This is a genomic window from Candidatus Dormiibacterota bacterium, assembly GCA_036495095.1.
Lineage (GTDB): Bacteria > Chloroflexota > Dormibacteria > Aeolococcales > Aeolococcaceae > CF-96.
Genome location: DASXNK010000081.1, coordinates 1 through 55,028 on the forward strand (window position 1 = coordinate 1; position 55,028 = coordinate 55,028).

At 72.5% G+C, this 55,028-nt stretch carries 58 protein-coding genes (1 of these 58 running past the window's edge); 25 read left to right on the plus strand and 33 right to left on the minus strand.

Going from position 1 to position 55,028, the window contains the following annotated elements; all coding sequences use genetic code 11:
- The 3 genes from VGL20_08300 to VGL20_08310 all read right to left on the minus strand — a co-directional run.
- Window positions 1–638: metallophosphoesterase (locus VGL20_08300; protein HEY2703675.1), on the minus strand; the 638-nt coding region annotated here is incomplete at its 3' end.
- Window positions 639–696: 58 nt separating this feature from the next.
- Window positions 697–2,229, minus strand: a complete 1,533-nt coding sequence (locus VGL20_08305; protein HEY2703676.1) for a sodium:solute symporter — start codon at window positions 2,227–2,229, stop codon at window positions 697–699.
- Window positions 2,229–2,429: a DUF3311 domain-containing protein gene (locus tag VGL20_08310; protein HEY2703677.1), complete on the minus strand. Its 201-nt coding sequence runs from the start codon at window positions 2,427–2,429 to the stop codon at window positions 2,229–2,231. Before VGL20_08310 ends, VGL20_08305 begins: the two co-directional genes overlap by 1 nt.
- A gap of 132 nt (window positions 2,430–2,561) precedes the next feature.
- Between VGL20_08310 and VGL20_08315 the strand changes: the two genes are divergently transcribed.
- From VGL20_08315 to VGL20_08330, 4 genes are all read left to right on the plus strand, one after another.
- Window positions 2,562–3,230, plus strand: a complete 669-nt coding sequence (locus VGL20_08315; GenBank protein ID HEY2703678.1) for a response regulator transcription factor — start codon at window positions 2,562–2,564, stop codon at window positions 3,228–3,230.
- A gap of 70 nt (window positions 3,231–3,300) precedes the next feature.
- On the plus strand, window positions 3,301–4,440 hold the full coding sequence (locus tag VGL20_08320) for an ATP-binding protein (GenBank protein ID HEY2703679.1): 1,140 nt from the start codon (window positions 3,301–3,303) through the stop codon (window positions 4,438–4,440).
- 87 nt (window positions 4,441–4,527) lie between these two features.
- Window positions 4,528–5,070: a hypothetical protein gene (locus tag VGL20_08325; GenBank protein HEY2703680.1), complete on the plus strand. Its 543-nt coding sequence runs from the start codon at window positions 4,528–4,530 to the stop codon at window positions 5,068–5,070.
- An 8-nt stretch (window positions 5,071–5,078) separates the two neighbouring features.
- On the plus strand, window positions 5,079–6,059 hold the full coding sequence (locus VGL20_08330; GenBank protein HEY2703681.1) for a trypsin-like peptidase domain-containing protein: 981 nt from the start codon (window positions 5,079–5,081) through the stop codon (window positions 6,057–6,059).
- Between the two features lie 2 nt (window positions 6,060–6,061).
- On the opposite strand, the gene VGL20_08335 is transcribed toward VGL20_08330, so the two are convergent.
- Both VGL20_08335 and VGL20_08340 read right to left on the minus strand, forming a co-directional pair.
- Window positions 6,062–7,342: a glycosyltransferase family 4 protein gene (locus VGL20_08335; protein HEY2703682.1), complete on the minus strand. Its 1,281-nt coding sequence runs from the start codon at window positions 7,340–7,342 to the stop codon at window positions 6,062–6,064.
- Between the two features lie 5 nt (window positions 7,343–7,347).
- Window positions 7,348–7,914, minus strand: a complete 567-nt coding sequence (locus VGL20_08340) for a phosphatase PAP2 family protein (GenBank protein HEY2703683.1) — start codon at window positions 7,912–7,914, stop codon at window positions 7,348–7,350.
- A 61-nt stretch (window positions 7,915–7,975) separates the two neighbouring features.
- Here VGL20_08340 and VGL20_08345 point away from each other — a divergent pair, with 61 nt between their 5' ends.
- On the plus strand, window positions 7,976–8,857 hold the full coding sequence (locus VGL20_08345; protein HEY2703684.1) for a CHRD domain-containing protein: 882 nt from the start codon (window positions 7,976–7,978) through the stop codon (window positions 8,855–8,857).
- On the opposite strand, the gene VGL20_08350 is transcribed toward VGL20_08345, so the two are convergent.
- Entirely contained in the window at window positions 8,851–8,988 is a 138-nt protein-coding gene (locus tag VGL20_08350; GenBank protein ID HEY2703685.1) for a hypothetical protein, read from the minus strand. The genes VGL20_08345 and VGL20_08350 overlap by 7 nt on opposite strands.
- Before the next feature lie 167 nt (window positions 8,989–9,155).
- Here VGL20_08350 and VGL20_08355 point away from each other — a divergent pair, with 167 nt between their 5' ends.
- From VGL20_08355 to VGL20_08380, 6 genes are all read left to right on the plus strand, one after another.
- Window positions 9,156–9,629 (plus strand): hypothetical protein, encoded by a 474-nt coding sequence (locus VGL20_08355; GenBank protein HEY2703686.1) that lies wholly within the window; start codon window positions 9,156–9,158, stop codon window positions 9,627–9,629.
- Window positions 9,630–9,804: 175 nt separating this feature from the next.
- Window positions 9,805–10,860 (plus strand): tryptophan--tRNA ligase, encoded by a 1,056-nt coding sequence (gene trpS, locus VGL20_08360; GenBank protein HEY2703687.1) that lies wholly within the window; start codon window positions 9,805–9,807, stop codon window positions 10,858–10,860.
- 334 nt (window positions 10,861–11,194) lie between these two features.
- Complete coding sequence (locus VGL20_08365) at window positions 11,195–11,920, plus strand: class F sortase (protein ID HEY2703688.1); 726 nt, start codon at window positions 11,195–11,197, stop codon at window positions 11,918–11,920.
- Window positions 11,921–11,946: 26 nt separating this feature from the next.
- On the plus strand, window positions 11,947–12,492 hold the full coding sequence (locus VGL20_08370) for a hypothetical protein (protein ID HEY2703689.1): 546 nt from the start codon (window positions 11,947–11,949) through the stop codon (window positions 12,490–12,492).
- Window positions 12,493–12,658: 166 nt separating this feature from the next.
- Window positions 12,659–13,489 carry a MerR family transcriptional regulator gene (locus VGL20_08375; GenBank protein ID HEY2703690.1) on the plus strand — a complete coding sequence of 277 codons (831 nt, stop codon included), beginning with the start codon at window positions 12,659–12,661 and terminating at the stop codon, window positions 13,487–13,489.
- Window positions 13,486–14,139, plus strand: coding sequence for an MOSC domain-containing protein (locus VGL20_08380; GenBank protein HEY2703691.1), 654 nt, complete (start codon window positions 13,486–13,488; stop codon window positions 14,137–14,139). The genes VGL20_08375 and VGL20_08380 overlap by 4 nt, the downstream gene beginning before the upstream one ends.
- Here VGL20_08380 and VGL20_08385 read toward each other — a convergent pair.
- The 3 genes from VGL20_08385 to VGL20_08395 are packed head-to-tail and all read right to left on the minus strand — an operon-like array spanning window position 14,124 to window position 16,528.
- The gene (locus VGL20_08385) at window positions 14,124–15,620 is read right to left on the minus strand and encodes an AMP-binding protein (GenBank protein HEY2703692.1); all 1,497 of its coding nucleotides are present in this window, start codon (window positions 15,618–15,620) and stop codon (window positions 14,124–14,126) included. The two genes, VGL20_08380 and VGL20_08385, sit on opposite strands and share 16 nt — an antisense overlap.
- A 9-nt stretch (window positions 15,621–15,629) precedes the next feature.
- Complete coding sequence (locus VGL20_08390) at window positions 15,630–16,028, minus strand: rhodanese-like domain-containing protein (GenBank protein HEY2703693.1); 399 nt, start codon at window positions 16,026–16,028, stop codon at window positions 15,630–15,632.
- A complete protein-coding gene (locus tag VGL20_08395) occupies window positions 16,028–16,528 on the minus strand; it encodes a cysteine dioxygenase family protein (GenBank protein ID HEY2703694.1) in 501 nt (166 codons plus the stop codon). Before VGL20_08395 ends, VGL20_08390 begins: the two co-directional genes overlap by 1 nt.
- A 247-nt stretch (window positions 16,529–16,775) precedes the next feature.
- Here VGL20_08395 and VGL20_08400 point away from each other — a divergent pair, with 247 nt between their 5' ends.
- Window positions 16,776–17,669, plus strand: coding sequence for an alpha/beta fold hydrolase (locus VGL20_08400; GenBank protein ID HEY2703695.1), 894 nt, complete (start codon window positions 16,776–16,778; stop codon window positions 17,667–17,669).
- A 10-nt stretch (window positions 17,670–17,679) separates the two neighbouring features.
- Here the strand turns inward: VGL20_08400 and purU are convergent, their stop codons facing one another.
- The 3 genes from purU to VGL20_08415 are packed head-to-tail and all read right to left on the minus strand — an operon-like array spanning window position 17,680 to window position 20,041.
- A complete protein-coding gene (purU, locus tag VGL20_08405) occupies window positions 17,680–18,552 on the minus strand; it encodes a formyltetrahydrofolate deformylase (GenBank protein ID HEY2703696.1) in 873 nt (290 codons plus the stop codon).
- Window positions 18,549–19,349, minus strand: coding sequence for an inositol monophosphatase family protein (locus VGL20_08410; GenBank protein HEY2703697.1), 801 nt, complete (start codon window positions 19,347–19,349; stop codon window positions 18,549–18,551). The genes purU and VGL20_08410 overlap by 4 nt, the downstream gene beginning before the upstream one ends.
- A 41-nt stretch (window positions 19,350–19,390) precedes the next feature.
- On the minus strand, window positions 19,391–20,041 hold the full coding sequence (locus tag VGL20_08415; protein HEY2703698.1) for a DUF5612 domain-containing protein: 651 nt from the start codon (window positions 20,039–20,041) through the stop codon (window positions 19,391–19,393).
- 69 nt (window positions 20,042–20,110) lie between these two features.
- Between VGL20_08415 and VGL20_08420 the strand changes: the two genes are divergently transcribed.
- Entirely contained in the window at window positions 20,111–20,722 is a 612-nt protein-coding gene (locus VGL20_08420) for a TMEM175 family protein (GenBank protein HEY2703699.1), read from the plus strand.
- Between the two features lie 11 nt (window positions 20,723–20,733).
- On the opposite strand, the gene VGL20_08425 is transcribed toward VGL20_08420, so the two are convergent.
- Genes VGL20_08425 through VGL20_08450 form a run of 6 tightly spaced genes read right to left on the minus strand, consistent with a single transcriptional unit; the run spans window position 20,734 to window position 28,081 of the window.
- Complete coding sequence (locus tag VGL20_08425) at window positions 20,734–21,573, minus strand: amidohydrolase family protein (protein HEY2703700.1); 840 nt, start codon at window positions 21,571–21,573, stop codon at window positions 20,734–20,736.
- Window positions 21,570–22,706, minus strand: a complete 1,137-nt coding sequence (locus VGL20_08430; GenBank protein HEY2703701.1) for a hypothetical protein — start codon at window positions 22,704–22,706, stop codon at window positions 21,570–21,572. The genes VGL20_08425 and VGL20_08430 overlap by 4 nt, the downstream gene beginning before the upstream one ends.
- Window positions 22,703–23,446: a glycosyltransferase family 2 protein gene (locus VGL20_08435; GenBank protein HEY2703702.1), complete on the minus strand. Its 744-nt coding sequence runs from the start codon at window positions 23,444–23,446 to the stop codon at window positions 22,703–22,705. Before VGL20_08435 ends, VGL20_08430 begins: the two co-directional genes overlap by 4 nt.
- A complete protein-coding gene (locus tag VGL20_08440) occupies window positions 23,443–25,629 on the minus strand; it encodes a hypothetical protein (GenBank protein ID HEY2703703.1) in 2,187 nt (728 codons plus the stop codon). The genes VGL20_08435 and VGL20_08440 overlap by 4 nt, the downstream gene beginning before the upstream one ends.
- Window positions 25,626–27,503, minus strand: coding sequence for a phospholipid carrier-dependent glycosyltransferase (locus VGL20_08445; GenBank protein ID HEY2703704.1), 1,878 nt, complete (start codon window positions 27,501–27,503; stop codon window positions 25,626–25,628). The genes VGL20_08440 and VGL20_08445 overlap by 4 nt, the downstream gene beginning before the upstream one ends.
- Window positions 27,500–28,081 (minus strand): hypothetical protein, encoded by a 582-nt coding sequence (locus tag VGL20_08450; protein HEY2703705.1) that lies wholly within the window; start codon window positions 28,079–28,081, stop codon window positions 27,500–27,502. Before VGL20_08450 ends, VGL20_08445 begins: the two co-directional genes overlap by 4 nt.
- Window positions 28,082–28,471: 390 nt before the next feature.
- On the opposite strand from VGL20_08450, the gene VGL20_08455 reads away from it, so the two are divergent.
- Complete coding sequence (locus VGL20_08455; protein HEY2703706.1) at window positions 28,472–28,834, plus strand: hypothetical protein; 363 nt, start codon at window positions 28,472–28,474, stop codon at window positions 28,832–28,834.
- A gap of 73 nt (window positions 28,835–28,907) precedes the next feature.
- Here the strand turns inward: VGL20_08455 and glpK are convergent, their stop codons facing one another.
- Genes glpK through VGL20_08470 form a run of 3 tightly spaced genes read right to left on the minus strand, consistent with a single transcriptional unit; the run spans window position 28,908 to window position 32,027 of the window.
- On the minus strand, window positions 28,908–30,386 hold the full coding sequence (gene glpK / locus VGL20_08460; protein HEY2703707.1) for a glycerol kinase GlpK: 1,479 nt from the start codon (window positions 30,384–30,386) through the stop codon (window positions 28,908–28,910).
- On the minus strand, window positions 30,386–31,183 hold the full coding sequence (locus VGL20_08465) for an enoyl-CoA hydratase/isomerase family protein (protein ID HEY2703708.1): 798 nt from the start codon (window positions 31,181–31,183) through the stop codon (window positions 30,386–30,388). Before VGL20_08465 ends, glpK begins: the two co-directional genes overlap by 1 nt.
- Before the next feature lie 31 nt (window positions 31,184–31,214).
- Window positions 31,215–32,027: an S-methyl-5'-thioadenosine phosphorylase gene (locus VGL20_08470; GenBank protein ID HEY2703709.1), complete on the minus strand. Its 813-nt coding sequence runs from the start codon at window positions 32,025–32,027 to the stop codon at window positions 31,215–31,217.
- Between the two features lie 296 nt (window positions 32,028–32,323).
- Here VGL20_08470 and VGL20_08475 point away from each other — a divergent pair, with 296 nt between their 5' ends.
- Both VGL20_08475 and VGL20_08480 read left to right on the plus strand, forming a co-directional pair.
- Window positions 32,324–33,553, plus strand: a complete 1,230-nt coding sequence (locus VGL20_08475; protein HEY2703710.1) for a hypothetical protein — start codon at window positions 32,324–32,326, stop codon at window positions 33,551–33,553.
- 160 nt (window positions 33,554–33,713) lie between these two features.
- Window positions 33,714–34,673, plus strand: a complete 960-nt coding sequence (locus VGL20_08480; protein ID HEY2703711.1) for a hypothetical protein — start codon at window positions 33,714–33,716, stop codon at window positions 34,671–34,673.
- A 15-nt stretch (window positions 34,674–34,688) separates the two neighbouring features.
- Here the strand turns inward: VGL20_08480 and mtnA are convergent, their stop codons facing one another.
- Complete coding sequence (gene mtnA, locus VGL20_08485; GenBank protein HEY2703712.1) at window positions 34,689–35,741, minus strand: S-methyl-5-thioribose-1-phosphate isomerase; 1,053 nt, start codon at window positions 35,739–35,741, stop codon at window positions 34,689–34,691.
- 60 nt (window positions 35,742–35,801) lie between these two features.
- Here mtnA and VGL20_08490 point away from each other — a divergent pair, with 60 nt between their 5' ends.
- Window positions 35,802–36,128, plus strand: a complete 327-nt coding sequence (locus tag VGL20_08490) for a hypothetical protein (GenBank protein HEY2703713.1) — start codon at window positions 35,802–35,804, stop codon at window positions 36,126–36,128.
- Between the two features lie 11 nt (window positions 36,129–36,139).
- Here VGL20_08490 and nadA read toward each other — a convergent pair whose 3' ends face one another.
- Entirely contained in the window at window positions 36,140–37,111 is a 972-nt protein-coding gene (gene nadA, locus VGL20_08495; protein ID HEY2703714.1) for a quinolinate synthase NadA, read from the minus strand.
- Between the two features lie 515 nt (window positions 37,112–37,626).
- Here nadA and VGL20_08500 point away from each other — a divergent pair.
- Window positions 37,627–39,264 (plus strand): hypothetical protein, encoded by a 1,638-nt coding sequence (locus VGL20_08500; GenBank protein ID HEY2703715.1) that lies wholly within the window; start codon window positions 37,627–37,629, stop codon window positions 39,262–39,264.
- Window positions 39,265–39,488: 224 nt separating this feature from the next.
- Here the strand turns inward: VGL20_08500 and VGL20_08505 are convergent, their stop codons facing one another.
- The gene (locus VGL20_08505) at window positions 39,489–39,899 is read right to left on the minus strand and encodes a tautomerase family protein (protein ID HEY2703716.1); all 411 of its coding nucleotides are present in this window, start codon (window positions 39,897–39,899) and stop codon (window positions 39,489–39,491) included.
- A 102-nt stretch (window positions 39,900–40,001) separates the two neighbouring features.
- Complete coding sequence (locus tag VGL20_08510; protein HEY2703717.1) at window positions 40,002–40,688, minus strand: helix-turn-helix domain-containing protein; 687 nt, start codon at window positions 40,686–40,688, stop codon at window positions 40,002–40,004.
- Window positions 40,689–40,751: 63 nt separating this feature from the next.
- Between VGL20_08510 and VGL20_08515 the strand changes: the two genes are divergently transcribed.
- Window positions 40,752–41,171 carry a PPOX class F420-dependent oxidoreductase gene (locus tag VGL20_08515; GenBank protein HEY2703718.1) on the plus strand — a complete coding sequence of 140 codons (420 nt, stop codon included), beginning with the start codon at window positions 40,752–40,754 and terminating at the stop codon, window positions 41,169–41,171.
- Between the two features lie 27 nt (window positions 41,172–41,198).
- On the opposite strand, the gene VGL20_08520 is transcribed toward VGL20_08515, so the two are convergent.
- The 5 genes from VGL20_08520 to VGL20_08540 all read right to left on the minus strand — a co-directional run bounded on the left by VGL20_08520 (window position 41,199) and on the right by VGL20_08540 (window position 46,737).
- Window positions 41,199–42,098 carry an alpha/beta hydrolase gene (locus VGL20_08520; protein HEY2703719.1) on the minus strand — a complete coding sequence of 300 codons (900 nt, stop codon included), beginning with the start codon at window positions 42,096–42,098 and terminating at the stop codon, window positions 41,199–41,201.
- Window positions 42,099–42,185: 87 nt separating this feature from the next.
- Window positions 42,186–43,805 (minus strand): DHA2 family efflux MFS transporter permease subunit, encoded by a 1,620-nt coding sequence (locus tag VGL20_08525; protein HEY2703720.1) that lies wholly within the window; start codon window positions 43,803–43,805, stop codon window positions 42,186–42,188.
- 422 nt (window positions 43,806–44,227) lie between these two features.
- A complete protein-coding gene (locus tag VGL20_08530) occupies window positions 44,228–44,521 on the minus strand; it encodes a hypothetical protein (GenBank protein HEY2703721.1) in 294 nt (97 codons plus the stop codon).
- A gap of 324 nt (window positions 44,522–44,845) precedes the next feature.
- Window positions 44,846–45,481, minus strand: coding sequence for a response regulator transcription factor (locus tag VGL20_08535; protein HEY2703722.1), 636 nt, complete (start codon window positions 45,479–45,481; stop codon window positions 44,846–44,848).
- Window positions 45,478–46,737 carry a GAF domain-containing protein gene (locus VGL20_08540; protein HEY2703723.1) on the minus strand — a complete coding sequence of 420 codons (1,260 nt, stop codon included), beginning with the start codon at window positions 46,735–46,737 and terminating at the stop codon, window positions 45,478–45,480. The genes VGL20_08535 and VGL20_08540 overlap by 4 nt, the downstream gene beginning before the upstream one ends.
- A gap of 822 nt (window positions 46,738–47,559) precedes the next feature.
- Here VGL20_08540 and VGL20_08545 point away from each other — a divergent pair.
- Window positions 47,560–48,249: a Crp/Fnr family transcriptional regulator gene (locus VGL20_08545; GenBank protein HEY2703724.1), complete on the plus strand. Its 690-nt coding sequence runs from the start codon at window positions 47,560–47,562 to the stop codon at window positions 48,247–48,249.
- Between the two features lie 263 nt (window positions 48,250–48,512).
- Here the strand turns inward: VGL20_08545 and VGL20_08550 are convergent, their stop codons facing one another.
- Window positions 48,513–49,376 carry an aminoglycoside phosphotransferase family protein gene (locus tag VGL20_08550; protein ID HEY2703725.1) on the minus strand — a complete coding sequence of 288 codons (864 nt, stop codon included), beginning with the start codon at window positions 49,374–49,376 and terminating at the stop codon, window positions 48,513–48,515.
- An 82-nt stretch (window positions 49,377–49,458) separates the two neighbouring features.
- Window positions 49,459–50,250 carry a helix-turn-helix domain-containing protein gene (locus tag VGL20_08555; GenBank protein ID HEY2703726.1) on the minus strand — a complete coding sequence of 264 codons (792 nt, stop codon included), beginning with the start codon at window positions 50,248–50,250 and terminating at the stop codon, window positions 49,459–49,461.
- A gap of 21 nt (window positions 50,251–50,271) precedes the next feature.
- On the opposite strand from VGL20_08555, the gene VGL20_08560 reads away from it, so the two are divergent.
- The 5 genes from VGL20_08560 to VGL20_08580 are packed head-to-tail and all read left to right on the plus strand — an operon-like array spanning window position 50,272 to window position 54,453.
- On the plus strand, window positions 50,272–51,813 hold the full coding sequence (locus tag VGL20_08560) for an FAD-dependent monooxygenase (GenBank protein HEY2703727.1): 1,542 nt from the start codon (window positions 50,272–50,274) through the stop codon (window positions 51,811–51,813).
- Complete coding sequence (locus VGL20_08565) at window positions 51,771–52,208, plus strand: VOC family protein (protein ID HEY2703728.1); 438 nt, start codon at window positions 51,771–51,773, stop codon at window positions 52,206–52,208. The genes VGL20_08560 and VGL20_08565 overlap by 43 nt, the downstream gene beginning before the upstream one ends.
- Window positions 52,205–52,663, plus strand: coding sequence for a VOC family protein (locus tag VGL20_08570; GenBank protein ID HEY2703729.1), 459 nt, complete (start codon window positions 52,205–52,207; stop codon window positions 52,661–52,663). The genes VGL20_08565 and VGL20_08570 overlap by 4 nt, the downstream gene beginning before the upstream one ends.
- A gap of 12 nt (window positions 52,664–52,675) precedes the next feature.
- A complete protein-coding gene (locus VGL20_08575; GenBank protein HEY2703730.1) occupies window positions 52,676–54,001 on the plus strand; it encodes a Fic family protein in 1,326 nt (441 codons plus the stop codon).
- Between the two features lie 59 nt (window positions 54,002–54,060).
- The gene (locus VGL20_08580; GenBank protein ID HEY2703731.1) at window positions 54,061–54,453 is read left to right on the plus strand and encodes a tautomerase family protein; all 393 of its coding nucleotides are present in this window, start codon (window positions 54,061–54,063) and stop codon (window positions 54,451–54,453) included.
- A 34-nt stretch (window positions 54,454–54,487) separates the two neighbouring features.
- On the opposite strand, the gene VGL20_08585 is transcribed toward VGL20_08580, so the two are convergent.
- On the minus strand, window positions 54,488–55,028 hold the 3' portion of the coding sequence (locus tag VGL20_08585) for a TetR/AcrR family transcriptional regulator (protein HEY2703732.1). 74 nt of this gene lie beyond the right edge of the window; 541 of the gene's 615 nt are visible here — the last part of the coding sequence; the start codon falls outside the window, past its right edge — the gene reads right to left on this strand; the stop codon is at window positions 54,488–54,490.

Here is a 55,028-nt window from a genome sequence, read left to right on the forward strand (position 1 = left end):
GGCCGCCGGATCACGGGCTGGGCGACGTTGCGCACCGGGCAGCCTGCGCGCGTCCGGCCCTCCTCGGTGCCGTGGTGCGCGTGCCCGTGCACGGCGAAGTGCGCACCGCCGGCGTCGACGGCGGCACCGAGCAGGTGCACACCGAGATGCTCCCAGATCTCCGGCGGCTCGCCCACCAGGGTGTCCGGCACCGGCGCGTAGTGGGTCAATGCGATGCGCACGTCGGTGTCGAGCTCCTGCAGCGCCGCGGCCAGTCGATCCACCGACTCGGGGCTCTCGACGAGGCCGGACGACGACTCGGTCACCGTCCTCGGGGTCGCACCCGGCTCGAAACCGCCGCCCGTGCCCTTGATCCCGGCGACGCCGGCGCGCACCTCACCGAGGTCGAGCGTCACCGAGCCGCCGTCGAGGACGTGGACACCGATCGCGCGCAGCATGGCGGCGATCTGCGATCCCTCACCGTCGTCGTGGTCGTGATTGCCGAGCACCGCGACGATGGGCACCTTCACATCGGCCAGCTCCTCGCACACCAGCTCTGCCTCGACCGCCCTCCCGGCGTTGGTGAGGTCACCGGCCAGGAGGAGGATGTCCGCATCCGCGGTGACTCGCGCGAGCGCAGCCCGGAGACGCCCAGTCACCGCCTGCGTCATGTGGGTGTCGCCCAGCGCGGCCACCCGAACGGTGCCCGTCGGCACCTCAGACCGCGGTGGCCGGGAGGTAGTCCGCCTCGGTCAGCGCGCCCGTCTGCCGCCGCGAGCCGAGGGCGTAGGCGAGCGCCGAGCCGGCCACCACCACCCCGAGGTTGACGAGGAACGCCACCAGGGCGATGTAGAGCTTGTTCTGCGGCCCGGCGATCGGGAACACGTGGACGGTCGCCTTGAACTTCTCCGCCGAGAGCCAGTAGATCCCGGTGACGATGCCCGCGGCCCAGCCGGCGAGGACCGCCCAGCGGTTGAGCATGGGCACGTAGAGAGCGAGCACCACCGCGGGCAGGGTCTGCAGGATCAGCACCCCTCCGGCGAGCTGGAAGTTGATGACGTTCTGCTTGTCGATGAACAGGATGAACGCGAGGGCGCCGAACTTCACCACCAGCGAGGCCACCTTGGAGGCGGTCGCCTGCTGCGCGTGGGTCGCGCCCCGCGCCAGGAACTCCTTGTAGACGTTGCGGCTGAAGAGGTTGGCGGCGGCGATCGACATCACCGACGCGGGCACCAGCGCGCCGATCGCGATGGCGGCGAAGGCGAAGCCCGCCAGCGGCCCCGGGAGCATCTTGTCGATCAGCGCGGGCACCACCCCGTTGGCGCCCGAGGCCTTGAGCGGCTTGGTACCCGCCGCGATCGCCATGTAGCCGAGCAGTGCGATGAGGCCGAGCATGAAGGAGTACGGGATCAGGTACACGGCGTTGCGCCGGATCACCCTCTGCCCCTTGGCGGCGAGCACCCCGGTGATCGCGTGGGGATAGAGGAACAGCGCCAGCGCAGAGCCGAGGGCGAGCGACGCGTAGGCGGCGTACTGGGCACGGCCGATGCTGAGGTAGCTCACCGGCGGCTTCGCCTTCTGGTGCAGCTGCACCTGCTGCACCCTGTCGAAGATGGCGCCGAACCCGCCCAGCTTGTACGGGATGTAGGTGATGAGGATCAGCACGGTGATGCCGATCAGCGCGTCCTTGACGATCGCGATCAGCGCGGGGGCACGCAGCCCGCTGACGTAGGTGAAGAGCGCCAGGACCACGAAGGCGGTGATCAGCGCGACATCGACGTTGACGCCCATCTGCTCGATCACGACCTGGATGCCGAAGATCTGCAGGGCGATGTACGGCATCGTGGCGACGATGCCGGTGAGCGCGATCGCGAGGGCGAGAAGCCGGCTGTCGAAGCGGTCCTTCACGTAGTCGGAGGCGGTGACGTAGCCGCGGTTGCGCGACACCTGCCAGAGCTTGGGCATCACCAGGAAGACGATCGGGTAGACGATGATCGTGTAGGGGATGGCGAAGAGGCCGATGGCGCCGGTGGCGAACACCGCCGCGGGCACCGCCACGAAGGTGTAGGCGGTGTAGAGGTCGCCGCCGAGCAGGAACCAGGTGATCACGCTGCCGAACTTCCGGCCGCCCAGGCCCCACTCGTCGAGGTGGTCGAGCCTGGCCCGCCGCCAGCGACCGGCGCCGAAGCCCACCACCGTCACCAGCAGGCTGAGGACGACGAAGACGCTGAGCTCGGCGCCGTGGACCACTACCGATCCCCCCTGTCGCCGATCAGCCGGTAGGCGAGGGTCATCACCAGCGCCCCCGCGCCGATCCAGGCGAACTGGTACCAGATGAAGAAGGGGACGCCGGAGAGCCGGGGCTCCACCCGGGCGTAGAAGGGTGGATACAGCAGCCCGACGAAGGGCAGCAACAGGAGCAGGTGGACCCACCGCCCGGTTCCTCGCATCGAACGAAGCATAGGGACAGGCGAGAAGGGTGTTCAAGGCCGTGGCCGATCCCGCCGGAGTCGCCACCCGATTCACAGGGACTTGACGGCGGCGCGGTACCGTGGGAGGGCCCACCTCTGCCGGAGCCCTCCATGCGCCTTCTCGTCGTCGAGGACGAGACCCCCATCGCCGATGCCATCGCCCGTGCCCTGCGGCGCACCGGCTACGCGGTCGACGTCGCCTACGACGGCCACCAGGCCCTGGGCGCCGCCGCCGACTCCGACTACGACGCCGTGCTCCTCGACCTCAACATCCCGGGGGTGGACGGGATGACCGTCTGCCGCGAGATCCGCACCGCCCAGCCGAGCTGCTACATCCTCATGGTCACCGCCCGCACCGCGATCGGCGACCGGATCGCCGGGCTCGACGCGGGCGCCGACGACTACCTGCCCAAGCCCTTCGACCTCGACGAGCTCCAGGCCCGGCTCCGGGCCCTCTTCCGGCGCGACCGCGCCGAGGCCCGCCAGCCGGTGCTCGAGCACGGCGACCTGCTGCTCGATCCCGCCCGCCAGCGGGTCACCCGGACGGGGGTGGAGATCACCCTCAACCGCAAGGAGTACGGGATCCTCGAGTACTTCATGCGCCACCCCGACCGCATCGTCAGCCAGGAGGACCTCCTGGAGCACGTGTGGGACCGCGAGGCCGACCCCTTCACCAACACGGTGCGGGTCCACATCATGAAGCTGCGCCGCAAGATCAACGATGGATTCGATGGACCACCCCACATCCACACGGTCATCGGGCGCGGCTACCGGCTCTGAGGCGGCGGCCGAGCCCGCCCGCCGCCGCCGCCCCGCCCGATCGCTCCGCTACCGCCTCACCTTCTGGTACGTGGCGCTGCTCGCGCTCGCCGCCGGCATCCTGCTGATCTTCGTGAACGCCGCCGCCCACCTCGCCGGCATCCCCGTCGAGACCCGGCTCTTCCCCGACCCGGTGACCGGCTTCGTCTACAGCCAGCGGGTGGTCGACGGCGCCGTGGCCACGGCCCGGGCGCAGACCCTGGAGCGGCTCCAGTTCTTCTCCATCCTCGGCTTCCTGGCGCTGATCGGCGTGGGCGCCGCCGCCGGCGCGGTGGTGGCCGGCCGCGCGCTGCGGCCGATCTCCGAGCTGGTGGCGGTGGCCCGGCGGATCAGCGACCGCAACCTCAAGGAGCGGATCACCCTCGACCACGCCGACGAGGAGCTGCAGCAGCTGGGCGACGCCTTCAACGACATGGTGGAGCGGCTCGACGACGCCTTCGAGCGCCAGCGCCAGTTCGTGGCCGACGCCTCCCACGAGCTCCGCACCCCCCTCACCACCCTCCAGATCGCCCTCGACTCGGTGCGCCTCGACCCCGACGCCAGCATCGAGGACTACCGCGAGGTCGCCGACGACGCCAAGGCGGCGACGGTGCGCATCCGCCGGCTCGTCGAGGACCTGCTCGCCCTCGCCGAGGGCGACGGCCCCCTCCCCCAGTCGCGGGTGGACCTGTCCTCGCTCGCCGAGGCGGTGGCCGAGGAGATGGAGCCCCTGGGCGAGCGGCGGGGGGTGCAGGTGCTCTGCACGGTGAGCTCGGGGACGGTCGTCCTCGGCGACCCCCTCAGCCTGCGCCGGGCGCTCACCAACCTGGTCGAGAACGGCATCCGCTACAACCACCGGGGCGGCCACGTGGTCATCGAGGACGCGGGGGTGTCGCCCGAGTGGGTGCAGGTGGCGGTGCGCGACAGCGGCATCGGCATCCCCGCCGAGGAGCAGGCGAAGGTCTTCGACCGCTTCTACCGGGTCGACCGCAGCCGTTCCCGCGCCGAGGGCGGGAGCGGCCTCGGCCTCAGCATCGTCACCAAGATCGCCGCCGAGCACGGGGGCCGGATCGACCTCCAGTCCCAGCCGGGGGTCGGCTCCCGCTTCGTGCTCACCCTGCCCGCCTCGCCGACGCCGAATGGCCGGGCCTGCAGCGCGCCCGCCGCCACCGCCGCCCCCCCCGGCAGCTGACCGGCGGCAGGGTCGCGCCACGGGGCGCAGGATGTCGCGCCCTCGCCACGTGCTCAGATTCTCCAGTAGCGTGGTAACGTTGTAATCATGAAATTCCAGAAGCACTCCGACCCCCCTTCCCTGGAGGCCTCCGAGGCCGCCGCCTGGTTCGCCGGGCGGGTTCCCGCCGACTGGTTCACCGCCACCCCCGAGGTGAGCGCCGACGCCGAGGAGATCCTCGTCACCGGCACCCTGGGGGATGTCGAGCTGGCCGAGACCGCCACCGACGCCGAGCGGGCCACCGCCCGCGCCGCCCGCATCGGCGGCTTCCGCCAGGACACCCGCGACCACCGGGTGCGCATCGCCCTCGAGGCCGAGCACCGCTTCGGTCGCAAGGTCTCCTGGGGAGCCGTCTGCGGTGACCGGCGCGAGCTCTTCACCACCCTCAGCGTCCCCTTCATGACCCGGCTGCGGATGCCGGAGCGGGAGGTGCTCGACACCCTGGTCGAGGCCGGGGTGGCGCGCAGCCGCAGCGAGGCGCTGGCGTGGTGCGTCCGCCTCGTCGGCCGCAACCAGGCCGAGTGGATCGAGAACCTCCGCACCGCGCTCGGAGCGGTGGGCAGGGCCCGCGCCGAGGGGCCGGAGGCGTAGCGACGGCGATGGCGCTCGCCCACGATCCGCGGGACGATCCCGCCGGCGCCGCCGCGCTCGACGCCTACTCGGCGGTGGTCACCACCGTGGCGGAGCGGATGCTCCGCTCGGTGGCCGGCCTCCGCGTCGACCGGCGCGTCCCCGGGGGCGGCGTCCGCCCCGCCGGGGGCGGCTCGGCGGTCGTGCTCACCCCCGACGGCCACCTGCTCACCTCGGCGCACGTCGTCGAGGGGTCGCGCGGGGGCGTCGCCGCCTTCCTCGACGGCCGTGAGCTCGCGTTCACGGTGGTGGGCAGCGACCGGCTCTCCGACCTCGCCGTGGTGCGGGTCGGCGCCCACGACCTCGTGCCCGCCACCCTCGGCGACGCCGACCGGCTCCGGGTCGGCCAGCTGGTGGTCGCCGTCGGCACCCCGCTCGGCTACGGCGGCTCGGTCACCGCCGGGGTGGTGAGCGCGCTGGGACGCTCGATGGTCACCCGGTCGGGGACGGTGAGCCGGGTGGTGGAGAACGTCATCCAGACCGACGCCGCGCTCAACCCCGGCAACTCCGGGGGCGCGCTCGCCGACAGCGCCGGCCGGCTGGTCGGGGTCAACACCGCGGTCGCCGGCGTGGGTCTCGGCCTGGCGGTCCCGGTCAACGAGGTCACCCAGCGCATCCTCGGAGAGCTGCTCGCCGCGGGGCGGGTGCGCCGCGCCTATCTCGGGGTCGCCGGGGCCACCCGGCCGCTGCCGCCGCGCACCGCCCGCCAGCTGGGGCGCTCCACCGCCATCGGTGTCGCCGAGGTGGTCGACGGCAGCCCCGCCGCCCGGGCCGGGCTGCGCCCCGGTGACCAGCTGCTCGAGGTCGGCGGCATCCCGGTGCGCGACGCCGGCGACCTGCAGCGGCTGATGGTCGGGACCGCGATCGGGCGGCCACTCGCCCTGCAGGTCCTCCAGGACGGCCGGCTGGTCGAGCTCAGCGCCGTCCCCGGCGAGCTCCGCGAGGGCTGAGCTCAGCGGGGGACGGTGACCCCCTGGTGCTCGCAGACGAAGCGCAGCCGCTCCAGCAGGCCCTCGACCACCCGCGGCCAGGTGAACTCGGCGGCGTCGCGGCGGGCGGCGCGGCGCAGCCGCTCGGCGAGCTCGGGCCGCTCGACCAGACCCCGGAGCGCGGCCGCCACCTCGGCGCCGTCGTCGGTCTCGATCACCACCGCGTTGGCGTAGGGTCGGGCGTACTCCTCGCCGGTCGCACCCACCACCGCCACCCCGCCCGCGGCCATCGCCTCCAGCCCCACCAGCCCGAAGGGCTCGTGGCCGGAGTTGGCGAGCACCGCGGTGGCGCCGGCGTAGATCGCCGGGATGACGGTGTCGGGGAGGAAGCTACGGAGATGCACCAGGGGGGCGCCGGCGCTGTCGGCGAGCGCGGTCGCCACCGCCGCGGGGCCGTCGATCGGCTCGAACCAGTCGGCCACGGCGAGCCCGAGGCGGTGGGCGTGGTCGAGGACGTCGCCGCCGAAGGGCTCGATGCCGCCGCGCATCAGCAGCCGGGCGGGGATGCCGCGGGCGCGCATCGCCGCGATCCCTCCGATCGCCTGGTGCCAGCGCTTGTCGGGGCTGAAGCGGCCGATCTTGAAGGCGAGGCAGGGGCTGCCGGCGGCACCGGCGATCAGCCCCGCCGCCCTCGGATCGACGGGCTCGAGCGCCGCCTCGGGGATGCCGTTGGGGATCACCAGCGGGTTCACCCCCCGGGGCAGCATGAGGCCGCGCATGTAGCGGCTGACGGTGGTGACCGCAGCGATGTAGCCGAGCCGGCTCCAGTCGACCCGGTCGAAGCCGAAGGTGTTGTTGGCGTTCCAGAGCACCGCGCAGCCGTTGCGCAGGCCGAGAGCGTGGAGGAGGTCGCTGGCGGCGAGCGCGGTGCCGGCCGTCTGCCACTCCTCGGCGAGCAACGCGACGGTGTCACCGCGGCGGGTCGCGGGGCCCACCACCTCGTGGGCGAGCCAGCCGGGGAGGTGCGCCTCGAGATCCGCGATGATCTGCTCCTCGCCCTGGTAGACCCCGAGCGGATGACCGGAGCTGATCTGCTGGGCCCAGCGCACCAGGCGCACCCCCTGCTCGACCTCCTCGGCAGGCAGGGCGGGATCGCCGGCGAAGACCAGGGTGGTGCGCACCCCGGCGGCGGCCAGCGCCCGGCAGAGCTCGCGGGCGCGCACCCCCAGCCCGCCCGCCTGGCTGTACCGGTCGGGACCCTCGAGCGAGAGCATCACCACCTCGAGCCGATCGGGTGGGAGCATCGCCGCTAGTCCACCGGGACCGGGGGGCGCAGGTGGATCCGGCGCAGACCTCCGTCGACCCGGTCGAGCGCCGGCTGCACCCAGGTCAGCGCCCGCCACACCAGCATCGCCGCGAGCGCGCCGATGACGAAGCCCGCGAGCACGTCGCCGGCGTAGTGGATCCCGGCGATCACCCGCGCCACCCCGACCGCGAGGGCGATCGCCGCGGTCATCAGCGCGGCCGGGCGCCAGGCCATCCATGCCGCCCCGGCGAGGGCGCCGAGCATGAGCAGGTGGTCGGACGGGAAGGACGAGTCGGTGCCATGGGCGAAGAGCGGCGTGTAGTGGCCGGCGACGAAGGGGCGGGGCCGGTCCCAGACCGCGGTGATCAGGGCGCCGATGAGGAGCCCGAGCAGCGCGCCGCCGATCGCGGCGAGCCCGGCACGCAGCCCCTGGGGCCGGCGCCAGACCAGCAGGGCGACGAGCAGGGAGCCGAAGATCAGGTACTCGGCGGCGAAGCGCACGACGTCGTCGAACGTTCCGGAGCGGCCGGCGAGGTCATGGAGCGAGCTGCTGACGCTGGCGAGGGGCATCGGGGCGAGAGAGTAGCGGAGTAGTCTGTGCGCCGCGTCGGACCACCGGGAGGTCGACACCATGCCGCGCCTCGGAATCGCGACCCTGATGGCGGCCCTCGCCGTGGGGGCGCTCACCGGGTGCGGGGAGTCGTCCGGCTCCTCGACGGGCACCCAGACCACCACCGGCTCGACCAGCGCCGCGGGGATGAGCAGCGCCGTCGTGCCGCTGCGCCACGTGCCCAACGGCGAGGCGACGCTCGCCTACGACGCCGCCACCAGGACGCTCACCGTCGAGCTGCGCCTCATCGGGCTCGCCCCCAACAGCGTCCATCCCGCCCACATCCACACCGGCCTCTGCGAGAAGCAGGGCCCGGTCGCGTACGCGCTGAACAACGTCCAGGCGGACGGCCATGGGGTCGCCGACACGGTCACCGCCGTCGCCAACGTCAAGGAGGGCGGCATCCCCGACGCGGCCTGGTACGTGAACGTCCACAACGGGCCGAACCTCACCCCGGACGCGCAGTTCGAGCCGATCGCCTGCGGCGACGTCGCCAACGCCGCCAGGGGCGCCCACGTCGCCGTGAAGCTGCAGCAGGGGCCGCCGGCGACCAGCCAGCCCAGCAACCCCGATCAGAGCGCCTCGGGGACGGCGCAGCTCACCATCCAGGGGGGCGCGCTCAAGGTCGTGCTCGACGTCACCGGGCTCCGGCCCTCGAGCGCCCACGCCGTCCACATCCACCTCGGCAGCTGCGCCAACCAGGGAGCCGTGATCCACGGGCTGCCCACCCTGACCGCCGACGCCAGCGGCCACGCCACCCTGACGGCGACGGTGAACAACGTGAGCTCGATCCCCACCGGAGCCTGGTACCTGAACCTCCACCGCACCACCGCGGTGACCGCGGGTCAGACCGACTTCGACCCCATCCTCTGCGGCGACATCGGGGGCGCCTCCGGCTACTGACGCCGTGAGCCCGGCGGCACCGGCTCGGCCGGCGGCGTCGAGCCGGTCGCGCAGCAGGCGCGGCGGGCGGTGTCCGCGGGCAGCGGGTCGACGCGGTGGAGCACCCGCCCGCGGTCGAGGCGGAATCGCACCAGGGCCTTGCCCAGGGTCGGGCAGCAGTCGGGTCGTCGGCGGCGTAGAGCTGGTAGGCGAGCGCGGCGGTCGCCGGTCCCTGGCCGACCACCAGCACCGAGGCGCTGGGGAGGGGCGCGTCCTCGCCGAGCAGGGCCCCGTCGCCGTCGAAGAAGAACGCCTGCTCGTGGTGGGGCAGGGCGCTGCCGTCGCCGGCCACGCCGACCAGGACGTGGAGGGCGAGCTCGGGCTGGAAGGTGCCGGGGTCGGCGACCTGGTAGCCCATCGCCGCCACCTGCCGCTCGGCGGTGAGCAGGGCGGGCGGTGGCCCTGGGATCCGGGTCGGGGCGGGCGACGGGCGTGGGCTTGCGGTGGGCCGGTTGCGCTGCAGCCCGGTCACGCCGTTGGTGATCTCGATGTTGACCCCGCCGACGCTGTTCGCCACCCGGTGGAGGGCGGTGATCCCGGCGGTGCCCGCGACGACGATGAGCAGGGCGCCGAGGACGACGGCGATCACCAGGCCGGTGAGGTTCCGCGCCAGGGCACGGGCGGCCACCATCACCACCAGGAGCCCCCCCATCGCCAGGACCGCCACGAGCAGCAGCTCGGTCATCGGATGCCCTTTGTCGATGGGACTCCGTCCCCGGCGCCGCCAGGGTGACAGCCGCCCGTCAGGGGAGGGGTAAGTGAAGCACTCCGGGCGGTCGACGGCAACGGCTGTCATCGACGAGGGAGATGGGGGCCTGGGGGAGGCCCCCTCACCAGTGCGCGGGTCAGCGCGCAGAGGACGGCAGCGGGCACAATCGGCTGCCCGCCCCGCGCCCCAGGAGTACTCCGTGACCCAGCCCCGCCTGCTCACCGGCGACCGTCCCACCGGCAAGCTCCACCTGGGCCACTACGTCGGCTCGCTCGAGAACCGGGTCCGGCTGCAGCACCGGTACGAGTGCTTCTTCATCATCGCCGACCTCCACATGCTGACCACGAAGAACACCCGGGAGGACATCCTCGAATCCGCCGAGAACGCGCGGCACCTGGTGCTCGACTCGCTGGCGGCGGGGATCGAGCCGGGGCGCGCCACCTTCTACCTGCAGTCGGCGATCCCCGAGGTCACCGAGATCAACACGCTCTTCCAGAACCTCGTCACCGTGCCGCGGCTGGAGCGCATCCCCAGCCTGAAGGACATGGCCCGCGCCGCCGGCAAGGAGGAGATGCCCTACGGGCTGCTCGGCTACCCGGTGCTGCAGGCCGCGGACATCCTCTGCGTGCGCGCCCACATCGTGCCGGTGGGCAAGGACAACGCCAGCCACGTCGAGGTGACCCGGGAGATCGCCCGCCGCTTCAACGGCCTCTACGGCGAGGTCTTCCCCATCCCCGAGCTGATGATGGGCGACGTGCCCACCCTGGTCGGCACCGACGGCCAGGCCAAGATGAGCAAGTCGATCGGCAACACCATCTACCTCAGCGACGACGCGGCCGCGGTGCACCGGAAGGTGTTCTCGATGTACACCGACCCGGCGCGGATCCGTGCCGACATCCCCGGCACCGTCGAGGGCAATCCCGTCTTCATCTACCACGACGCCTTCAACCCCGACCGCGCCGAGGTCGACGACCTCAAGCGGCGCTACCGGGAGGGAAACGTCACCGACGTCGAGGTGAAGGAGCGTCTCTCCGAGGCGATCAACGCCTTCCTCGCGCCGATGCGCGAGCGCCGCGCCGCGTACGAGGCCGACCGCGGCTACGTCGAGACCCTGATCGTCGAGGGCACGGAGCGCACCCGCGAGGAGGTCGCGACGACCGTCCGCGAGATGCGCGACGCCATGGGCCTCAGAACCAGCTGGAACCGCATCCGGCGCCGCGCCGAGGAGCGCCGCAAGAAGTCCGCCGCGTCGTAGTGCCTCGGGTAGGCCACGGCATCGGGCGCGCCAGCGCACGATGTCTTTGGCCTGAGCGGGGGGAGGCGCAGCCTCCACCCGGTTAAAAAGAAGAGCAAGGAGTCCGGCTGGCGGGCGCCGGGCTCCCCGCCCGCAGAAGAGTCTGGATGGGCCGGGTTGAAGAAGCGTCGCACATCTTCGAACGGGCCGGCGACGGCGGCGTGACGGGCCGGTGACGGCTCGCGGCCGGTCCGCCATCGCCCTCTCGATTTCATTCGCGGTTCATCCGTAGGAAGTAGGGGGGCTCGGGCGTTGAAGGGACGTCCGCGACCTCATCGGACCAGGAAGGGCCCTGATGACGACACCCGTCCCCGCTCCTCCGAGCGCCCTCGTGGCGTGCGGCCGGGCTGCCGCGCTCGCCGCGGTGGCGGCGGCGGCGCTCACCGGCTGCGGCGGTGGTGGCGGCGATGCGGTTCGCGAGCAGAGCCCGCCGACGCCGCAGGCGCCGCCCACCCCGCCGCTGCTGGCGCGCCCGCTGGTCCCCGCGGGCCTCGGCCTCCACGCCGGGCCCACGCCGCTTCCGCTCGAGCTGCGCCTGCCCTCGCTGCAGGTGAGCGGTGCCATGCTCGCGGTCGGCATCACCACCGCCAGCGCGATGGACGCGCCCCAGGGTCCGATCGGCGATCCGGTGTGGCAGCAGGCGTTCTGGTACCGCGGCGGCGGCATCCCCGGTGACGTCGGCACCGCCACCGTCGCCGGCCACGTCGACGACGTGCGCGGGCGGCCCGCGCTCTTCGCGCACCTGGGAGATCTGCACCCCGGCGACCCGGTCGTGGTCCACGACGCCCGGAGCGGCACCGACGTGCGCTTCGCCGTCGACCGGGTGGCCACCTACTCGGTTCAGCAGGCATCGCAACCGGCGGTTCTCGCCGGGATCTATGGCGCCGGACCCGTCGCAGGGACGGGACCGCAGCCGGCGCCCGACGGACTCGCACACCTCACGCTCGTGACCTGTTCCGGAGACTTCGTCCACGGTGCATACGATCACCGTGTCGTCGTCTACACCCGGCGGATCGCGTGATGAGGCCACAGGGAAGGGATGACGACATGAACGACCAGCTCACCAGCAATCAGCACTGGCGCGACCGGGCGCGGCGGCTCGGCGGCGCCTGCTGCGTCGGCGGAGCGGGCCTGGTGGCGGGCAGCTTCCTCGCCTACGGACCGGCGGGGGCACTGATCTCCGGGGTGCCGGCGGTGCAGGTGGTGTCCGCCGCGTCACCGACGCCGACGCCGACCTCGACGACGAAGTCGACCACGACGACGCACACGACCCACTCCACGACGACGTCGAGCCACACCACGACGAAGTCGACCCACACCGGCAGCACCACGACCGCCAAGGGCACGGCGGCACCGATCCCGGTGGCGACCTCGAGCCCGCTCCCGATCTCCACCCCGGTGCCCACCGCCTCGGCGGCGCCGGCAAGCGGAGTGCTCGGCGCCTCCGCGACCACCTCCGCCGCGCTCCCCGACAGCGGCACCGCGGTGATCGCGCCTCCGGCGACGGGTGCCGACGTGCCCTTCGCCACCGGCTCGCTGCTGCTGCTCGCCGGCGGCGGCCTGCTGGCGGCCACCCGCCGGCGGAGGAGCTGACCCTCCGACACCCACGGGGTCCGGCCGGTGAGAGACCGCCGGCCGGGCCCTCCCCATGGCGATGGGACGGCCGGTTCCGCCCCGTGGTGGGCTAGGCTTGCCTCGACACGCGCGGCACCGCGGCCTGCGGCGTGAACCGAGCCGCCGTTCCATGTACCATCACCCCATGGCCAAACAGCCAGCCCCGATCGGGCGCGAGCCGGGTGGCGGCGGGGAGACCGTCCACACCATCGACGAGCTCGCCCAGGCGACCGGGATGACGACGCGGAACATCCGCGCCCACCAGTCCCGCGGGCTGCTGCCGCCGCCGGTGGTGCGCGGCCGCACCGGCTACTACAGCGACGAGCACGCCGCCCGGCTGCGGCTGATCCTCCGGATGCAGGCCGACGGCTTCAACCTCGGGGCGATCCGCCGGGTGCTCGACTCGGTGCCGTCGGGCACCGCCCGCCAGGTGGTCGACTTCGAGAGCGCGCTCCGCGCCGCCTGGGAGGAGGAGCCGGTCGAGACCCTCACCGCCGAGGAGCTGGCCCGACGCTTCGGCGCCGCCGACGTCGACCTCGTCCGGCGCGCCGAGCAGATCGGCCTGCTCCACGACCTCGGCGACGGCCGCTTCGAGGTGCGCAGCCCGACCCTGCTCCGCTGTGCCGAGCAGCTGGTGGTGCTCGGGGTGCCGCTCGGCTCCTGCATCGCCGCCGCCGAGGACGTGACCCGCCACGCCCACGGGGTGGCCCGCCGCTACGTCCGCCTCTACCTCGACGAGGTCTGGCGGCCGTTCGAGGAGGCGGGGCGTCCCGAGGCGGACTGGCCGCGGATGCAGGACACCCTGGAGCGGATGCGCCCGCTCGCCCTCGACAGCCTCGCTGCCGCCTTCCGGCTGGTGATGGGCGCCGAGGTCGACCGCGCCTACAACCAGGTGCTCCGCCGCCGCGCCGCCGGCCGCGAGGAGGGCGCCTCCGGGGGCGCCGGGCGCCGCCGCGCGGAGCCGGTGTCGGGATGACCGGCCGGCTGGTCTCGGTGAACGTCGGGACGGTGGCGCCGCTCACCGCCGGGCGCCGCACCGTGGAGAGCGGGATCGTGAAGGCGCCGGTCACCGGCCGGGTGCGCGCCGAGGGCGTCAACCTCGCCGGCGACCGCCAGGCCGACCTCAGCGTCCACGGCGGCGCCGACAAGGCGGTCTACGCCTACGCGATCGAGGACCACCGCTGGTGGGGCGAGGGCCTCGGCAGGGCCCTGGGGCCGGGCACCTTCGGCGAGAACCTCACCGTGAGCGGCCTGGAGGTGAGCGGCGCGGTGGTCGGCGAGCGCTGGGAGGTGGGCTCGGCCCTGCTCGAGGTCGCCCAGCCCCGCCTCCCCTGCTACAAGCTCGGCATGCGGATGGGCGACCCCGTCTTCGTCGCCCGGTTCGCCGCCGCCAACCGCCCCGGCGCCTACCTGCGCATCGTCGAGCCCGGCGATCTCGGCGCCGGCGACGCCGTCCGGGTCCTCGACCGGCCCGCCCACGGCGTCACCGTGGCCGAGGTCTCGCGGGCGCTGCTCGGCGAGCGCGCGGTGTGGGCGCACGTGCTCGGCGCCGCCGCTTTGCCCGCTGGACTGCGCGACCACCTGCTCGAGCGCCTCCAGGCCGCCGAGGCTCAGAGCAGCTCGTAGTTCCCGGCGAGGAGCTCGCGGCGCAGCACCTTGCCGACCGGGCTCTTCGGGATGGCGCGCACCAGCAGCGTCCGCCGTGGCCGCTTGTGGGCGGCGAGCGCGGCATGGCCGCGGGCGTGCCGCTCCAGCGCCTCGGCGGTGAGCCCCGCTCCCGGACGCGGCACCACGAAGGCGGCCACCAGCTGCCCCCAGCGGTCGTCGGGCAGCCCGCAGACCACGACCTCGGCGACCTCGGGATGGGCGGCGAGGACGTCCTCGACCTCGAGGGGGTAGATGTTCTCCCCACCGCTGATGATCATCTCGTCGACGCGGCCCTCCACCCAGAGGTCGCCGTCCTCGTCGAGGCGGCCGATGTCGCCGGTGTAGTACCAGCCCTCGCGCACCGCGTTCGCGGTCGCCTCGGGACGGTTGAGGTAGCCGGCGAAGGCCTCGTCGCCATCGATCGCGGCGATCACCTCGCCGGGCCTGCCCGCCACCACCTCGTCGGGCGGCACCCGGCGCTCGCGCGACGCCTCGACCAGGCGGATGCGGGTGTGCAGCCCGGCACGTCCCGCGCAGCCCGGCTTCTCCCGCTGCCGCGGCGACACCGTGAACGTGTAGATCTCGGTCGAGCCGTAGTGGTTGACGAGCACGTCGGGGTCGAACACCTCGGTGCAGCGGCGCACCAGGCCGGGGGTCATCGGCGCCCCCGCGTAGGCGAGCTTGCGGCAGTCGGGCAGGGGGCCGTCCAGCCGGTCCAGCAGCAGGTGGTAGGCGGTGGGCACCAGGTAGAGCGCGGTGACCCGGTGCTCTGCGAGGAGCGCCGGGACGGCACCGTCCGAGACCGAGGCGACCGGCACGTAGAGGCCGTTGACCGCGATCATCGAGAGCAGCGAGCGGATCCCCATGGTGTGGTTCATCGGCATCGCCCCGAGGGTGCGCTCCCCGGCCGCGTAGCCGCACTGGACCACGTGGGCGAGGCTGGCCGCCCACTCCGCCCGGTGCGAGCGGGGCACCCCCTTCGGCCGCCCGGTGGTGCCGGCGGTGTAGAGGATGACGCTGGCGGCGCGGTCGTCGTTGCCGGGGGGCTCGACCACCGGCGCCCCCGCGATCACCGCCTCGAGGTCGCGGACGTGGAGCCGCGGCGGCAGCCCCTCCACCGCGGCGAGGGCGGCCTCGACGCTGCCGTCGTGGAGCAGCAGCATCGCCTCGGAGTCGGCGAGGCAGTGGCCCAGCTCGGACGCTCCCAGCCGGAAGCTCAGCGGCACCGCGGTGGCGCCCGCCAGCTGGGTCGCCAGATAGGCGGTGGCCAGCGCCTCGGAGTTGCGCATCGCGAGCGCCACCCGCGCGCCCGGCACCGCACCCGCCTCCCGCATCCAGCCCGCCAGCCGGGCCGCCCGGCGGTGCCACTCCGCGTATCCGAGGACGCGGTCGCCGGCGACGACGGCGGGGTGCTCGGGATGCCGGAGCGCGGCCGACTCGAACGCCCATCCGACGTGCATGGGCGAAGCTTAGCGAGCGATGACCTCTCTGCCACCGACGGTGGGAAGGCCGGCGCGCCGCCAGGCGTGGAAGCCCCCGGCGACGTCGGTGGCGTGCTCGAGCCCGAGCCTGCGCAGCGTCGCCGCGGCGAAGCTCGACGCGTAGCCCTCGGAGCAGAGCACGACGATCGGGTGCTGGTGACCGACGATCTCGGGCAGGCAGGACGGCGAGGTGGGGTCCATCCGCCACTCCAGCACGTTGCGCTCGATCAGCAGCGCCCCGGGGACCTCTCCCTCGGCGCGCCGCTGCGCCTCGGGGCGGATGTCGACGAGGAGCGCCCCGTCGTCGACGGCCGCGGACGCGGCCACGGGGTCGAGGCGCACCAGGCCGGCGCGGGCCTCGGCGAGCAGAACGTCGACGGCGGACATCAGGCCGCCGCCGCCAGCGCGGGCACCGGCAGCGCCTGGTCGAAGGTGGTCATCTCCAGCCCGGGAGGCGAGTACGCGTGGATGCTCGTCGCCGCCCGTGGATGGTCGTTGCCGACCCGGTGCACCGTGGTCGGAGGCACCCGCAGCAGCGAGCCGGTGTGCAGCAGCCGCGACCGCGACGGCCATCCCGGCGCCGGCACCACGGTCTCGCGGAGGGTGCCGCCGACCACCGCCACCGCGCCCGACGCGCCGCCGTGGTCATGGAGGGAGGTGTGCTGTCCCCAGCACCAGCCGATCAGCCAGACCTCGACGGTGTCGGTCAGCGCCACCCGCTCGTACCAGCGCATCCGCGGGTTGTGCTGGACCAGCTCCGCCCAGAGATCTGGCCGCTCGGCCAGCGCGGAGACGACGGCAGCCAGGGTCTCGGCGTCGACGGGGTTGCCGCCGGCCGGGAGGCTGCGTGCCCAGGCGGCGCCTCGGAGAGCGGGGTGGATGTCCATGGCCCGACTGTCCGCCGGCGTCCCTTTCGAAACCATGACCGCCGCGCCGCGGGCACGGTCTGCGGATGAACCTCCGGCTCCGTCAGGCCGCCGGCCTCGGCCGGGCGCGCGCCGCTGACACGGGCCTCGACATCCATGTCACGCAGGCCTACCGGCCGCCGGGTTCATGGCACACTGTCCGGATGAGGGGGTTGGGTCACACCGTGCCGATGGGCGTCGCTCGCCCCACAGGAGGCTGAGCCGCGTCATGGCGATCGCGCCGCTGTCCTCCGCCGCCCCGGGCTGTCAGATCGTCCGAGCCGCCGGCACCGAGCTGAACGTGCTCAGCGCCGGGCATGGCCGCCGCACCGTGGTGCTGCTGCACGGCTTTGGCGACACCCACGTGACCTGGCGCAACGTCCTGCCCGAGCTGGCGCGGCGGCACCGCGTGATCTCCCTCGACCTCCCCGGCTTCGGCGCCTCCACCGCGATCGCCGGACCGCTGCTCGACGGCCAGGTGGCCGCCGTCGAGGGGGTGCTCGACGCCCTCGGCGTCGACGGCCCGGTGTCGGTGGTGGGCAACTCCATGGGCGGTGCGGCGGCGCTCCGCTTCGCCCTCGCCCACCCGCAGCGCACCGAGCGGGTGGTGGCGATCGCCCCCGCCGGGCTCGGCGTCGGGGTGCCGATCTGGTGGCGGATGCTGAGCGGCCAGCTGCTCTCGCTGCGCTTCATGCTGCTCGCCCTCGAGGTGATGCCGCCCTCGCTGGTCGAGTCGGTGTCCCGGCAGATCTTCCTCCGTCTCGTCGTCCACGACCCGGCGCGGATCGACTCCGCCACCATGCGCGAGCTCGGCCGGCGGTACCGCAGCCGCCGCGACATCGAGGACCTCTACCAGCTCGGCCACCTGCTCGTCGCCGAGCTCGCCTCCGGCACGCTGCTGCAGCGGGCCGAGGCGCTCGACGTCCCGCTGCTGGTGCTCTGGGGACGCCACGACCGGATGGTCCCGATGGAGCACGGCCGGGCGCTGGCGGACGCCGTCGCCGGCGCGCGGCTCGAGGTGCTCGACGCCTGCGGCCACTGTCCCCAGGTCGAGCGCCCCGACCTCCTGCTCCCCCTGCTCGAGGAGTTCCTCCACCCGCTGGCCCTGAGCGACGAGGACTGACCGACCCGGATCAGTCGAAGACGCTGGTCCGGTTGCCGTGGACGATCACCCGGTTCTCGAGGTGGAGGCGGACGGCGCGGGCGAGCACCACCCGCTCGAGGTCGCGGCCCTTGCGGATCAGGTCGCCGACCGAGTCGCGATGGCTGACCCGCACCACGTCCTGCTCGATGATCGGGCCGGCGTCGAGGTCGGCGGTGGCGTAGTGGGCGGTGGCACCGATGATCTTCACCCCGCGCTGGATCGCCTGGAGGTAGGGATTGGCGCCGATGAACGCGGGCAGGAAGGAGTGGTGGATGTTGATCACCCGGGGGTAGCGCACCAGGAACTCGGGGGTGAGGATCTGCATGTACTTGGCGAGAACCACCAGGTCGATGCCGTGATTCTGGAGCAGGCTGAGCTGCACCGCCTCGTGACGGTGCCGGTTGGAGCCGTCGGTGGGCACGTGCACGTACTCGATGCCGAAGGCGGCGGCGAGCGGCTGCAGCTCCGCGTGGTTGGAGATCACCAGGGCGATGTCGGCGCGCAGCTCGCCGCCGCGCTGGCGCTGGATGAGGTCGCTGAGGCAGTGGTCCTGGCGGCTGACCCAGATCGCCATCCGACGCACCTCGTCGGAGAAGTGGAGGTGCCAGGTGGCGTGGATCTGCTCGGCGAGCGGCGTGAATGCGGGGGCGATCTCGGGGCGGTCGAGCTCGAAGCCGTCGAGCTCCCACTCGATCCGCATCAGGAAGAGGCCGGTGGTGGGGTCGATGTGGTGCTCGGCGTGGACCAGGTTGCCGTTGCGGTCGGCGACGAACTGGGCGGTGCGGGCCACCAGCCCGCGCTGATCGGGGCAGGAGATCAGCAGGGTGGCGGTGGGCGCCGCGGCGCGGGTGGCGACGCTCACCGCATCCCCCCCTCGGAGAGCAGCCGCAGGGTGCGCACATGGACCTCGGGGCTGAGCGAGGCGACGATCGGCAGCCGCGCGGAGAAGTCGAGGACCCGGTCGTCGAGCGAGCCGCCGTCGATGTCGGTGACCACGGCCGCGGATTCTCGCAGCAGGAGCAGGGCTGCGGCGCAGTCGTAGGGGCGCATCCCCGACGGCGCCACCAGCGCCGAGGCCGAGCCGGTGGCCACCTGGCAGAGGCTGAGCGCCGCCGAGCCGAGCAGGCGCAGCCGGCGGGTGGCGGCGAGCAGCGGGGTGAGGCTGCTCACCTTGCGCACCGAGTTCATCCCCTCGATGAGCAGCATCGGGATCCGGCCGCGGTCGTCGAGACCGACGGCGAGCGGCCGCAGCGGCACCCCGTCGCGGGTCGCCCCCTCGCCGCGGACCGCGGCGTAGACCCGGGGGACGGCGAGGCTGCGCACCACCGCGACCGCGGCATCGGCGACGGTCTCGCCGTCGACCAGGCAGAGCGAGGTGCAGTAGTACGGGATGCCGTGCATGGCGTTGAGGCTGCCGTCGACGGGGTCGACGAGCAGCACCGGCTGGGTGGCCCCGTAGGCGCGGTCGCCGAGCTCCTCGCTGCGCAGCAGGAAGCGCACCCCGGCGGCGGCGAGCGCCTCGCAGTGGGCGATGACCACGTCCTCGGCGCGGCGGTCGACCACCGCGGTGCGGTCGCCGCCGGCGCCGACGTCGAGCGGCACCCTCCCCTCCTCGGTGCCCGCCAGGCCGGCGAGGGCGGTGGCGATGTCGGCCGCCATCCCCTCCAGGCGGTCGAGCCAGGCGGCCCGCTCGGCGGCGGTCAGAGGCGCCTCCCACGAACCCGCGCCAGGTCGAAGCGCGCCGTGCTGGCGACCGCCATGACGGCGAGCACCCCGGCCTGCAGCGGGTCGGAGACCACGAGGTCGCACACCTCGACCACCGAGCCGATCTGGCTGAGCGTGATCACCGGGATGCCGGTCCGCTGCACCTCGGTGACCGCGTCGGCGATGTCCCCGCCCATCAGCGACCCGGCGAGCACCAGGGCCCGCACCCGGGGCAGGCGGGCGACGGCGCGCACCGCCTCGGCGATGTTCTCCTCGCCCACCAGCGGGATGGTGTCGACGCTGATCCGCTCGCCCCGGATGTTGTGGCGGTCGGCCTCCTGCACCGCCCCGCTGGCCACCGCCGCCACCTGGGCGCCGCCGCCGATGACGATCACCCGGGCGCCGAAGATGAGGCCGAAGGGGCGGGGCTCGCTGCACTCGACCACGAAGGGCAGCGCCAGCAGCCGGCCGGCGAGCCCGTCGACGTCGCACTTCTCGAGCTCGAGGTAGAGGCTGAAGACGCCCCGGGTGGCCTCGCGGGTCTCGACGGTGACGATGTTGCCCCCGGCCTCGAGGATCTCGCCGGTGATGCGGTGGAGCACGCCGGGCTGGTCGTCGGCGCGGATCAGCAGGCTGCGGGTGTCCATATCTGCCGCCGATGGTGGCATGAGAGCCCGCGCACCCGTTGTCCGGGGCTGCGTCAGAATGCGCCGGAGATGGACAGGGGACGGGTCGAGGCCTTCAGCGACGGGGTCTTCGCGATCGCCATCACCCTGCTGGTGCTCACCATCGGCCAGCCCCAGCGCTTCGACGACCTCGGCGCCGAGCTGCTCAGGCAGTGGCCCGCCCACGCCGCCTACGTGGTGAGCTTCAGCGTGATCGGGATCATGTGGTTCAACCACCACGCCGTCCTCAGCCGGCTCGCCCGGATCGACCGAACCCTCGTCTACCTGAACCTGCTCCTGCTCATGACCATCGTCTTCCTCCCCTACCCCACCGGGATCCTCGGCGAGGCGCTGCGGCGCGGCGAGGGCACCCGGGTCGCCGCCGTCGCCTACAGCATCGTGATGCTCGTCAACGCCCTCGCCTGGGGAGCGCTCTGGCTCTACGCCTCCGGGGGCCGCCGGCTGCTCGACGACTCGTTTCCCGAGGAGCAGCGCAGGCTCACCACGGTGCTCTTCGTGGCCGGGGCGGGGGTGTACCTCGTGGCCGCCGGCATCGCCCTGCTCAACGCCTACGCCTGCCTCGCGTTCCACGGAGCGGTCGCCCTCTACTACGCGGTCGACCCGATCTCCTGGGGCCTCCGCCTCCGCCGCGAGCGGGGCTGAGCCCGCCGCCCTCAGAGGCCGAGCAGCCGGACCGCGTTGCCGCCAAGGACCGCCGCGGTCGCCTCCTCCCCCAGGCCGAGGCCGCGCAGGCTCTCGAGGTAGCGCGGGGCCCGCAGCAGGGGGTGGTCGGTGCCGAACAGCAGCCGGTCGGCCCCCACCGCCTCGACCACCGCCCGGTAGACCGAGGGCTGGTAGAGGAAGGGCACCGCGGCGGTGTCGAAGTACAGGCTGGTGCGGCAGAGCTCGCGCACCTCGGGCATGTGCGCGTAGAGCGGCAGCCCGCCGCCGAGGTGGGCGCAGACCACGGTCAGGTCGGGATGGCGCAGCGCCAGGGCGGCGACCCGGTCGGGGGTCGCGGTGCCCTTGCCCGGGTACTCGTGCCCGACCGGCTCGCTGCAGTGCAGGTTCCAGGGCAGGCCCGCCGCCACCGAGGCGCGCACCACCGGGCCGAGGGCCGCCTCGTCCTCGAGGGCCCACCCCTGGGCGTCGGCGTTGAGCTCGCCGATCCCCCGCAGGCCGAGCCGGGCGCAGCGCTCGACCTCGGCGGCGGCGCCGGGGTCGGCGGGCTGGACGCAGCCGAAGCCCACCAGGCGGCCGGGGTGGCGGCGCACCGCGGCGGCGAGGTAGTCGTTGGCCTCGGCGCAGAGGGCGGGGTCGGTGAAGGGCCAGGTGAAGCACACCGCCCGGTCGACGCCGGCCGCGGCCATGGCCTCGACCAGGTCCTCGGCGGAGGCCACCGCCGCCCCCGGCCGGGCGTGGCAGGCGCCGAACCAGGGCTCGCGGGCGCAGATCTCGGCGAGCCGGCCTCGCACCCGGTCGGGAAGGATGTGGACGTGCGCGTCGACGATCACCCCAGCCATCTCCCGGTGGCGTACAGCCCCGCCCCGTAGGCGAAGAGGCCGGCGCTCGCGGCCACCGCCGCGGCCCGCCAGGAGGGGCGGCGGGCGAGCAGGTCCCAGACGGCGATGAGCGCGGGGAACATGGCGATCTCGTAGCGTGGCACCGAGATCCAGTAGGAGACGCAGACGGAGAGCAGCCACACCGCGGTGCAGAAGCTGAGCAGCGAGAGCGGGAGCGTGCGCCGGATCCAGAGCGCGGCCACCACCACCGCACCGCCCACGCCGAAGAGCACCTCGAGGGCGAAGACGTACGTCGAGCCCGCCGGCAGCGAGCTGAGCACCGCCGAGTCCCAGGTGGCCCGGGCGCCCGCCCAGGGCCAGTCGAGGTGGCGGTAGTCGAACGACACCGATCCCTCGGCGTGGAGCCAGGCCAGCGCGTCGCCGGTGTGCACCTGCAGGTAGACGCCGAAGAGCAGCAGCGGGAGCGGCACCAGCAGCAGCCAGCCGAGCTGCGGCGTCGGCCGGCCGCGGTGGCGCACCAGCTGCTCGACCAGCAGCGCCGGGATCAGCGCCACCCCGGTCACCCGGGTGGCGCAGGCCAGCGCCGCCACCAGGCAGGCGGGGCCGAAGCGGCCGCGGCGGGCGAGCAGCAGCGACCCGGCGGCGGCGGCGAGGAAGGCGCTCTCGGTGTAGACGAGGCCGAGGAAGGCGGCGTACGGCCAGAACGCCAGCGCCCAGACCGCGAAGCGCGCCGCGCCGAGGTCGCGCTCGCGCAGCACCAGCCCGGCGAGCAGGCGGAGGGCGACGAGCTCGAGCACGCTGCTGACCAGCAGGCCGGCGAGCACCGCGTCCCGGGCGACCAGCATCACCACGTGCACCAGGATCGGGTAGCCGGGGAAGAAGGCGACCAGGTGGCCGCCCTGGCCGAGGCCGAAGTCGAGGTGCGACGGGTAGCCGTGCTCGGCGATGGCCACGTACGACTGGCTGTCCCACTGGTCGAAGGCGGAGCGCAGCTCGCCGCCGGTGGGGAATCCGGGAGCGGTGCTCTGCTCCCAGGTGGCCAGCACCGGCACCAGCAGGCTCACCGCCCGGGCGGCGAGGAAGGGGGGGAGAACCAGCCGCCAGAGCGGGCCCCCGAGGGTCACCGCCGGCGGCGCAGGTCGCCCTGCGCCGGCCCCTGCAGGCCGCCGCCATCGCGGCCGGCGCGCAGCCCCAGCAGCTCCACGAAGGCGCGGGCCACCACCGCGGGGCGGGCGCCGGTGGCCTCGCCGGTGGTGCGGGGATGGTGGGGCACGGCGACCTCGACGATGCGGCAGCCGCGGTCGCGGGCGCGCAGCGCGAGCTCGGTGGAGATCATCGCGCCCTGCGACTGGAGGCCGACGCCGAGCTCGCGCGCGAACAGCTTGAAGGCGCAGTTCACGTCGCGGAGGGTGGGCCCGTTCAGCAGCCGCACCAGGGCGAAGAAGGCGGCGTGGTTGGCCCGGCGCGTCCAGGGGTCCTGGCGCTGCGCCCGGTAGCCGGCGATCATCGAGCCCGGCTCCCAGTGGGGCAGCAGCAGCGCCAGGTCGGCGGGGTCGAACTGGCCGTCGCTGTCGAGCAGCCACACCGCCTCGCTCCGCGCCGCCTCGAAGCCGGTGCACAGCGCCGCCCCGTAGCCGAGGTTGGACGGGTGACCGAGCAGCCGCGTCCCCGGCAGCTCGGCGGCGAGGCCGAGCACCTGCTCCGAGGTGCCGTCGTTGCTGCCATCGTCGACCACAACGACCTCGTGGTCGGCGACGCCGCTGCCCCGGAGCGCGGCGTGGGTGCGCCGCACCGTCTCGGCGATCACCGCCACCTCGTTGTAGGCGGGGAGCACGGCGCTGATCGACGCGGGCAGGGTGCTCATGAGCGGCGGACATCGTAGACGGTGGTGTCGCCGGCCCGGGCCAGGACCGGGTAGTGGGCGGACCACCATGCCTGGTCGGCCGACTGCTGGTCGCGCTCCCAGGAACCGAGCTCGACGAAGGAGACGCGGTATCGCCGCAGCAGCCCCTCGACGGGGCAGCCCGGGGGGTCGCCGGGGCAGCCCGCGTACATGGTGTGGATGTCGTCGGGCCGGCTGCCGAAGTCGGTGCCGTAGCTGTTCAACCAGCCCGCGTAGCCCATCACCGCGGTGCGTCCGGCGAGGGTGAGCAGGGGGTCGTTGGGGCGGCCTCCGGTGAGGATGACGGCGGTGCGCGGGGTGTGGGCGGCGACCTGCGCGGCGAGGTCGCGATCGTCCTGACCGGCCCAGGTGTAGCTTCCCGGATTGGTGTCGCGGGGGGTCCAGGGGAGATCGCGGAGCATCACCAGGCCGCCGCTGAGGAGCAGGCTGGCGAGCGCCACCGTGGCGGCGGCCGCCCGCCAGGCCCCGCCCCGCCACCAGCGCACCACCCAGGCACCGACCAGCAGCGCCGCGCCCAGCTGCCAGTAGGCGAAGAGCTTGGTGTTGTCCCAGTCCCACGACTGGAACACCACGATGTTGGCGACCAGCCAGAGCAGCATGAGCGGTGCGCAGAGCAGCGCCAGCTCGTCGGAGATCAGCGGCGGCCGGGTCCGCGGACGGTCGTCGTCGACACCGATGGGACGGGTGTGGCGCATCACCACGGTGCCGAGGAGCACGGCGCAGGCGGGCAGCAGGATGCCGGTGTTCAGCAGCCAGAAGCCCCAGAAGCCCGGGGTGAGGAGGACGTGGACGATCCTCCCCACCACCCCGCCGATGCCGTCGTGGACGAGGCTGACGATCCGCCCCGGGTCGGAGTCCGGGTTCCACTTCCACCCCGGCTCGAGGTAGGGGAACGAGTTGCTGCCGAAGGGGCCGCTGTCGACGCCGTGTCCGCCGGCGGCGATCTGCGCCAGCCGGGGCACGGCCAGCGCCAGGGTGACGCCGAGCATCCCCAGCCACTCCCGCCGCCGTCGCACCAGCGCCAGCACCGGGAGCACCACCGAGAGCGCGATCAGGGTGTGGACGTGGATCAGCGGCAGCAGCCCGGCGAGCACGCCGCCGAGCAGGAGTGGCGACCATGCGGGCGGCGGCCGGGCCAGCCCGGCGGCGACCAGGAGGAGCACCGCCAGGGCGATGCTGACGCCGTGGACGAAGGTGCGCTGGGGCAGCCACCAGGCGAGCAGGGGCGTGTACCACTGGATGTTTCCTGCGGGCTGGACGGCGGCGTCGGTGAGCAGCCCGTCGTAGGCGCGGGGCTGGTCGGCGACGGTCGCGGGGATGGCGCGGAACGCCGCCACCGCGTCGCCGGGGTGGGTCATCACCTGGGTGGGAGCGCAGCGGGCGGCGCTCAGCCCCGCCCTGGCGCAGGCGTCCCACCACAGCCCGCTGGCGCCGAGCCCGCCGCCGAGCAGGCAGATCGCCATCGCCACCACCCCGGCGGCGAAGGAGCCGCACAGCCGCCGCGCCAGCGAGGCCAGCAGCAGCGCGGCGGCGACACAGAGCACCGCGCTGGGGATCGCCAGCGCCGCCCCCGGCGAGGCTCCGAGCTGCAGCAGCATGGCGCTCTGGAAGTCGGGGAGGAAGGGATAGCGATAGGGGGTGCCGCTGAAGATGGGGTCGTGGGGCGGCAGGTTGTGCCCCGCCGAGAAGCTGCTCGCCGCGGTGGCGTGCAGCGACCAGTCCGCCCACACCGTGGGGAAGCCGGCCGAGATGTCCGGGCCGCTGCTGAAGAGGGTGTGGGCGAACAGGATGGAGAAGCCGGTCACGGCCGCGGCCAGCAGTGCCAGCGGCCCCCACAGTGAACCGTCGCGCCGGCGCTCGGGCAGCTCCGCGATCGACCCCCGCCAGGGGCCGCGGGGGTCGCCGGCGCGCAGCGCGACGCCGAGGCCGAGCAGCCCCAGGAGCAGCGGCCCGGCGAGCACCGCCGGGGTGCTCATCCCCGCCACCAGGGTGACGCCGAGGGTGCTGAGCGCGCTCAGCTCGATGCCGGCGACCACCGCGATCGCCACCCGCTCCTCGAGCCGCAGCGGCACCCGCACCAGCCCGGCCACGGCGGCCCCGGCCGCTCCGGTGAGCAGCCAGAGCACCCCAGCCAGGACGGTCACTGCCAGTCACCCACCCACAGGCGCATGGCGTGGTCGGCGGGGCCGAGCGGCGCCCCCGTCCACATCGGGGAGAAGAAGACGAAAGCGGCCACAACCACGGCGAGGGCGGCGTAGGAGAGCGGCGCCAGCCGCACCGTGCGGCCGAACACGCCGACCTCGGCGCGGCGCAGCGCGGTGAGCGCATAGGCGGAGGCCAGCGCCATGAAGGGCAGCGCGCCGAGCATGTGGTAGAAGAACAGCACCCGCTTCTCGTTGCCCAGCACCCACATCAGCCAGGCGGCGCTGTAGCCGAGCACGCAGAGCGCCGGCACCAGCCGGCGGGACACCACCGCCGAGATCACCGCGAGCACCGCGAACACCACCATCAGCGCCAGGCCCAGGGCGAACGGCGCCATCGACGGGTGCACCCCGACCACCCCGGTCTCCGCGGACTTGAAGAAGCGGATCATCAGCCCCAGCCCGGCCACCATCACCGCGCCGGTGGCGAACCGCCACCACGACGGCCCCCGGGTCATCGTCCACACGCAGAAGAGCAGCGCGGGGATCGCCGGCCACCACACCGCGGGATTGCCCATGTCGGTGATCCAGGCGGTCTCGGGGTTGCCTCCGGCGGTGGTGTGGCGGGTGTAGTCGGCGTAGAAGAGCACCGGGTGGGCCATCACCGGCCACGTGTACCAGCGCGACGCGTAGGGGTGGGGGCGGCACTCGATGTCGTGGTAGTTGAGGCTCGCCTTCATCTGCCCGGCGATGTTCCCGATCGCCGCGGGGATGCTGGGCAGGGCGTGCCCGGCGGCGGTGACCGGGGTGCCGTCGGCGTGCCGGATCAGGGGCACGTCCTGGTGGTCGTCCCTGGGGTTGGGACCGTCGCGCAGCCCGCCCTTGGGGTCGCAGGCGACGAAGTGGTAGACGGTGTCGTGGGGGATGGTGAGGTAGCGCGAGTAGCTCGCGGCGAAGACCGAGCCGGCGAGCAGCAGCGCGGCGGCGTAGTGGAGCAGGGCGCGGCGGCCGGCGGCGTCCCGCCACATCCGGGCCTCGCCCTCGCCGGGCCCGGCGACCCCGCGCAGCGCCGGCACCAGGCGCACCGCCACCGGCTCGAGGAACCGGCCGAGGATCAGCGCGACCACCACCAGCGCCGGGGCCAGGGCGGTGAGCTTGGCGGCGAAGGCGAGGCCGGTGACCGCCGCCAGGGCGTACAGGGTCGCCCGCCACTGGGTGCGGGTGCGGGCCTGCCAGTGGAGCAGGAAGGCGTAGGTGATGGAGACCGCGAGGAGGATGGCGATGATGTCGATGACGCCGGTGCGCGACTCGACGAAGGCCAGCCCGTCGAGGCTCATCATCACCGCCGCGGCGACCGCGAAGAAGCGCTCCCGGCGCAGCCGCCGGGCGATCAGGTAGACGAGGCCGACCATCAGGCTGCCGGCGATCGCGCAGCTCAGCCGCCACGACCAGCCTCCGAAGCCGAGGGCGGCGATCGGCGGTGCCATCAGCAGCTTGGCGAGCGGCGGCTCGGGGTCGAAGTAGTCGACGGTGGGCTGGTGCAGGTCCTTGGCGGCGTCGACGGGGAAGTACACCTCGTCGAAGACGAACCCGCAGTGCCGCTGAGGTGGGTCCTTGGGGCCGGTGATGTGCCCGTGAGCGTCGACGGGGACGTCGTCGACGCAGCCGTCGTTGTTGTACGGGTATGAGAGGCCGTAGGCGGTCACCGGGGCGCCGCCGCCGGGATGGCTGAGGGCGTCGGGGAAGATCGGGCTGGCGATCCGCAGCACGAGGGCCGTCACCACCAGGGCGAGCAGCCAGATCACGTCGATCCGGTCGAGGTCGAGAAAGGCGCGCGCCCCGGCGCGGGGCACGCTGCCCGGTGGCCGCGGCCTCACCGGCGGCGCCTGCGGCGGGCCGCCGGCGGCGCCGCATCGGGCCGGGGCATCGCTTCCTCGATCTCGCGGAGGAGGCCCTCGACGTCGACCACCGGCACCACCAGGTCGCTCTCGAAGAGGAACTGGCGGCCGAGCAGGCGGCGCAGCTTCACCAGCTGCTCCGCCGGGGTGTCGAGCCGCAGGGTGAGCGCCTCGGTCTCCAGCCAGCGCGCCACCGGCCGGGGCAGCACCCTGCGCCGCTCCGGCTTGTTCGCGGTGGCCGACACCCGGGCGACCCGCGCCCGGCGCACCTCGGCGAGGGGGATCCGCTGGCTCATGCCGGTGCGCCGGATCACCAGGTTGTCGCCCTCCACGGAGAGGGTGCTGAAGCGCTGGCGCAGCCAGAAGTTGAAGGCGAAGCCGTAGAAGGCGGCGCCGAGAAAGCTGAGCGGCGCGAGGCCGGCCTGGGTCTTCCCGTGCTGGAAGACCGGCTGCAGCAGGGTGGCGAGCAGGCAGCCGGTGGCGAACAGCAGCAGCGGCAGGCGGAACCGCCGCCACCGATCGACGTCGTACAGGATGGCGTGGCGACGGCTCTGCATGGCTGGGCGGGGCCGAGGATACCTGCCCAGCCCATCGCACAGTGCCGCCATCGGGTCGTTACACGGCCTTCACAATTCCTCACCGGAACTGAACAGGCCCCACGCGGGGCCGGCGGTATCGTTGGGTCACCGAGCGGGAACACCGCTCCTGAACTCGAAGCTCATTCCCTTCCTTGGAAAGGCCGGGGCCGCAAGCCCCGGCCTTTTCATTTTTCGCCGCCCGCTCCGGATGCCGCTCATCTGTTCGAGCGACGGTGCTCTCGAACTCGGAGCCTTGACAGGCCCGGCGCTTTGGAAATAGGGTCAGTGCCATATCACCTGCTACTGATGATGTAACTAATCGCGTCATAAACAGTGACAGGTGCCTACCCCCGACCGGAGGTCCCAAGGATGGGCAACGAGAGCAAGGACCGCAACACCGCAGCCGACCCCGCGCATCCCACCTCGACGGGACGCGTCGGTGGCAAGGGCGGGATCTCGACGGCGGCCGAGGGCGAGAGCCGGATGCCGGAGACCCCGTTCGACAGCGTCACCCACGAGGGTGAGGACGTCACCCCCTCCGCCGGCCAGTACGGGACGCACAAGGAAGGCGTGCGCAAGGCCGAGGAGATGGGCCAGGACGAGGAGCATCAGAGCATGGGCACCACCGGTGCCGGCCGTCCGGCCGGGCGCCAGGGGCCTGGCTCGAACCGGCCCACCAACTCCGGCGCGGCGCAGGGCGACCAGCCCGGCGCCGGCCAGACCAACGTCTGACCGACACCCAACCAGAAACTCCTCGCAGCCAGGAGAGAGCCCGCCCCCGGCCGGGGGCGGGCCCTTTCTCATGTCAGGAGGCGCTGCGGACCCGCCGCACCGCCTCCTGCCAGGCGGCGTACGCCGCCACCGGCCGCCGGCCGGGTTCCGCGGGCTCGAAGCGCCGGCCCGGACGCCAGGCGCCGGCCACCGCCTGCGGACCGTCGAGCAGCCCGGCGCCCACGGCGGCGAGCCAGGCGGCGCCGAGCGCGGTGGTCTCGGCGGTCGAGGTGCGGGCGACCGGGATGCCGAGCAGGTCCGCCTGGAGCTGGAGCATCCCGTCCATGACGCTGGCGCCGCCGTCCACCCGCAGCTCCGCGAAGTTCGCCCCCGCCACCTCCATCGCCTCGACGACGTCGCGGGTGCGCAGCGCCATCGCCTCGACCACCGCCCGCACCACGTGGGCGCGGGTGACCCCGGCGGTGAGGCCGAGCAGCGCACCGCGGGCGCCGCTGTCCCAGTAGGGGGCGCCGAGGCCGGCGAGGGCGGGCACGAAGTGGCAGCCGTTGCTGTCGGGAACGCTGTCGAAGAGCGGACCCGCCTCGGCGGGGGCGTCGATCAGGCCGAGCCCGTCGCGCAGCCAGGTGAGCCCGGCGCCGGTCACGAAGATGCTGCCCTCCAGGGCGAAGCTGTCGTGCCCGTCGAGGCGCCAGGCGACGGTGGTGAGCAGCCCGTGAGCCGGCTCGGGGATGCGCTCGCCCAGGTTGCAGAGCAGGAAGCTGCCGGTGCCGTAGGTGTTCTTGCTCATCCCCGGGGTGACGCAGGCTTGGCCGAAGAGCGCCGCCTGCTGGTCGCCGGCGATGCCGCGGATGGCGACGCGCCGCCCGAGGAAGGCGCCAGGGTCGGTGTCGCCGGCGTGGCCCGCCGAGCCGGTCACCTCCGGGAGCAGCGCCGCCGGCACCCCGAAGAGGTCGCAGAGGGCGGGGTCGAAGGCGCCGGCGTGGAGGTCCCAGAGCAGGGTGCGACTGGCGTTCGAGGGGTCGGTGGCGATCCGGCGGCCGCCGGTGAGGCGGGCCACCAGCCAGCCGTCCACGGTGGCGGCGCAGAGCTCCCCCCGTTCGGCGCGGGCGCGCAGCTCGGGACGTTCCCGGAGCAGCCATTCCAGCTTGGTGGCGGTGAAGTAGGGGTCGAGGAGCAGCCCGGTGCGGGCGCGCAGCTCCGGCTCGTCGCCGGCGCGCCGGTGGGCGTCGCAGATCTCGGCGCTGCGGCGGCACTGCCAGACGATCGCCGGGGCCACCGGGCGCAGCGTGTCGCGCTCGAAGACGACCACGGTCTCGCGCTGGTTGGTGATGCCGAGCGCGGCCGGCTGAACCTCGCCCTCGAGCAGCTCCTGGCAGGCGCCGAGCACCGAGCTCCACAGCGCCTCGGCGTCCTGCTCCACCCAGCCGGGCCGGGGATACACGACCGGCACCTCCCGGTAGGCGCGGCGGTGGAGGGTGCCGTCCAGCCCCACCAGCAGCGCGGTGGTGCCGGTGGTGCCCTGGTCGACGGCCAGGAGAAGGGGCTCGGCCACTACTCGCCGGCGAAGCGCGGGTCGCGGCGCTCCATCTGAGCGGCCAGCCCCTCGCGGAAGTCACGGGTGCGCAGCAGGGTGCCCAGGTTGGCGGCGAGCGCGCTCCGCTGCCCCTCCTCGACGTCGGCGCCGGCGGGGTCGGCGAGCATCAGCGGCTTGAGGTGGGCGATCGCCAGTGGCGGGGTGGCCGCGCAGCGGGCCGTCCAGCGCCGCGCCGCCTCCTCCAGGCCGGCCCGGGGCACCACCTCGTTGACCACGCCCCAGCGCTCCAGGGTGGCGGCGGGCACCCGATCGGCGAAGAAGAGCATCTCCTTGGCCCGGGCCATGCCCACCTCGCGCATCAGCCGGGGGATGTGCCCGAGGTCGGGGAGGAAGGCGTAGCGCATCTCCATCATCACGAAGAAGGCGTCGTCGGCGGCGACCCTCAGGTCGCAGGCGAGCATGAGGGCGAGGCCGCCGCCGACGCAGGCGCCCTGGACCACCGCCAGGGTGGGCACCGGGCAGCTGTCGATGGCGTCGACGGTGCTCTGCAGCTCCTCCGCGTCGATGTCCACCCGCTGGCCGTTGCTCCCCCCCGCCACCTGCGCCAGCAGGCCGCGGTCGAGCCCGGAGCAGAAGCTGTCGCCCTCGCCGCGGAGCACGACGGCGCGCACCCCCGCGCCGCGGGCGCGCTCGCCGAACGCCTCGCCGAGCACCCGCCAGGCCTCCAGGTCGAGGGGATTGCGCTGGTCGGGACGGCTGAGGGTGACGGTGAGCACCCCGCGCTCGTCGAGCTCGATGCGGGCCGAGGCGGTCATCGAGGGAACCTCCGGGTGGGGCGGACGGCGCTCAGCCGTGGCCCGGCGGAGCCGGCCGGCCGGCGGCGCAGTCGCAGCCGCGGGCGGCGGGCAGGCGGGACACCAGCCCGCGGAGCGCGGCGCGGATGCGCTCCGTGTTCTGGCGGAAGACGGCAAAAACCTCCGCCTGGGTCACCGGCCGCACCTCCGGCGAGCCCTCGAGGCCGCAGTCGTAATCGGTGACCAGCGAGAGGTTGACGTAGCACATGCCCAGCTCGCGGGCGAGCACCACCTCGGGGTACTGGGTCATGTTGATGACGCTCCAGCCGGCGCCGGCGTAGTGGTTCGACTCGGCGCGGGTGCTGAAGCGGGGTCCGTTGATCACCACCACGGTGCCGCCCTCGTGGACGGTGAGCCCGGCCTCGCGCGCGGCCGCGGCCGCCAGGGGGCGGAGCTCGGCGCAGTAGGGGTCGGCGGCGCTGAGGTGAGCGACCTCGGGGCCGTCGAAGAAGGTGTCGGCGCGGCCGTGGGTGCGATCGACCAGCTGGTCGCAGACCACCACCTCGCCGGGGGCGCGATCGGCGCGGAGGCTGCCCACCGCGGAGGGCGCGAGCACCCGCTCGACGCCGAGCTGATGGAGCGCCCACAGGTTGGCACGGTAGTTGATGCGGTGCGGAGGGATGGTGTGGCCGGCGCCGTGGCGGGCGACGAACGCGACCCGGTGACCGCCGAGATCGGCGACGGCGACGCGGTCGCTGGGCGGCCCGTACGGGGTCTCGAGATCGAGCATCTCGGCGCCGTCGAGGAACCGGTACAGACCCGACCCGCCGATGACGCCGACCGCCGCCGGCCGCCGCTCGCTCATCCGCGCATGGTGGCACGTCGACGCCGGCGCGGGGCAGGTCCCGATCGCCACGAAGGCTCCCACGACCACGAGCGGCGGGATTCGCCGATTCCGTTCACACGCGGGGATTCGTTGGTAGGATTGGAGCGGGCGAGAGGGCGAGGCCGTGCGGGCCACCTCTCCCCCGGTCAGGAAGGGAGGCCCATGCGAGCCATTGATCGCGGGCATTTCACGCACGGCTGCGCGGAGTGCTCGGTCGAGACGGCGGCGTCTGCTGCCCGGCTGCTGCCGGCGTCGCGGCCGCGCGGGGAGCGGCGGTGAGCGTCGACTACCTCCCGCCCGGCGACGCGCACGCCGGCGACGACGACCTCGACGAGCTCCTCGACCTGGCCGCCGAGCTGTCGCCGCCCGAGGATCTGCCCACCGCCTGGGACCGGCGCGCCCGCTTCACCGGCGGCGGGACGGTGGCCCGCATGCTGCACGGACGGTGGACCGGCGGCGAGGAGGAGGCGCCCGAGGATGATGCCGCCGAGGCCGCTCAGACCGCGGGGCTGGTGCGCATGCACCTCGACGCGGCGGTCTCCGAGCTCGGCGACCTGTCCCTCACCGAGGAGCCGCGCCACCGCTACCTGCCCGCGATCGTCTCCCCGCGGACGTTCATCCCGATCCCCTGGCGGAAGCCGCTGGCGGTGAGCGGCGGGCTGCTGCTCGTCGGTGTGGTGGGAGGCATCCTCTTCCACACCCTCGGCCCCGACCGCTACTCGTCGATCCCCTTCACCTCGCCGCCGCTCGCGCTCGGGCCGGCGATCGCCGAGGGCGACCCGGGCCGCTTCCCGACCCTCGCGGCACTGCCGCGGCCGCCGGCCACGGCCGCCCCGAAGGTCATCGCGCCGGCCAGCGGCGTCCAGCAGGGCGGCGGCCAGGCCAGCTCGGGAGCGACCGCGGGCACCGCCGGCGCCACCAGCAGCTCGGCGTCCGAGCACGTCCTCACGCCGCCGATCACCGATCAGCCGCCGACGTTCGGCGGACCCAACGGCGGCGGCAACGGGTTCTTCAATCCGTTCCCGGGGGCGACGCCCTTCCCGACCGCGACTCCGACGCCGTCGCCGACCGCGTCGCACACCCCCAAGCCGACGGCGAAGCCGACCACCGCGCCCAGCTTCACCCCCGGCCCCAGCTTCACGCCCGCGCCGTCGCCGAGCGGATCGCCGTCCCCGCAGCCGACCTCGACGCCCCAGCCGACGTTCTCGCCGAACCCCACGCCGAATCCCACGCCGAACCCGACGCCGCGCCCCACGCCCCAGCCGACACCGCAGCCGACGCCGAACCCCACGCCCAACCCGACACCACGGCCCACGCCACAGCCGACGCCACCGCCGACACCGCAGCCGACGCCGCGGCCCACACCCCAGCCGACCCCGCAGCCGACGCCGTCGCACACGCCGGCGCCCACGCCCCAGCCGACGCCGGCGCCGAGCCCGAGGCCGACCGTGTCGCCGGGCCCCTCCGGCTCCCCCTCCCCCTCCCCCTCCCCCACCGGCCCGTAGCCGGCCGGCCGCGGCACGTCCCGGGGCAGGATTTCGGGCGGTCTCCCGTTTACACAGGGAGCGCCCGCTCGCCAAGGAAGGGGTGAGAAAGAACCATGCCACGCAGCCAGACGCCGTGCCGCACCGTGCGCACCGCCGCGGCGCCGGTCGACGTGACCCGATGACCGGCCCCCAGGACGTCGCCCCGCAGCCTCCCGAGGAGGATCTGGAGGAGTTGCTCGACCTCGCCGCCGAGCTCGCGCCCCCGGAGGAGCTCGCCACGGCGTGGGACCGCCGGGCGCGGTTCAACGGCGACCGCTTCACCCACATGATGCGGTTCGTCGACCACACCGGCGACCTGGTCGGCACCGAGCTGCCCGCACTCGACGAGCGCGAGACGGCGCGCCAGCAGCGCGACCGCATCCGCGCGGTCATCTCCGAGCTGGGCGACCTCTCCGTCAGCGAGCCCGCCGAGCCGGGTGCACCGGCCCGCGGGCTCATCCACTTCGCGAACCGGCAGGCGGGCTGGCGCTGGGTGGAGGGCTCCGAGCCCGTCCCCGCGAACCGCTGGAGGAAGCCGGCCGCGCTGGTCGGCGGCGTCCTCGCCGGCGTCCTGGTGCTCGGCATCGGCTGGCGGACCTGGGGGCCCGAGGTCGGCCAGGTGGCGTACACGACGCCGCCGGTGACCTCGAACAGCGGGATCCCGCTGCCGACCTACTCGCCGCTGCCGATCTACACGCTCAACCCGGCGCTGCCGTCGAACCCCGCGCTCCCCAACCCGCTGTCGGTGGTGCCGATCGGCTCGCCACCCGCGGCCATCCACGTGGGCGGCTCGCCCTCGTCGCCGGCGAACACGGTCATCGGCGCGCCGATCCAGATCTCGCCCGGCCCGACCACGCCGCCGATCATCGTGACCCCGGCGCCCACCCCGGATCCGACCGTGGCGCCGACGCCGGCTCCGACCGCGGCGCCGACGGCCACCCCCGCGCCCACCGCGACCCCGGCACCGACGGCCACCCCGGCACCGCCGACGCCAACCCCGGCTCCTCCGACGCCGACCCCGGCGCCGACGGCCACCCCGGCACCGACGGCCACCCCGGCGCCCACGCCGACCCCGGCGCCCCCGTCGCCCACCCCCTGACCCGAGGTCCGGAGCCTATCGCCGGGTCAGCCCGGAGATGGCCTGCGCGGTGAGCGGCGACGCCACCCCGCGCTCGGTGACCAGCGCGGTCACCAGCGACGCGGGGGTGACGTCGAAGGCTGGGTTCAACGCCCGGGTGAGCGGCGGCGCGACCCGCTCGCCGGCCACTTCCAGGACCTCGGCGGGGTCGCGCTCCTCGATGGGGATGTCGGCACCGGTCTCGCAGCCGGGATCGATCGTGGTGGTCGGCGCCACCACGAGGAAGGGCAGCCCGTGGTGGGCGCAGGCGACGGCGAGGGCGTAGGTCCCCACCTTGTTGGCGACGTCGCCGTTGGCCGCGATGCGGTCGGCTCCCACCAGCACCGCGTCGACGGCGCCGTGGAGCATCAGCGTCGCCGCGAGCGAGTCGACGATCAGAAGGTGGGGGATGCCCGCCTCGCCGAGCTCGTACGCGGTCAGCCGCGCGCCCTGCAGCCGGGGCCGGGTCTCGTCGACGAAGACGACGTCGAGGCTGCCCCGGGCGTGGGCCTCGTAGACGGGGGCGAGCGCGGTGCCGGTGCCCACGGTGGCCAGCGACCCGGCGTTGCAGTGCACGAGGACGCGGGCGTTCTCGGTCAGCAGGTCGGCGCCGTACCGCCCCATCGCCGCGCAGGCCTCGATCTCGAAGCTCTCCAGCGCCGCCGCCTCGGCCTCCAGCGCCGCCGCCACCTCCGCACCCGTGGCCAGCCCGGCGTCGCGCATCAGCGCAAGGCGCATCCGGTGGACGGCGCCGGCGAGGTTGACCGCGGTCGGACGCGCCGTCTCGAGGAGCGCGCACGCCTCCTCGGCGGCGCCGCGCACCGCGGCCGGGTCGCCCCCTGCCCCGGCCGCGGCCCGGGCGGCCACCGCCACCCCGTGGGCGGCGGCGACGCCGATCGCGGGAGCGCCGCGGACCGCCATGGCGCGGATCGCCTCGGCGGTCTCGGCCGCCGTGGTGCAGCGCAGCTCCCTCTGCTCGCCGGGGAGCAGCCGCTGGTCGAGGAGCATCAGGGTGCCCTGCTGGTAGCGCAGCGTCGGAGGCGAGCTCACCGTCCCACGGTACGTCGCCGCCCCGCGGATTGGGTCAGCTCCAGGTAGGCTTCTGGGGTCATGGCAGTCAGCGCCGATCGCTTCGAGGAGCTCGTGGCCACCGCCTTGCGCGGCGAGCTCACCGCCCTCGAGCTGGCGTTCGTCATGCCCCACGAGGTGGTCTCCCTCGGGGTCGCGACGGCGGCAGCCTGTGACGGGGTCGCCACCGCCTCGACGCTGATCCGATCGTGGGAGCGGCTCGCTGACCAGGGCTACCCGCCGGAGCTCCTCTCGATGGCGGTGGAGCCCCTGGACATGGCGCTGCGTGACGGGCACCTGGGTCGAGAGACGCCCCTCCTCCTCCGCCGGCTGCGGATCTTCGCCCCCCGCGACGAGGTGCTCGAGTAGGCGCGGGCTGGTCAGCCGCTGACCGCGAGCATCCGATCGATCGCACGCCGCGCCCGGGCGGCGATGTCGGGGGCGACGGTCACCCGCGGCTCCATCCGCTCCAGCGCGGTGGCCACCTTCTCGAGGGTGATGCGCTTCATGTACGGGCACACCGCGTCGGGGGAGGCGGGGACGAATCGCTTGCTCGGCGCGAACCGCTCCATGCGGTGGAGGATGCCGACCTCGGTGGCGACGATGAACGTCGACGCCGGCGAGTCGAGGGCCCGGCGCACCATGCCCTCGGTGGAGGTGACGGTGACCGGCACCGCGCGAAGATCGCCGTGGCCGGCGCGGTACAGGGTCGAGGTGGTGCAGCCGCACTCCGGATGGATGAGCAGCTCGGCGTCGGGATGCTCGAGGAGCATGGCGTCGAGGTGGGACGGGTCGATGCCGGCGTGCACGTGACACTCCCCCATCCAGATGGTCATCCTCCGGCCCGTGACCCGCTCGACGTGGGCGCCGAGGAACATGTCGGGCAGGAACAGGATCTCGCGGTCCGCGGGGATGGAACGCACGATCTGGGCCGCGTTGGCCGAGGTGCAGCAGTAGTCGGACTCCGCCTTCACCTCGGCGGTGGTGTTCACGTAGGCGACCACCACCGCCCCCGGGTGCTCCGCCTTCCAGGCGCGCAGCTGCGCCGCGGTGATGGTGTCGGCGAGCGAGCAGCCGGCCTCGAGGTCGGGCAGCAGCACGGTGCGCCCCGGGGAGAGGATGGCGGCCGTCTCCGCCATGAAGTGCACCCCGCAGAAGACGATCACGTCGGCCTCGGTGGCCGCCGCCTGCCGGGAGAGGCCCAGGGAGTCGCCGACGAAGTCGGCCACGTCCTGCACCTCGGGGAGCTGGTAGTTGTGGGCCAGGATCACCGCGTTCCGCACCCGGCGGAGCCGATCGATCCGATCGACGAGCGAGGCGACCTCGAGAGCGGGGTCGACCTGGATGGTCACGGCTGCACTCCCCCAGGGGCTGGCTGGCTGGTTTAGGTCAGCATAACTCAAACTCTGGGAATCGGCGCGTCGCGGGGGAGTCGCGCCGAGTGCGGCTGCGTGCGTACAGGTGTACGGTCGCGCGCTCCGGAGTACCAAGTGGCAAGACCGCGCTGAGCCCGATGGACGCCTCCCGGGGGTGGCGGCTCGGGGCTATCGTGGGGCCATGGACGGTGCTGGGCCGGGGAGGTGTGGGTCAGCGTCGCCGGGTTCGGGTTGCCGAACAGCTCCCGGCACGAGGCGGCCACAGCGGACACCGGGTTCCAGTCGGCCACGACCCGTAGCCAGAGAGCGGCAGGCCCTGCGTCGGCCCACGACACCCCTTCCTCGTCGCCCGGTTGACGGTGGCAGCGCAGGTCGGCGGCGAGATAGATTGGCCTCCTTGGCGTGGAGGGGGAGGACGGCGTGCACCCAAGAATCCGAGGACTGGCGGCTCTGCTCGGATCCGCAGATCGCCGGGTCATGAGGGTGGGAGCGTGAACGGGTCCGATCAGACGAGGCTGCCCGGCGGCGGGACCGGCCTGCTCCGGGGCTACGGCCCGCTGCTGGCGATGCTCGTCGCCTTCGCGCTGATGGTCACGCTGGTGCGGCCCATCGCCCGCGAGCAGACCGTCATCCACGACACCGGCGCCCAGAGCGCCGGCAACGCCGCGGCCGTCGGTCCGGACACCGGCGGGAGTGCACCCGGCGCCTCGCGGAGCGGCGGCTCCGCCGGCACCGCCGCGGTGGCCGGCACCTCGAACACGCACAGGCTCGCGGCCCACACCAGCAGCTGCAGCGACCGCCCCCAGCAGGTACCGGGCGACCCCTACTCGCCGCCCTGCGTCCTCTTCAGCGGTGACAACGGCGGCGCCACCACGCGCGGCGTCACCAAAGACACAATCAACATCGCCTTCCGGGTCACCGCCGATCCCGACCTGTCCTCGACCATCGCGAAGATCGCTGGGAGCGACCTCATCGACGGCCCGGAGGATGCGATCCGCACCGCCGAGGGACTGGTCGACTACTTCAACACCCGCTTCCAGTTCTACGGACGCAAGATGAAGCTGGTGCCGTACCAGGGTCACGGCTCGCTGACCCGCGAGATCCTCGGCGCCGGCCAGGAGCAGGCCAACGCGGACGCCATCAAGGTGGCGAACGAGGTGGGCGCCTTCGCCGATCTCACCGGGCTCACCGAGCCGTACGCCGATGCGCTGGCGCGCCAGCACGTCATGGCCTTCGGCCCGCTGTTCATGTCGCGCCAATGGTTCCTCGAGCGCCGACCGTATGCCTGGAGCACGTTCACCGACTGCTCGATGTTGGAGCTGAGCCAGAGTGACTGGTTGAACAAGCGGATCATGGGCAAGCCCGCCAGGTACGCGGGCGGCGACCTCGCCGGCAGGCCGCGCAAGATCGGCGTCGTGACCCCGGAGAACCCCATCTACCAGCAGTGCGTGCACGACTGGCTCGACCAGCTGCACAGCGCCGGCCACGATGCCAGCGTCTTCGATTACTCGGTCGACCTGGCAAGCATGTCCAACCAGGCGGCGAGCATCGTCGCCAAGCTGAAGGCGGCGCAGATCACCTCGGTGGCGCTCTTCTGCGACCCCATCCTCCCCGTCTTTCTCGCCGCCAAGGCACACGAGCAGGGCTACACGCCCGAGTGGCTGCTGGTGAGCAACGGCTTCAGCGACACCGACCTCATCGGTCAGCTCTACGACCAGACCGAGTGGTCGCACGCCTTCGGTATCAGCACCCTCGGCCCGCCGTTGCCGGAGCGCGCGACCCTCGGCTACAACGCCTACAAGTCGGTGCGAAGCGACGAGCCGGGGCACCTCGTCGACTTCTTCTACTTCCAGCTCTACATGATCGCCCTCGGCATCCAGCTCGCCGGTCCCGACCTGGCCCCGGCGAGCTTCGAGCGTGGCATGTTCTCCTATCCCGGCGGCACCGGAGAAGCCGGAACCTGGGGCTTGGGGCCCGGACACTACACCCCGACCCAGGACTACAAGGAGATCTGGTGGGATCTCAACCGGACCTCGACCTCCAACGACAAGAAGGGGACGTACGAGACCAACGGGACGCGCTACCGCATGGGACAGGTGCCGCCGGGCGACCCACCCGTGTTCCAGTGAGCGACCGCCGCGTCGCGGCCGCCGCCACCGCCAAGTCTGGACGGAACTTAAGCTGGTCTCGCTGCTGGTGGAGATCTCGCCGCCCAGGAGGCGAGTGCTGAAGCACACGGAGAACTGCTGACGCCTTGCACGGCAATGGATTGCGCTCGCAGAACCGCTTGGCGGCATAACTCAACCCCGGGAATCGGCGCGTCGCGGACCGGTCGCAGCCATCCGGGGAGCTGCTAACCGGTGAGGCCGTGCTCGGAGAGCCAGGCGTCCTCCTGACCGGGCTCGGGAAGTACCCAGCCGCCCTCGACGACGTCCCTCGCGGGGATGTCCTGCACGGCGACGAGGATGTCGCGTTCCGGTTGCCCGGTGACCCGCTTCCATGCCTCCGAGATGCCCAGCAGCAACTTCGCCTTGACCTCGCCGGAGCGGCCGGCACGGATCCGCCCGACGATCAGCGCCTTGGACGAGGGCTCACCGCCGGAGAAGCGGTTCCCCGATTGGACTTCCTCGAAGATCACATGCACGAAACCGGCCGGCGTGCCCGAGGTCAGCTCACAGTGGATGCGGGTGATCTCGCGGGCGATCTCGGCCTTCTGCTCTGGCGTGACGCTGGCCTGCGGGACGGTGCACCGGTAGATGGGCATGGGACCCTCCAGACATCGTGGGTGGTGAGAATACGCTCAGGCGCCGATCGACTGGTGGACCGAGTGCACCCAGCTGGCGCCCTCTCCCAATGGACGCCATGCTCATGTGTGCTCCTCCCTGACGATGTGCTGTGCCACCTGGGCAGGCGAGGCATCAATCTCCGTCGGGGTCACTCCCGGTAGGCGACGATCGCGCTCGACCTGCCGCTGCCGGGACGCAGGCACGAGGGATGCGTCGATCAGGGAGCGGGCGGCTCCGCCGACGCCTGCGGCGGGGTTGTCGGGGCCGTACATTCGGGCCGAGGCGAAGGCGCCATCCATGAGCACGAGCAGGCGGTCGCCAAGAGCGCCGGGGTCGGCGGCGCCGGCGTCGGCGGCGAGCTGCTGCAGGCGTCCCCGCACCGCCTGCTTGTGCGCGAGTGCGGTGGCGTGCCCGGCGCCGGAGGCATCGGGGAACTCCGCCGCGGTGGCCTGGAAGGCGCAGCCCCGGCAGGTGGTGCTGGCGATCAGCCTCGCGAGTGCGTCGAACAGCCCGGCGAGACGCCGGGCGGGGGTCGCTCGGCGGTCGAGCGAGGCCTCGAACCAGGCCCAGAAGCGCTCGTCGGCGCGCCCGAGGTAGGCGACGATGAGGGCGTCCTTCGACGGGAAGTGCCGGTACATCGTGGTCTTGGCGACCCCTGCACGCGCCACGATGAGGTCGACGCCGACGGCGTGAAAGCCGCGCTCGTAGAACAGCTCATCGGCGGTGGCGAGGATGCTCTCCCGCCCCGACCGCGCCTCGCCCGGCACCGGCTCATGACCTCCGCATTCCGATATGCTACAGACCGGTCTGTAGCGTAGCAGGAGGGAGACATGGCCGTACTGTCCGACGCCGCGCGGGAGGTGCTCGGTTCGGGGCGCCTCGCCCACCTCGCGACCATCAACCGCGACGGAAGCCCCCAGGTGACGATCGTCTGGATCGGCCTCGAGGGCGACGAGATTGTCAGCGGTCACCTCGGCGACCACCTCAAGCTGCGCAACGTCCGGCGCGATCCCCGGGCTGTGGTCTCGGTCGAGAGCGGTGGCATCACCAACGGTCTCCACCACCACCTGGTCATCCGGGGGACCGCCCGGGTAACGGAGGGGAGCGCACCCGAACTGCTCCAGCGGCTCGCCCATGTGTACCTCGGACCCGACGTGAGTTTCCCGCCGCCCGGCGCGCCGGGGGGCTACGTGCTGCGCATCACCCCCGAACGTGTGAGCGGAGTGGGCCCGGGTGTGGACGCGCCGTGAGGAGTCGGTCTGCACGTGCCCCCGCGATCAGGCGCTGGTGGACCGAGCCGCCACCGTCGACCCCGCAGCCTCCAGGATCAATTCGGTCACCTGGTGGGGATGGGTGATCAATGAAAGGTGGCCCGAGTCGATCTCGATCGTGGTGGCGTGCATCCGGGTTGCGAGGAAGTGCTCGAGCTCTGGTGACGTCGTGCGGTCCTGCCGTGAGATGGCATACCAGGATGGCTTCGACCTCCATGCTGCCACGCTGGTCCTGTCACCGAAGAGTGTCTCCGAGATCCGACCCTGCACCGCGTAGAGCGCACGCGCCCGGACTCGGTCGACACCGTTGGCGAAGTCGTTGAGGAATGCGTCCTCGGTGAGCGCCCCAAATCCGTCTTTGTACACGATTCCTGCGTTGGCCGGTGGGGTTGGGAATCGCTTCGCGAGAGCTGTGTAGTCCTCACCCGCATCGGGTGCGCGCGCCGCGATGTAGACCAGACCCGCCACGCCGGGATCCATCCCAGCCTCTGTGATGACGGTACCGGCGAATGAATGCCCGACCAGAATCGCCGGACCGTCCTGCAGGGCCAGGACCCGACGGGTGTGCGCCACGTCATCGGCCAGCGAGGTGAGCGGATTCTGAACCGCGGTGGCGGTCAGTCCTGCGGCCTGCAGGCGCTCGATCACCTCCGTCCAGCAGGAGCCGTCGGCATAGGCGCCGTGGACGAGGACGACGTTGCGAACTCCTCCACCGAACGCTCTCCGACGAGGCACGGGAGTGCCAGCGACAGGGGTGGCTGCCCCGGCCGCGGTCACCCGGAGCGCCGGTTGCAGCCCGAGCATCGCCGCGCCCGTGCCGGCCGCCGTCGCGGCGATCAGCTTCAGTGCGTCGCGCCGCGGCCAGCGCGCCACGATCTCGGACCGCCCGTCCAGGTGCTCGTCCATATGTGGCCCTCCCGAGGTGGCTCAGCGGCTCGGAGCATACCGCCAGGGTGGACGGCCGGCCCATCTCCACGTCGGCCCGATTCGGCGTCAGCGAGGTGCTGCGCTCGTCCGCCGGCTCGGCGAGCCGGACGGAAGGAGCAGCGCGATCAGCACCCCAACGGCACAGATGCCGGCGGTGAGCAGGAAGACGTCGTCGAGGCCGCGGCTGAAGCTCTGGTTCTGCACCGCAGCGTAGACGCCCAGGATGCGCCTCTGTCCCGCGGCGGCGATCTCGGTGAGCTGAGGGAACCCGGGCGAGACCGCGGGAAGCAGCGACCCGTTGTTGTTGAGCTGCTGCCACTGGTGCCCGATGAGGACCGATCCGAGCAGCGCCAGTCCGAGCGACGAGGCGACCCGTCCGACGACGTTGTTGATCGCGCTGGCCTGGCCGACCATCGCGGCGGGGACGCTCGCGATGCCGGCGGTCGTGACCGGGATCAGTGCGAGGCCGACCCCCGCGTTGCGGAGGCAACTGGCGAGAATGACGGGCTCCCGCATCGTCTGCGGCGAGATCGCGTGCATCAGGTAGGCGGCGGCGCCGACGAGCAGGGTGCCGACCGCGGCCGGCCACCGCGCGCCGACGAGATCGTAGAGGCGGCCACTCAGCGGCATGATCGCCGTCACCACCAGCCCCGGCACGAGCAGCGTGAGCCCCGCCTGGAGCGCATTCAGGCCCTGCCCCTGCTGAAGGAAGAGGGGAATGTAGTAGGACCCGGCGAAGAGTCCCATGTTGAGCAGACCGCTGAGCGCCACCGAGAGGCTGAACACCCAGCCACCGAAGACGCGGAGGTCGAGGATGGGCTCCTCGACGGAGAGCTCGATGACCACGAACACCGCCAGGCAGAGTACCCCGACCGCGCCGAGCATGAGCACGCGGTACGAGGTCCAACCGAACGACGGATCCGAGCCCTCGGAGGATGCGATGAGAAGGCCGGCCAGCCCGGCCGCGATGAACAGGAAGCCGGGGAGGTCGAAACGCCGCCGGGGTCCGGCGGAGAACGGCGGAAGAATGGCGAGGACTCCCACGGTCCCCAGCACGGCGATGGGCAGGTTGACGTAGAAGATGAGCCGCCAGCTGATGTCCTGGACGAGCCAGCCACCGAGGGTCGGGCCGATCGCGGGACCCAGGATGATGCCCAGCCCGTACACCCCCATCGCCGACCCGATCCGGGCACGGGGCACCATCTGATAGATCATCGCCTGGGCGAGCACGGGAAGCAGACCGCCTCCCAACGCCTGCACCACCCGGAACAGGATGAGGGAGTTGAGGCTCCAGGAGATGCCGCAGAGCGCCGAGCCAAGGGCGAAGACCAGGAGCGCGATCACGTAGACCCGCCGCGCACCGAAGCGGTTGCTGAGCCAGCTGCTGGTGGGGACCACCACTCCCAGCACCAGGGTGTAGCCGGTGGAGATCCACTGAACCTGGGTCGAGGTGCCGCCGAACTCACCCTGGATCCGCGAGATGGCGACATTGACGCTGCTGGCGTTCATCAGCGCCATGAACGAACCGACGACGACCACCACGACGCCGGGCAGCCAGCTGCCGCCGGTCGCCGCAGAGGGCGCGTCCGCCGTCGGCGTGGCGGCCGCCTGCGGGGATGCCGTCGTCGCCCGCCGCTGCGGGCGTGGCACCGGGCGGTGCACGGTGCGGGGCGACCTCCGCCTCACCGACCGACGCATGTGGGGGATGGGAGAGGCCGCGGCGGGGTCCTCTGCTTCCGCCGGGTCTGCCCTCCCGGTGGGCTGCGGCACAGCGGAGCCGGGCCGGTCGCGCCCTCGACGTCGCGCCGTCACGACACCCTCCTGGCCCGGGGCAGCTGGACCACGCCAGTGTTCAGTGCCGGCGGTGTCAGCGAGTCGGACTCAGGCTGAGCGCTCGCCGAACCGAGCGACGACGTCGAGCGGCGGTGCGCGCCGCGCCGGCGAGTCGCGGGGAGGTGCACCACGAGCACTGCGACGTGGCTGTGACGGAGCACGTTGTGACTGACACTCCCAAGGATGTGCTCATACGGCGGCCGCCCTGGACGGGAGCGGCCGCCTGCGCGGCCGCCGCCCGTCGGGCAGTCAGGAGCCGTGACGCCGGCGATCCCTCAGCAGTGGTAGTAGGAGTAGTCGCGGTACCAACAACCGTCGCCACCGTGGTCCCCATCACCACCGCGCTCGCGGCCGTGATCCCCATTACCACCGTGATCCCCGTCATGGCCGTGATCACCACCACCACCGTGGTCCCCGCCATGGCCGTGATCGCCACCATGATCCTGAACGATCGAGCTCTGGGCGGCTCCGGCGACGGTCGTCGTCGTCGCGGCGAGGGCCACCGTTCCCGTCGACACCGCGCCTGCCAGCAGGCCTGCAACCGCCAGGCCCGCGAAACGCACACTCATCCTCATCCTCAATCCTCCGCGTCAATTGCTTCCCGCCCATCTCCCCTGGGATTCACATCCAGGCGAGGGGTTCATCTCTGAGGATGCATCCTAGCCGATACATCTGTTCCGATGCAAGCTGCGGTCATGAGGCTATCTGAGCTCTACCGCCTGGGACGCCGCCTCCAGGACATGAGGAACTGCCTCGGGCGATGGGAGCTCCCAGCTTGGGAACTGTACTCACGCCAACATCTCCCCATCTCCGAGCAAGGGCGGTGGTTGGGCAGCGTGACCAAACACCGTTCCAGTGTGAACCGGGTTCTCACCGACGCTCTGGCTGACGGGTCAGAGGAGGCCCTCGCGGTTGGCGAGCATCGCCGCCTCGACCCGGTTGCGGACCCCGAGCCTGCGGAAGATCTCCTGCACGTGCGTCTTCACGGTGTTCTCGCTGAGATGGAGGCGCGCGGCGATCTCTCCGTTCGAGAGGCCCTCGCTCATCAGCCGCAGGATGCGCATCTGCGGTTCGCTGAGCGCGGGGCGGGCCGTGGTCGCCGCCGCACCCCTGCCGCGGATCCGCTCGAGCATCGGACCGACCACCGTGGTCGCGATCACCGCCTCGCCGCGGTGGACGGCGCGGATGCTCCGGCTGAGGTCGAAGCGCTCGATATCCTTGACGATGTAGCCGCGGGCGCCGGCCCGGATCGCCTCGACGACGAGGTCGTCGTCGGTGTAGACGGTGAGCATGATCGTCTTGACCTCGGGGTGCCTGCGGGTGAGGCGGCGGCACGCCTCGGCGCCACCGATGCCGGGCAGGCGGACGTCGAGCAGGATGATGTCGGGTCGGGTGCGCTCCACGAGGTCGCCGAGGTCGTCCGCCGACCGGCTCTCGGCGACGATCTCGAAGTCGTCCTCCGCCTGGAGCATGGCGCGCAGACCCTCACGGACCATCTCGTGATCGTCGATGAGAGCGATGCGGATCATTCGCCCTCCGGCCGCAGGGGGACGTGCACCCTGATCAGAAACCCGCGCTCGTCGCCGTTGCGACAGGTGAAGGTCCCTCCGATCTCCTCGACGCGACGGCGCAGGTTGCGCAGGCCGTAGTGGAGATAGCTGTCACCGTAGCCCTCGAGGACCTCCTCCGATGCTCCCTCGCCGTCGTCCTGGATGGCGAGGTCGACATGGTCGTCGGCGTAGGTCAGGCTGACGTGCACCCGCTGGGCATGCGCGTGTTTGACCACGTTGGCCAGCGCCTCCCGAGCCACGGAGAGGAGGACGTCCTCCACCTCCTCGACGCCCGCCGCCGGCACCCCACTCACGCTGAGGTCCACGTCGAGCCCGTGCTCGCGCGCGGCGGCGCGGAGCATGGCTCCGATCGCTCCGTGGAGGTCGGTGTTCGGGCGCAGCTCGGAGAGCTGGAAGACGACCTGGCGGAGCTCCTCCGCGGTGGTCGTGATCTGGCGTTGCACCTCGCTGACGGTCTCGCGGACGGGAGGATCGAGATCGTGCCCCAATAGTGCGTTCAGCTTCAGCCCGGTGCCGAACAGGCTCTGGCCGATGTGGTCGTGCAGGCCCGAGGCGATGCGTGCACGCTCGTGGGCGAGGAGGCGATCCTTCTCCAGCCCGTCGAGCCGCGCATGGAGCTGCTGCAGGCCGTCGATCATCTCGCGCTGACGCTCGTAAAGACGCGCGTTGTCGATGGCGACCGCCACCTGGTTGGCGAACGTCGACATCAGCTGCTCGTCCCCGGCGTGGTAGCCGCCCGGCTTGTTGGCGACACCGTTCATCCCGATGACCTCGGACCCGACCCGGAGCGGCACGCCGAGGAACCGGCGCACCGGTGGATGTCCCCGAGGCTGCCCCACCCGGTGGGGATCCCGGGGCACGTCGTTGGAGACGACGGGGCGGTCCTCGAGGATGGCGGTGCTGAAGACGTTCGGGCGCAGCGGCATCGTCCGGAATCGGTCGAAGAACCCGGGGTCCGGCTCGAAGCCCCTGACCGCGACCATCTCGAGATGCTCGCGCCGGTGGTCCGCCAGGCCGATGAAGCCGAACTCGGACCCGGTCAGCGCCAGACAGTAACCGAGGACCCGGTCGTACACCGCGGGCAGCTCGTGCAGTGCCGCGATCTCGACCGAGATCCAGTACAGCGACTCGATCTGCTCGTGGTAGTCCTGGCTGCCCAGGTCGGTCAGGGTGGGCTCCTCTCCGGGTAGGCCGGCGGCGCGGTTCTCAGCCATGGTGCTGAGCCCGTCTCCGGCGGCCCCCCTCAGAACCGTGCGCGCGGTTTTCCCGCACACCGCTCCCCGGGCAGTCGAGTCCCGGCATTCCACCGCGCCACCGGCGTTGGCCGTGGATCCAAGCGGTGGCAGCGGGCATCGACGTGGTCCCGGAGGGGAGCGGGTGAGTGGCCCACGTGGACGTGGGCAAGCCCGCAGCCGTTCCCGTTGCGACCGCACACCCGGCTCGAGGCCCTTCGCTCCGGTGAGGTTGTGCTGTCCTCACCATCATCACTACGGTAAGGCCTCTTCCGACTTCCGCTCGACTCTCCCTACCGGGCACCGTGGGCTGGCAACCCACGGCCTTCTGAGCCGGTGCCGAGACGGATCTCTCCTGTTGCCGGTCAGGCCGTGCGCGCGTGCCACTCCCTGTACCCCGGAGGGACCCGGCAGACGTTTTGCTCCCTCCGATGAGGCTCTTGGCACCCCGCTCAGCCGCCGGGTTCTCACCCGCCGACCGGGGCCTGCTACCGGGCGCTCCAGTACCTACCCGGGCGGGACTCACACCCGCTGGTCCGACCAACCTACCAGAACGCAACATCTCGACAGTCTATGTTGACACCCCGGCGTGATCCCAACCATCCCGCTCGGGTGAGCGCCCTCACCCTGTCAGGTGGTCCGAAGGGGTGAGCACGGTCCTGCCGAATGACCACGGCGATCTCACTCGCATTAGCGATGACACTGCAGTCGCGGACTGCGACAGTGGACCGGCGGAGAGCGACCCGGCAGGTCACGCGGGGGCGGCCCGGGTCGCCGGACAACGTGTGCACACCGGGACAGCGCATGACCATCGAAGGAGAGTTGCAGGGGCTCCGGATCGGCGAGCCCGCCCTGGGGGACGAGGTCTGGGCCGAGTTGCTCGCCGGCGCCGGCGTCCGCCGGGTCCCGCCGCGGAGGCGTGTCCTCGCGCCCACGTCCCCGCCCTCCGTCGCCGTCGTCGTGCACGGCCTCGTCCGGGTCTTCATGTGGACCGCGCGCCGCACCCCCGTGACCATCGGCTACGCGAGGCACGGCCGGCTGGTCGGCCCCGGTGCGCTGCTCTCGAGCGGCAAGATCGCCGCCGAGGCCGTGGTCACGAGCACCGTCGCCCTGGTGCCCGCCGACCATCTCCGCGACACCCTGCTCCGGCGTCCGCAGGCGGCGTGGACGCTGGTGGAGTGGGCGCAGCGCTGGTATGCAGCCGCGCTGACCACCGCGATCGAGGGCATGTCCGCGCCGCTCAGCATCCGCGTCGCCCGCCATCTCCTCGACATGTCGATGCTCACGCCCGGCGACGAAACCATCGCCCCGGTCACCCACCAGCACCTGGCCGACGCCGTCGGAACAGCGCGCGAGGTCGTCACCCGGGCTCTCGGCGAGTTCCGCGAGCATGGACTGGTGATCACGCGACGGAGACACGTCGTCCTCCGCAATCCGCAGGGAATGGCGCGTTTCGCGGCGGGACAGGACCCGCTGCTGCGGGACCCGGACTGAGTCCCGTGACCAGGGAACGGCCGGAGTGCTAGCGTCCCCCGCCGTCGCCGCCATCGACGTGCCGGACAGCGGCCACCTGCGTGCCGACGTCCGGCAGTACCTGGCCAACGCCTGCACGGCGCTGGAGCATCCGCTGGTCTGCCGCATCCTGCCCGACCTGCTGGCCGGGCCGCTGTACTGGCGGATGGTCGTGGTCCGGACGCCGACCGACGACAACTACTTCGACCGCCTCACCGACAAGACGTCTTCGGACTGGCGCAGGACTAGGGCAACTGCCAATCGCCCCACTCCTCCAGCCAATCGACGAGGTGCCGCACGTATCGCTCGAGATGCAGCGGGTGTTCCGGCGAGTAACGATCCAGGAACGTCGCGGCGAGCGGCTCGACGCTGAACGCCCGATACCAGACGCCTGCGCGTCGGTACGTCTCGGAATCCACGGCGCCGCGGACGTTCCTCCAGCCGTGCCATCCCATCCACATCGCGTCGATCGCCGGGTCGAACGCGTGGGCCACATCCCAGTCGAGGACACCGATCACCGTGCCGTCCGCGCCCCAGTGGACGTTTCCACCGCAGAGGTCGCCGTGGACCAGTGCGTCGGGGACCGGGTCCAGGGCGAGCACGTCCTCGACGCGCCGCCGGGCATTGTCGCGCCACCTCTCCGGCAAGCGCGGGATGACCGCTTCGATCATGAGCTCCACCCACTGCGGCCCGCCGGAGTATTCGTGCGGTGTGTTGAGAACCGCACGCAGCTCCGGAGTGATAGGAACCACCCGCAGAGCCTCGAGAAGACCTCCGATGGCGGACGGATCCCCTTCGCCCACGGCGAGCCCCTCACCGGCGATCCACGAGACGGCGACTGCGGCCCGCTCGCCGAACATCGTCACCGGCGTGAGCGGCTCGGGAACCGCGAACGGCAGCCCGGAAGCTGCAAGCAACCGCAGCCGTTCGGTCCTTCGGCCCATGGCCTCCGAGGCGGGCGCACGCTTGGCGATCCGAACCGCGGCGACACCCGGGATCGTGACGACGTAGTGGAACGTGCCCTGTGCAAGGCGGGCGGCCTCGAGCGGAGCGCCGGGGACGAGGGCGTCGGCGATCTCCAGCAGATCCGCAGGAACGGGCTCGGTCATGTCCTCAGCCGTCTGAGCCGCAGCACCGCCGACTTCGACCTCCTCGCGATCGGCTCGACGGTCGCCGGAGGTTCGTCGCTGGTCACCGTCGCAGGTGCTGGCGACATCGACCTGGTGCTATATCTTGAGCATGTGCGCTGGCACACATGTCGGTGAGCGACTCACCTCGAGCCTGGCCCGACGGCTCCTGCTGAGCAGCCCCCTGGTCGGGGAGCGCGGCCTCGGCCTCCTGGCGATCGAGGAGGAGCAGGCGCAAACTGCGTGCCAGCCACAACTCATAGGTGTCGGCCTCCCAGCCCCGTTCGGCCGTGAGGATCCGATATACCTCCGGCGACATCAGCAGGTACACGATGTCAGCGGCATGGCGTTCCTCGACTTCTGGGGACAATGCGCGTCGGGCTGCGAGGCCCGCGGCGATTCGAGACTGCCCCGCATGCCGCTGACGCCGAATCTCCGTCAGCATCTCCGCGGCTTCCTGGTCCACGCTGGAAGCCGTCGCGAGCGTGTGCTGCAGATCGGCTGACCGTTCGAGCAGCTCGCGCGCGTGACGGGCGAACGAATCCAGGAATAGGCGCGGATCGGGTTCAGACAGCGCGGCGCGAACTCGGGGTCGGTCGACGAACGCGATCGGCTCATCGTCCCCACCCAACGCTGCATCGACGACAGCGGCAAGGATCCCCCGCTTCGAGCCGAACAGACGATAGACGGTGGTGGGGGGCGTCCTCGCCGCGCGCGAGATGGCATCGACCGTGGTGGCCGGATACCCCGCCTCGATGAACAGCGCTGTCGCTGCGTCGATGACCTCGCGGCGGGTGAGCCGTGAGTGGGCTGCACGGCGCGAGTTGTCGTAGGGGCGCTTGACAGGGGTCGGCATATTGGCGATAGTATCACTCTTGTGAACGTAACTCCACTACCAGGAAAGTCGAGGGCCCGAGTCCTGGTCGTGGGGGCGGGGCCGACCGGAATGGTCGCCGCCATCACGCTCGCCCGGTACGGCATCGACGTGCTGCTCATCGAGAAGCGAGACGACGTGTCGAGACTCTCGAGGAACCTCGTGATCAGCACACGAGGTATGGAGCTCATGCGCGCATGGGGTCTCGAGGAGGCGGTCAGGGCGGGCGGAACCGGCGTCGAACCGCGCGCGTGGGTCACGTCCAGTCTCGCCTCACGGGAGGGACAGGAGATGCCCCTCGGCTATCCCACGGCCGAGGAAGCGGCTGCGGTGAGCCCCAGCCGGGCGACGTGGGTTGCGCAGGACCACCACGAGCCGATCCTGCTCGCGTACCTCAGGACGCTGCCCACTGCCCAGGTCAGGTTTCAGACCGAGCTCGTTGACCTGCGTCAGGACGGGCGGGCAGTGCATGCCACCGTCCGGGATGGGGCGTCAGCGGCCACCTACGACGCAGAGGCCGACTACGTCATCGCGGCCGACGGAGCACGGAGTGCGGTGAGAGAGCATCTCGACCTGACACTCGTCGGACCCGACGATCTGGCCGAGTACCACCGGGTCGAGTTCGAAGGGCCGCTCGCCGCCATCGCGGGCGAGCGCCGCTACGGGTTGTACGTCATCACCGATCCAGGGGTGGCTGGTGTCCTCGCACCACGGGGGCTCGGAGATCGATGGAGTCTCTCGCGCGAGTGGAAGCCCGGGCAGCCACGCTTCGACGACCACTCCGATGAGGAGCTTCAGCAACTCATCGCCCGCGCCGCCGGCCAACCAGGCCTCGCATCACGAATCGAGCGGGTCACGAGCTTTGCCTTCGCGGCACAGCTCGCCGATGGATATCGACGAGGCCGCGGGTTTCTGGTGGGCGATGCCGCGCACCGCATGACACCACGAGGCGGCACTGGCATGAACACCGGGATTCAGGACGCCTTCGACCTGGCCTGGAAGCTCGCATGGGTGCTACGGGGCTGGGTGTCGGAGGACCTGCTCGATTCCTATGAGGCCGAGCGCCGTCCCGTCGCGCAGCACAACGTCAGCCGAGCGGGCGAGCCGGGTGGCGCGCGTCGCGCAACCGACCAGGCGCTGCCGTGGGATCTCAACGGCCGCATCGCCCACCACTGGGTTCGCCAGGCGGCTGGAACAGTGTCCACGCTCGACCTCATAGGGGATGGGCTGACAGCGCTGGCCGGGCCGGCGGAAGCCCGCTGGACGGATCCCGCGGGCGCAACCACATGTCCGGTGACTGTGCGCGTGCTCGACATGATGTCGACGGAGGCGCTGGGGCTTGCACCAGGTGGCGCGCTTCTTGTACGGCCGGACGGGCACGAGATTTGCCGGTGGCCGACATACGAGGGAACCGACTGGCCACGCAGGGGTCTTGCTGCTCTCTGCACCCAACCCTCCTCGGCACCCCAGAACAACCCCCAGCACCCAGGAGGCTGTACCCCATGCCCAAGCAAGCGGTCCGGCCGACCCGCACCCAGGCGGTGATCCCCACCCTGCGGTGCCGCGACGCACGCGCCACCATCGACTTCCTGGTCGAGGCCTTCGGCGCCACCCGCCACCTGGTCGTCGCCGGCGACGGCGACCGCGCCGTCGTGCATGCCCAGGTCGAGCTCGCCCCTGGCGCCCAGATCATGCTCGGCTCCAGCGGCGGCGAGGTCCCCGAACTCGACCGGAGCGCCGGCAACGCATCGGTCTACGTCATCGTCGATGACGAGGAGCTCTCCGCCCGGTTCGAGCGCGCCCGAAAGGCCGGAGCAAGGGTCCTGCGCGAGCTCCGCCGGGAGGAGTACGGGGGCAGCGGCTTCTCGGTCGCCGACTCGGAGGGCAACATCTGGAGTTTTGGCTCGTACGACCCCTACGCTCCCGAGATCGCGGAGTGAGCATCCGCCGCGCGATGCCAGTCATCGTCACGGACGATCCAGTGGCGACGCGCCGCTTCTACGAGGAGTTCCTCGGCTTCGACGTGGTGATGGAGGAGGACGGGTTCCTGATGTTCTCCTCGCCAAGCGTGGCAACGACGCAGGTGATCGTCGTCTGGCGGAGCCCAACCGCACTCGACCCTGCAGCTCGGCAGCTCACCATGTCCCTCGAGGTTCGCGATGTCGACGCGGCGTACGCTGACGCGCGACGCCGCGACCTGGAGATCGTCCATCCGCTCACGGACGAGCCCTGGGGCATCCGCCGGTTCTTCGTCCGCGAGCCCAGCGGTGCGGTCATCAACGTGGCGAGCCACATCGCCGACCTGCCCGCCGGAGAGGAGAGCTCAGCCGTAAACCCGCCATTACCAAAGCTTGATCAGGAAACTATAATAAGCACGGTTGTTGATCAAGGTTAGGGAGCCGGCCGGATGCCCCGCCTCGTGGCCCGTCGGTGGTCGCCGACCGAGCTCGACAGACTGCTGCCGCGAGCGGACCGAGGCCCATTCGGATACGAGGCATTCGTCCCGGATCGCCTGGTCGACCTGAGGTGGACGCTCCCGCTCGACCTTGCGGAGGCGCTCTCCACGACGGAGCGGCGGGTCAGGGAGCTCAACCACAGCTCGCGCCACCTGGCCTCGCTCGAGGCGCTCTCCCGGCTGCTGCTCCGCTCGGAGAGCATCAGCTCGTCGCGGATCGAGGGGCTGCAGGTCGGGAATCGACGGCTCGCCGAGGCGCTGTTCGATCCCGAGCACTCGGGAGGTGTCGAGCGCTCGGTGGCCGCCAACGTCCTTGCTCTGACCCGTGCGATCGAGTTCGGCGCCACCGCCGCCGCTCTCACCGTCGGCGACGTCCTGGAGATCCATCACGTGCTGATCCACGGCGACGAACCGGGGATCGCCGGCCGCCTTCGCACCGAGCAGAACTGGATCGGTGGTGCGACCCCACGTACGGCGGAGTTCATCCCGCCTCCGGAGGACGAGGTGCCGCCGCTGTTGGAGGACCTTGTCGCCTACTGCAACCGGGACGACATCCCGCCGCTGGTGCAGGCCGCGATCGCTCACGCTCAGTTCGAGACGATCCATCCCTTCGCCGACGGGAACGGCCGGGTGGGGCGATGCCTCATCCACGCGCTGCTCCGCCGGCGAGGCGTCGTCGAACACTACGTACCCCCGATCAGCGTGGTGCTGGCGACCAACGGCCGCGCCTACGTCGAGGGTCTGACCGACTTTCGACGGGGCGACATCGAGGCCTGGTGCTCCCTCTTCGGCTCGGCCACGCGGTCGGCGGTGGACGGAGCCGTCCGCCTGTTCGACGCGCTGGATGAGCTCGAGAACGAGTGGCTGGAGCGAGCCGGCCGGCCCCGCCAGGGCTCCTCTGCCCGCCGGCTCATCCAGCAGCTGCCCGGTGTCCCGATCCTGGATGTCGCCACCGCCGCCGAGATCCTCGGCGTGTCCTTCCCCGCCGCCAACCAGGCTGTCGCGCGCCTGGCGAGCGCGGGGGTGCTCCGGCCGGTACGCGAGCAGGCCAGGCGTTCTCGCCGCTGGGTCGCTGCCGACGTGGTGGGTCTCCTCGACGGCTTCGAGTGGCACATGGCGACACCCGACGAGGCGATCGATCACGTGACCGGCCGCCGCCCCTCCCCGTCACCGACGTTTCGCTCACGCGAGCGCCTGAGGCGTCCTCGCACGACCGGGGCGGAGGAGACTCCGGGCAGCGGGGAGGCGGAACAGGAGCACCCGGGCGCCCGGCTCTGATCACGGACGCGTCCCGGAACGACAGAATGCAGGCGTCATCGAGCCAGGGAGACGATGTGATGCCCTTCTACCAGTTCACCGTTCTCGCCGGCGGTCCGAGCGCCGCACGTAAGGCCGAGATCGCCTCGGCCGTGACCAGGATCCACACCGAGGTCACCGGAGCCCCGGCCCACTACGTGAACTGTTCGTTCGTGGAGGTGCCCGAGGGCAGCCTCTTCGTCGCCGGCGAGGCCGTGGAGGCCGGTCGGATGGTCGGCACCATCCGCCAGGGCCGGAGCGAGGAGGTGAAGCGCAGGCTCCTCCTGGGACTGGCCGAGGCGTGGAGCTCGGTGGCCGGCGAGCCGATCGGCGAGTTGGCCCTGTTCATCCACGAGGTGCCCGGGTACCAGGTCATGGAGAGGGGCGCCCTGCTCGGCGAGGCCTCGGAGGACAGGGCGACGATCGAGACCTGACCCCCCACCGTGCGATGGCCCGCGCTGACCGGCGTCAGTCGGACGCCTGCTCCGGGGACAGGCTCCGCAGCAGCGTTCGGACGGCGTCCCGCGCGAACACCTGGTCGGCGTCGGCGCCGGCCTGCTCACCCAGAAAGCTCCGCAGGAACGCCCGCTGGAAGCAGGCCCCGATCAGCAGGGCGGCGGCCACCGACGGCTTCGCGCTCCGCGACAGACGGCCGAGCCGCTGCTCGGCCCTCAGATATGCGGACACCACGTCGAACGGTCGCTGCGGGCCCATCCCGCTCTCGCGAAGCCTCTCCCGGTGGTGCGCCAGCAGCTCCGGATCGGAGAAGAGGGCGGCGCCGATGGGCACCACCTCCTCGTAGAAGTCCACGGCGGCGCGCGCGACCTGCTCGAGGTTCGCCGTGACCGTGCCCCGTCCCGCCCGCCCCGGCAGCTCGTCCAGGAGCGACATGAGCGGAGGCAGGCGTTCGCTCAGCAGGCAGAGGAAGAGCTCCTCCTTGTCGCGAAAGTGCTTGTAGAGCGCCGCCTCGGAGAACCCCGCGGCTCGTGCGATCTCCTTGGTGGTGGTG

Coding starts and splice junctions, on each gene's coding strand:
- VGL20_08330 (HEY2703681.1), top strand. CDS start 5,079: ATGGCGCTCGCCCACGATCCGCGGGACGATCCCGCCGGCGCCGCCGCG.
- VGL20_08545 (HEY2703724.1), top strand. CDS start 47,560: ATGACCATCGAAGGAGAGTTGCAGGGGCTCCGGATCGGCGAGCCCGCC.
- VGL20_08450 (HEY2703705.1), bottom strand. CDS start 28,081: ATGCAGAGCCGTCGCCACGCCATCCTGTACGACGTCGATCGGTGGCGG.
- VGL20_08550 (HEY2703725.1), bottom strand. CDS start 49,376: ATGACCGAGCCCGTTCCTGCGGATCTGCTGGAGATCGCCGACGCCCTC.
- VGL20_08520 (HEY2703719.1), bottom strand. CDS start 42,098: ATGGACGAGCACCTGGACGGGCGGTCCGAGATCGTGGCGCGCTGGCCG.
- VGL20_08385 (HEY2703692.1), bottom strand. CDS start 15,620: ATGCACGTCGGATGGGCGTTCGAGTCGGCCGCGCTCCGGCATCCCGAG.
- VGL20_08375 (HEY2703690.1), top strand. CDS start 12,659: ATGGCCAAACAGCCAGCCCCGATCGGGCGCGAGCCGGGTGGCGGCGGG.
- VGL20_08400 (HEY2703695.1), top strand. CDS start 16,776: ATGGCGATCGCGCCGCTGTCCTCCGCCGCCCCGGGCTGTCAGATCGTC.
- VGL20_08345 (HEY2703684.1), top strand. CDS start 7,976: ATGCCGCGCCTCGGAATCGCGACCCTGATGGCGGCCCTCGCCGTGGGG.
- VGL20_08505 (HEY2703716.1), bottom strand. CDS start 39,899: ATGCCCATCTACCGGTGCACCGTCCCGCAGGCCAGCGTCACGCCAGAG.
- VGL20_08315 (HEY2703678.1), top strand. CDS start 2,562: ATGCGCCTTCTCGTCGTCGAGGACGAGACCCCCATCGCCGATGCCATC.
- VGL20_08530 (HEY2703721.1), bottom strand. CDS start 44,521: ATGAGTGTGCGTTTCGCGGGCCTGGCGGTTGCAGGCCTGCTGGCAGGC.
- VGL20_08575 (HEY2703730.1), top strand. CDS start 52,676: ATGCCCCGCCTCGTGGCCCGTCGGTGGTCGCCGACCGAGCTCGACAGA.
- VGL20_08465 (HEY2703708.1), bottom strand. CDS start 31,183: ATGACCGCCTCGGCCCGCATCGAGCTCGACGAGCGCGGGGTGCTCACC.
- VGL20_08380 (HEY2703691.1), top strand. CDS start 13,486: ATGACCGGCCGGCTGGTCTCGGTGAACGTCGGGACGGTGGCGCCGCTC.
- VGL20_08310 (HEY2703677.1), bottom strand. CDS start 2,429: ATGCGAGGAACCGGGCGGTGGGTCCACCTGCTCCTGTTGCTGCCCTTC.
- VGL20_08455 (HEY2703706.1), top strand. CDS start 28,472: ATGGGCAACGAGAGCAAGGACCGCAACACCGCAGCCGACCCCGCGCAT.
- VGL20_08365 (HEY2703688.1), top strand. CDS start 11,195: ATGACGACACCCGTCCCCGCTCCTCCGAGCGCCCTCGTGGCGTGCGGC.
- VGL20_08515 (HEY2703718.1), top strand. CDS start 40,752: ATGGCCGTACTGTCCGACGCCGCGCGGGAGGTGCTCGGTTCGGGGCGC.
- VGL20_08535 (HEY2703722.1), bottom strand. CDS start 45,481: ATGATCCGCATCGCTCTCATCGACGATCACGAGATGGTCCGTGAGGGT.
- VGL20_08395 (HEY2703694.1), bottom strand. CDS start 16,528: ATGGACATCCACCCCGCTCTCCGAGGCGCCGCCTGGGCACGCAGCCTC.
- VGL20_08490 (HEY2703713.1), top strand. CDS start 35,802: ATGGCAGTCAGCGCCGATCGCTTCGAGGAGCTCGTGGCCACCGCCTTG.
- VGL20_08370 (HEY2703689.1), top strand. CDS start 11,947: ATGAACGACCAGCTCACCAGCAATCAGCACTGGCGCGACCGGGCGCGG.
- VGL20_08435 (HEY2703702.1), bottom strand. CDS start 23,446: ATGAGCACCCTGCCCGCGTCGATCAGCGCCGTGCTCCCCGCCTACAAC.
- VGL20_08480 (HEY2703711.1), top strand. CDS start 33,714: ATGACCGGCCCCCAGGACGTCGCCCCGCAGCCTCCCGAGGAGGATCTG.
- VGL20_08410 (HEY2703697.1), bottom strand. CDS start 19,349: ATGGCGGCCGACATCGCCACCGCCCTCGCCGGCCTGGCGGGCACCGAG.
- VGL20_08340 (HEY2703683.1), bottom strand. CDS start 7,914: ATGCCCCTCGCCAGCGTCAGCAGCTCGCTCCATGACCTCGCCGGCCGC.
- VGL20_08415 (HEY2703698.1), bottom strand. CDS start 20,041: ATGGACACCCGCAGCCTGCTGATCCGCGCCGACGACCAGCCCGGCGTG.
- VGL20_08335 (HEY2703682.1), bottom strand. CDS start 7,342: ATGCTCCCACCCGATCGGCTCGAGGTGGTGATGCTCTCGCTCGAGGGT.
- VGL20_08540 (HEY2703723.1), bottom strand. CDS start 46,737: ATGGCTGAGAACCGCGCCGCCGGCCTACCCGGAGAGGAGCCCACCCTG.
- VGL20_08565 (HEY2703728.1), top strand. CDS start 51,771: ATGCCCAAGCAAGCGGTCCGGCCGACCCGCACCCAGGCGGTGATCCCC.
- VGL20_08580 (HEY2703731.1), top strand. CDS start 54,061: ATGCCCTTCTACCAGTTCACCGTTCTCGCCGGCGGTCCGAGCGCCGCA.
- VGL20_08390 (HEY2703693.1), bottom strand. CDS start 16,028: ATGTCCGCCGTCGACGTTCTGCTCGCCGAGGCCCGCGCCGGCCTGGTG.
- VGL20_08470 (HEY2703709.1), bottom strand. CDS start 32,027: ATGAGCGAGCGGCGGCCGGCGGCGGTCGGCGTCATCGGCGGGTCGGGT.
- VGL20_08420 (HEY2703699.1), top strand. CDS start 20,111: ATGGACAGGGGACGGGTCGAGGCCTTCAGCGACGGGGTCTTCGCGATC.
- VGL20_08325 (HEY2703680.1), top strand. CDS start 4,528: ATGAAATTCCAGAAGCACTCCGACCCCCCTTCCCTGGAGGCCTCCGAG.
- VGL20_08555 (HEY2703726.1), bottom strand. CDS start 50,250: ATGCCGACCCCTGTCAAGCGCCCCTACGACAACTCGCGCCGTGCAGCC.